This is a genomic window from Shinella zoogloeoides, from assembly GCF_003574625.1.
Taxonomy (GTDB): Bacteria; Pseudomonadota; Alphaproteobacteria; order Rhizobiales; family Rhizobiaceae; genus Shinella; species Shinella zoogloeoides_A.
On record NZ_QNUJ01000007.1, the window covers coordinates 112,066 to 165,895 of the forward strand.

General features: G+C 66.0%; 60 protein-coding genes and 2 tRNA genes (2 of these 62 running past the window's edge). 27 read left to right on the forward strand and 35 right to left on the reverse strand.

The window, feature by feature from the left end; translation table 11 throughout:
- A protein-coding gene (locus tag DSD28_RS15310) for an ROK family transcriptional regulator (protein ID WP_119257287.1) crosses the window boundary here: on the reverse strand, positions 1–518 show its 5' portion. Its footprint begins 712 nt before the window's first position; only the first 518 of its 1,230 coding nucleotides appear in the window; the start codon lies at positions 516–518; its stop codon lies off the left edge, out of view.
- 286 nt (positions 519–804) lie between these two features.
- Here DSD28_RS15310 and DSD28_RS15315 point away from each other — a divergent pair, with 286 nt between their 5' ends.
- From DSD28_RS15315 to pyrC, 5 genes are all read left to right on the forward strand, one after another.
- On the forward strand, positions 805–1,830 hold the full coding sequence (locus tag DSD28_RS15315; RefSeq protein ID WP_119257288.1) for a sugar ABC transporter substrate-binding protein: 1,026 nt from the start codon (positions 805–807) through the stop codon (positions 1,828–1,830).
- Positions 1,831–2,090: 260 nt separating this feature from the next.
- A complete protein-coding gene (locus DSD28_RS15320; RefSeq protein WP_119257289.1) occupies positions 2,091–3,191 on the forward strand; it encodes an ABC transporter permease in 1,101 nt (366 codons plus the stop codon).
- Complete coding sequence (locus DSD28_RS15325; RefSeq protein WP_119257290.1) at positions 3,191–3,967, forward strand: ATP-binding cassette domain-containing protein; 777 nt, start codon at positions 3,191–3,193, stop codon at positions 3,965–3,967. The genes DSD28_RS15320 and DSD28_RS15325 overlap by 1 nt, the downstream gene beginning before the upstream one ends.
- A complete protein-coding gene (locus DSD28_RS15330; RefSeq protein ID WP_119257291.1) occupies positions 3,964–4,587 on the forward strand; it encodes a nucleoside triphosphate hydrolase in 624 nt (207 codons plus the stop codon). Before DSD28_RS15325 ends, DSD28_RS15330 begins: the two co-directional genes overlap by 4 nt.
- Before the next feature lie 58 nt (positions 4,588–4,645).
- On the forward strand, positions 4,646–5,686 hold the full coding sequence (pyrC, locus tag DSD28_RS15335; protein ID WP_119257292.1) for a dihydroorotase: 1,041 nt from the start codon (positions 4,646–4,648) through the stop codon (positions 5,684–5,686).
- Between the two features lie 3 nt (positions 5,687–5,689).
- Here the strand turns inward: pyrC and DSD28_RS15340 are convergent, their stop codons facing one another.
- On the reverse strand, positions 5,690–6,451 hold the full coding sequence (locus tag DSD28_RS15340) for a Crp/Fnr family transcriptional regulator (protein ID WP_119257293.1): 762 nt from the start codon (positions 6,449–6,451) through the stop codon (positions 5,690–5,692).
- 177 nt (positions 6,452–6,628) lie between these two features.
- Here DSD28_RS15340 and DSD28_RS15345 point away from each other — a divergent pair, with 177 nt between their 5' ends.
- The gene (locus tag DSD28_RS15345; protein ID WP_119257294.1) at positions 6,629–7,000 is read left to right on the forward strand and encodes a hypothetical protein; all 372 of its coding nucleotides are present in this window, start codon (positions 6,629–6,631) and stop codon (positions 6,998–7,000) included.
- Between the two features lie 17 nt (positions 7,001–7,017).
- Here DSD28_RS15345 and DSD28_RS15350 read toward each other — a convergent pair whose 3' ends face one another.
- Complete coding sequence (locus DSD28_RS15350) at positions 7,018–7,467, reverse strand: DoxX family protein (protein ID WP_119257295.1); 450 nt, start codon at positions 7,465–7,467, stop codon at positions 7,018–7,020.
- A 179-nt stretch (positions 7,468–7,646) separates the two neighbouring features.
- Between DSD28_RS15350 and DSD28_RS15355 the strand changes: the two genes are divergently transcribed.
- The gene (locus DSD28_RS15355) at positions 7,647–7,946 is read left to right on the forward strand and encodes a SelT/SelW/SelH family protein (RefSeq protein ID WP_119257296.1); all 300 of its coding nucleotides are present in this window, start codon (positions 7,647–7,649) and stop codon (positions 7,944–7,946) included.
- 56 nt (positions 7,947–8,002) lie between these two features.
- On the opposite strand, the gene DSD28_RS15360 is transcribed toward DSD28_RS15355, so the two are convergent.
- Positions 8,003–8,389, reverse strand: a complete 387-nt coding sequence (locus tag DSD28_RS15360) for a BA14K family protein (protein WP_119257297.1) — start codon at positions 8,387–8,389, stop codon at positions 8,003–8,005.
- A 147-nt stretch (positions 8,390–8,536) separates the two neighbouring features.
- On the opposite strand from DSD28_RS15360, the gene DSD28_RS15365 reads away from it, so the two are divergent.
- Positions 8,537–9,967, forward strand: a complete 1,431-nt coding sequence (locus tag DSD28_RS15365; protein ID WP_119257298.1) for a phosphomannomutase — start codon at positions 8,537–8,539, stop codon at positions 9,965–9,967.
- A gap of 91 nt (positions 9,968–10,058) precedes the next feature.
- A tRNA-Leu gene (locus DSD28_RS15370) sits at positions 10,059–10,145 on the forward strand.
- Positions 10,146–10,174: 29 nt separating this feature from the next.
- Here DSD28_RS15370 and DSD28_RS25945 read toward each other — a convergent pair.
- Positions 10,175–10,336: a hypothetical protein gene (locus DSD28_RS25945; protein WP_162911416.1), complete on the reverse strand. Its 162-nt coding sequence runs from the start codon at positions 10,334–10,336 to the stop codon at positions 10,175–10,177.
- Position 10,337: 1 nt separating this feature from the next.
- Here DSD28_RS25945 and DSD28_RS15375 point away from each other — a divergent pair, with 1 nt between their 5' ends.
- Positions 10,338–11,480: an HPP family protein gene (locus DSD28_RS15375; RefSeq protein ID WP_245424849.1), complete on the forward strand. Its 1,143-nt coding sequence runs from the start codon at positions 10,338–10,340 to the stop codon at positions 11,478–11,480.
- Positions 11,481–11,570: 90 nt separating this feature from the next.
- Complete coding sequence (gene gdhA, locus DSD28_RS15380; protein ID WP_119257299.1) at positions 11,571–12,923, forward strand: NADP-specific glutamate dehydrogenase; 1,353 nt, start codon at positions 11,571–11,573, stop codon at positions 12,921–12,923.
- Between the two features lie 117 nt (positions 12,924–13,040).
- On the opposite strand, the gene DSD28_RS15385 is transcribed toward gdhA, so the two are convergent.
- A complete protein-coding gene (locus DSD28_RS15385) occupies positions 13,041–13,565 on the reverse strand; it encodes a hypothetical protein (protein ID WP_162911417.1) in 525 nt (174 codons plus the stop codon).
- Positions 13,566–13,719: 154 nt separating this feature from the next.
- Positions 13,720–14,145 (reverse strand): nucleoside diphosphate kinase regulator, encoded by a 426-nt coding sequence (rnk, locus tag DSD28_RS15390; protein WP_119257301.1) that lies wholly within the window; start codon positions 14,143–14,145, stop codon positions 13,720–13,722.
- Positions 14,146–14,480: 335 nt separating this feature from the next.
- Here rnk and DSD28_RS15395 point away from each other — a divergent pair, with 335 nt between their 5' ends.
- The 4 genes from DSD28_RS15395 (at position 14,481) to DSD28_RS15410 (ending at position 17,423) form a co-directional block, all read left to right on the forward strand.
- Positions 14,481–15,083 carry a carbonic anhydrase gene (locus tag DSD28_RS15395; protein WP_119257302.1) on the forward strand — a complete coding sequence of 201 codons (603 nt, stop codon included), beginning with the start codon at positions 14,481–14,483 and terminating at the stop codon, positions 15,081–15,083.
- 2 nt (positions 15,084–15,085) lie between these two features.
- The gene (locus DSD28_RS15400) at positions 15,086–15,433 is read left to right on the forward strand and encodes a DUF488 domain-containing protein (protein WP_119257303.1); all 348 of its coding nucleotides are present in this window, start codon (positions 15,086–15,088) and stop codon (positions 15,431–15,433) included.
- Between the two features lie 107 nt (positions 15,434–15,540).
- Positions 15,541–16,707, forward strand: coding sequence for a cystathionine gamma-synthase (metB, locus tag DSD28_RS15405; protein WP_119257304.1), 1,167 nt, complete (start codon positions 15,541–15,543; stop codon positions 16,705–16,707).
- Between the two features lie 11 nt (positions 16,708–16,718).
- Positions 16,719–17,423 carry a 5-formyltetrahydrofolate cyclo-ligase gene (locus tag DSD28_RS15410; protein WP_119257305.1) on the forward strand — a complete coding sequence of 235 codons (705 nt, stop codon included), beginning with the start codon at positions 16,719–16,721 and terminating at the stop codon, positions 17,421–17,423.
- Here DSD28_RS15410 and DSD28_RS15415 read toward each other — a convergent pair.
- From DSD28_RS15415 to DSD28_RS15425, 3 genes are all read right to left on the reverse strand, one after another.
- Positions 17,387–18,664: a CynX/NimT family MFS transporter gene (locus tag DSD28_RS15415; RefSeq protein WP_119257306.1), complete on the reverse strand. Its 1,278-nt coding sequence runs from the start codon at positions 18,662–18,664 to the stop codon at positions 17,387–17,389. The genes DSD28_RS15410 and DSD28_RS15415 overlap by 37 nt on opposite strands.
- Positions 18,661–19,338, reverse strand: a complete 678-nt coding sequence (locus tag DSD28_RS15420; protein WP_119257307.1) for a FadR/GntR family transcriptional regulator — start codon at positions 19,336–19,338, stop codon at positions 18,661–18,663. Before DSD28_RS15420 ends, DSD28_RS15415 begins: the two co-directional genes overlap by 4 nt.
- Positions 19,339–19,536: 198 nt before the next feature.
- Positions 19,537–20,568, reverse strand: coding sequence for a trans-3-hydroxy-L-proline dehydratase (locus DSD28_RS15425; RefSeq protein WP_119257308.1), 1,032 nt, complete (start codon positions 20,566–20,568; stop codon positions 19,537–19,539).
- Between the two features lie 186 nt (positions 20,569–20,754).
- Between DSD28_RS15425 and DSD28_RS15430 the strand changes: the two genes are divergently transcribed.
- Both DSD28_RS15430 and DSD28_RS15435 read left to right on the forward strand, forming a co-directional pair.
- Positions 20,755–21,420 (forward strand): GntR family transcriptional regulator, encoded by a 666-nt coding sequence (locus tag DSD28_RS15430; protein WP_119257309.1) that lies wholly within the window; start codon positions 20,755–20,757, stop codon positions 21,418–21,420.
- Between the two features lie 121 nt (positions 21,421–21,541).
- Complete coding sequence (locus DSD28_RS15435; RefSeq protein WP_119257310.1) at positions 21,542–22,075, forward strand: TIGR02281 family clan AA aspartic protease; 534 nt, start codon at positions 21,542–21,544, stop codon at positions 22,073–22,075.
- Here the strand turns inward: DSD28_RS15435 and deoA are convergent.
- Genes deoA through DSD28_RS15470 form a run of 7 tightly spaced genes read right to left on the reverse strand, consistent with a single transcriptional unit; the run spans position 22,065 to position 28,979 of the window.
- Entirely contained in the window at positions 22,065–23,378 is a 1,314-nt protein-coding gene (deoA, locus tag DSD28_RS15440) for a thymidine phosphorylase (RefSeq protein ID WP_119257311.1), read from the reverse strand. The two genes, DSD28_RS15435 and deoA, sit on opposite strands and share 11 nt — an antisense overlap.
- A gap of 1 nt (position 23,379) precedes the next feature.
- A complete protein-coding gene (gene deoC / locus DSD28_RS15445) occupies positions 23,380–24,141 on the reverse strand; it encodes a deoxyribose-phosphate aldolase (protein WP_119257312.1) in 762 nt (253 codons plus the stop codon).
- A complete protein-coding gene (locus DSD28_RS15450; RefSeq protein WP_119257313.1) occupies positions 24,134–24,946 on the reverse strand; it encodes a purine-nucleoside phosphorylase in 813 nt (270 codons plus the stop codon). Before DSD28_RS15450 ends, deoC begins: the two co-directional genes overlap by 8 nt.
- Positions 24,943–25,335 carry a cytidine deaminase gene (locus DSD28_RS15455; protein WP_119257314.1) on the reverse strand — a complete coding sequence of 131 codons (393 nt, stop codon included), beginning with the start codon at positions 25,333–25,335 and terminating at the stop codon, positions 24,943–24,945. Before DSD28_RS15455 ends, DSD28_RS15450 begins: the two co-directional genes overlap by 4 nt.
- A 1-nt stretch (position 25,336) precedes the next feature.
- Complete coding sequence (locus tag DSD28_RS15460) at positions 25,337–26,308, reverse strand: ABC transporter permease (protein WP_119257315.1); 972 nt, start codon at positions 26,306–26,308, stop codon at positions 25,337–25,339.
- A gap of 5 nt (positions 26,309–26,313) precedes the next feature.
- Entirely contained in the window at positions 26,314–27,447 is a 1,134-nt protein-coding gene (locus DSD28_RS15465) for an ABC transporter permease (RefSeq protein ID WP_119257316.1), read from the reverse strand.
- Complete coding sequence (locus tag DSD28_RS15470) at positions 27,444–28,979, reverse strand: ABC transporter ATP-binding protein (RefSeq protein WP_119257317.1); 1,536 nt, start codon at positions 28,977–28,979, stop codon at positions 27,444–27,446. The genes DSD28_RS15465 and DSD28_RS15470 overlap by 4 nt, the downstream gene beginning before the upstream one ends.
- A 157-nt stretch (positions 28,980–29,136) precedes the next feature.
- Here DSD28_RS15470 and DSD28_RS15475 point away from each other — a divergent pair, with 157 nt between their 5' ends.
- Positions 29,137–29,361 (forward strand): SlyX family protein, encoded by a 225-nt coding sequence (locus tag DSD28_RS15475; RefSeq protein WP_119257318.1) that lies wholly within the window; start codon positions 29,137–29,139, stop codon positions 29,359–29,361.
- Positions 29,362–29,418: 57 nt separating this feature from the next.
- On the opposite strand, the gene DSD28_RS15480 is transcribed toward DSD28_RS15475, so the two are convergent.
- The 3 genes from DSD28_RS15480 to DSD28_RS15490 all read right to left on the reverse strand — a co-directional run bounded on the left by DSD28_RS15480 (position 29,419) and on the right by DSD28_RS15490 (position 31,633).
- Complete coding sequence (locus tag DSD28_RS15480) at positions 29,419–30,411, reverse strand: BMP family lipoprotein (protein WP_119257319.1); 993 nt, start codon at positions 30,409–30,411, stop codon at positions 29,419–29,421.
- 231 nt (positions 30,412–30,642) lie between these two features.
- Entirely contained in the window at positions 30,643–31,293 is a 651-nt protein-coding gene (gene msrA / locus DSD28_RS15485) for a peptide-methionine (S)-S-oxide reductase MsrA (protein ID WP_119257320.1), read from the reverse strand.
- A gap of 25 nt (positions 31,294–31,318) precedes the next feature.
- Positions 31,319–31,633, reverse strand: a complete 315-nt coding sequence (locus DSD28_RS15490) for a hypothetical protein (RefSeq protein ID WP_119257493.1) — start codon at positions 31,631–31,633, stop codon at positions 31,319–31,321.
- Between the two features lie 235 nt (positions 31,634–31,868).
- Here DSD28_RS15490 and DSD28_RS15495 point away from each other — a divergent pair.
- Both DSD28_RS15495 and DSD28_RS15500 read left to right on the forward strand, forming a co-directional pair.
- Positions 31,869–31,958, forward strand: a tRNA-Ser gene (locus DSD28_RS15495).
- A gap of 102 nt (positions 31,959–32,060) precedes the next feature.
- The gene (locus DSD28_RS15500; protein ID WP_119257321.1) at positions 32,061–33,230 is read left to right on the forward strand and encodes a nucleotide sugar dehydrogenase; all 1,170 of its coding nucleotides are present in this window, start codon (positions 32,061–32,063) and stop codon (positions 33,228–33,230) included.
- On the opposite strand, the gene DSD28_RS15505 is transcribed toward DSD28_RS15500, so the two are convergent.
- From DSD28_RS15505 to DSD28_RS15535, 7 genes are all read right to left on the reverse strand, one after another.
- Positions 33,231–34,913 carry a cis-3-hydroxy-L-proline dehydratase gene (locus DSD28_RS15505; protein ID WP_119257322.1) on the reverse strand — a complete coding sequence of 561 codons (1,683 nt, stop codon included), beginning with the start codon at positions 34,911–34,913 and terminating at the stop codon, positions 33,231–33,233.
- Between the two features lie 16 nt (positions 34,914–34,929).
- Complete coding sequence (locus DSD28_RS15510; RefSeq protein ID WP_119257323.1) at positions 34,930–36,180, reverse strand: NAD(P)/FAD-dependent oxidoreductase; 1,251 nt, start codon at positions 36,178–36,180, stop codon at positions 34,930–34,932.
- 7 nt (positions 36,181–36,187) lie between these two features.
- On the reverse strand, positions 36,188–36,910 hold the full coding sequence (locus DSD28_RS15515; RefSeq protein ID WP_119257324.1) for an amino acid ABC transporter ATP-binding protein: 723 nt from the start codon (positions 36,908–36,910) through the stop codon (positions 36,188–36,190).
- Positions 36,903–37,553, reverse strand: a complete 651-nt coding sequence (locus DSD28_RS15520) for an amino acid ABC transporter permease (RefSeq protein ID WP_119257325.1) — start codon at positions 37,551–37,553, stop codon at positions 36,903–36,905. Before DSD28_RS15520 ends, DSD28_RS15515 begins: the two co-directional genes overlap by 8 nt.
- A 12-nt stretch (positions 37,554–37,565) precedes the next feature.
- Entirely contained in the window at positions 37,566–38,231 is a 666-nt protein-coding gene (locus tag DSD28_RS15525; protein WP_119257326.1) for an amino acid ABC transporter permease, read from the reverse strand.
- Positions 38,232–38,301: 70 nt separating this feature from the next.
- On the reverse strand, positions 38,302–39,111 hold the full coding sequence (locus DSD28_RS15530; RefSeq protein WP_119257327.1) for a transporter substrate-binding domain-containing protein: 810 nt from the start codon (positions 39,109–39,111) through the stop codon (positions 38,302–38,304).
- 179 nt (positions 39,112–39,290) lie between these two features.
- The gene (locus DSD28_RS15535; RefSeq protein ID WP_119257328.1) at positions 39,291–40,808 is read right to left on the reverse strand and encodes an aldehyde dehydrogenase (NADP(+)); all 1,518 of its coding nucleotides are present in this window, start codon (positions 40,806–40,808) and stop codon (positions 39,291–39,293) included.
- A 147-nt stretch (positions 40,809–40,955) separates the two neighbouring features.
- Between DSD28_RS15535 and DSD28_RS15540 the strand changes: the two genes are divergently transcribed.
- Entirely contained in the window at positions 40,956–41,993 is a 1,038-nt protein-coding gene (locus tag DSD28_RS15540; protein ID WP_119257329.1) for an Ldh family oxidoreductase, read from the forward strand.
- A 256-nt stretch (positions 41,994–42,249) separates the two neighbouring features.
- Here DSD28_RS15540 and DSD28_RS15550 read toward each other — a convergent pair whose 3' ends face one another.
- The 8 genes from DSD28_RS15550 to DSD28_RS15585 all read right to left on the reverse strand — a co-directional run bounded on the left by DSD28_RS15550 (position 42,250) and on the right by DSD28_RS15585 (position 48,996).
- Positions 42,250–43,212 carry a dihydrodipicolinate synthase family protein gene (locus DSD28_RS15550; protein ID WP_119257331.1) on the reverse strand — a complete coding sequence of 321 codons (963 nt, stop codon included), beginning with the start codon at positions 43,210–43,212 and terminating at the stop codon, positions 42,250–42,252.
- Between the two features lie 123 nt (positions 43,213–43,335).
- Positions 43,336–44,040 carry a GntR family transcriptional regulator gene (locus tag DSD28_RS15555; RefSeq protein ID WP_119257332.1) on the reverse strand — a complete coding sequence of 235 codons (705 nt, stop codon included), beginning with the start codon at positions 44,038–44,040 and terminating at the stop codon, positions 43,336–43,338.
- Between the two features lie 186 nt (positions 44,041–44,226).
- Entirely contained in the window at positions 44,227–44,856 is a 630-nt protein-coding gene (gene upp, locus DSD28_RS15560; protein WP_064332141.1) for a uracil phosphoribosyltransferase, read from the reverse strand.
- A 105-nt stretch (positions 44,857–44,961) separates the two neighbouring features.
- A complete protein-coding gene (locus DSD28_RS15565; protein WP_432430867.1) occupies positions 44,962–45,918 on the reverse strand; it encodes an adenosine deaminase in 957 nt (318 codons plus the stop codon).
- 8 nt (positions 45,919–45,926) lie between these two features.
- Positions 45,927–47,156, reverse strand: a complete 1,230-nt coding sequence (locus DSD28_RS15570; protein ID WP_119257334.1) for a phosphopentomutase — start codon at positions 47,154–47,156, stop codon at positions 45,927–45,929.
- Positions 47,157–47,264: 108 nt separating this feature from the next.
- The gene (locus DSD28_RS15575) at positions 47,265–47,852 is read right to left on the reverse strand and encodes a TadE/TadG family type IV pilus assembly protein (RefSeq protein ID WP_245424850.1); all 588 of its coding nucleotides are present in this window, start codon (positions 47,850–47,852) and stop codon (positions 47,265–47,267) included.
- On the reverse strand, positions 47,852–48,460 hold the full coding sequence (locus DSD28_RS15580) for a TadE/TadG family type IV pilus assembly protein (RefSeq protein ID WP_119257335.1): 609 nt from the start codon (positions 48,458–48,460) through the stop codon (positions 47,852–47,854). Before DSD28_RS15580 ends, DSD28_RS15575 begins: the two co-directional genes overlap by 1 nt.
- Positions 48,461–48,582: 122 nt before the next feature.
- Positions 48,583–48,996, reverse strand: a complete 414-nt coding sequence (locus DSD28_RS15585; RefSeq protein ID WP_119257336.1) for a pilus assembly protein N-terminal domain-containing protein — start codon at positions 48,994–48,996, stop codon at positions 48,583–48,585.
- A 321-nt stretch (positions 48,997–49,317) separates the two neighbouring features.
- Here DSD28_RS15585 and DSD28_RS15590 point away from each other — a divergent pair, with 321 nt between their 5' ends.
- From DSD28_RS15590 to DSD28_RS15615, 6 genes are all read left to right on the forward strand, one after another.
- Complete coding sequence (locus DSD28_RS15590) at positions 49,318–49,521, forward strand: Flp family type IVb pilin (RefSeq protein ID WP_119257337.1); 204 nt, start codon at positions 49,318–49,320, stop codon at positions 49,519–49,521.
- A gap of 112 nt (positions 49,522–49,633) precedes the next feature.
- Positions 49,634–50,140 carry an A24 family peptidase gene (locus DSD28_RS15595; protein ID WP_119257495.1) on the forward strand — a complete coding sequence of 169 codons (507 nt, stop codon included), beginning with the start codon at positions 49,634–49,636 and terminating at the stop codon, positions 50,138–50,140.
- 111 nt (positions 50,141–50,251) lie between these two features.
- A complete protein-coding gene (cpaB, locus tag DSD28_RS15600) occupies positions 50,252–51,070 on the forward strand; it encodes a Flp pilus assembly protein CpaB (protein WP_119257338.1) in 819 nt (272 codons plus the stop codon).
- Between the two features lie 14 nt (positions 51,071–51,084).
- On the forward strand, positions 51,085–52,542 hold the full coding sequence (locus DSD28_RS15605) for a type II and III secretion system protein family protein (RefSeq protein WP_119257339.1): 1,458 nt from the start codon (positions 51,085–51,087) through the stop codon (positions 52,540–52,542).
- A gap of 47 nt (positions 52,543–52,589) precedes the next feature.
- Positions 52,590–53,276 (forward strand): CpaD family pilus assembly lipoprotein, encoded by a 687-nt coding sequence (locus DSD28_RS15610; protein WP_162911425.1) that lies wholly within the window; start codon positions 52,590–52,592, stop codon positions 53,274–53,276.
- A gap of 2 nt (positions 53,277–53,278) precedes the next feature.
- Positions 53,279–53,830: the beginning of an AAA family ATPase gene (locus DSD28_RS15615; RefSeq protein ID WP_119257341.1), read on the forward strand. 735 nt of this gene lie beyond the right edge of the window; only the first 552 of its 1,287 coding nucleotides appear in the window; it begins with the start codon at positions 53,279–53,281; the stop codon falls past the right edge of the window.

The window sequence follows — 53,830 nt, forward strand, 5'->3', positions numbered from 1 at the left end:
CTCCACAGCTCGAAGGGCGCGGCGACGCCGAGGCCGGCTATGCGGGCGCGCTCGTTCGGTGTGATTGCGGCCTCCAGCTCGGCAAGCCCCTCCTCGACGAAGGAGAGCAGCGGGCCGGGCATGGGATAGGGGTAGGTGCGGCGCACCTGCCGGCGGATGCCGCCGACGAAATCCATCATCACGAGGTCGGCGCTGCGGCGGCCGATCTTCAGCCCGAAGGAATAGACGGCATCCGGGTTGAGCAGCATGGGCACCGAGGGCTGGCCCACCTTGCCGCGCATCGGCGCGCCGCGCACCAGCAGCCCTTCGGCCTCCAGCGCGCGCATGATGACGGTGACGGTCTGGGCGGAAAGGCCGCTGCGCCGGGCGATCTCGGCCTTGGAAAGGCTGCCGTGCCGGCGCACCAGCGACATGACGAGCCGCTCGTTATAGGCGCGCACGCGCACCTGGTTGGCGCCGCCGCTCGGATCGAGGATTTCGGCCGGCGCGGCGGGCGCCGTCGCAGCGTGCTTTCTCATCGTCTCCTCCCGTGCCGGTTGGCGCCATGCGCCGATCCCGGTCCTCTTACCGGCTGACGCTCCGCTCTTCCACCGGAAACGATGCAGCCAGGGCTTCCACCCCTTCTTTGCCCGCAGCATGCCACATCGAATTAATAATTCAATTCGATTTATTTATTGACAGGCATTTCTTTTGGTGGTCTCATCACCATCGGAAGCACGGTTGGCCGGTGGAGGAACCGCCGGCTCCTGCGACCGGATGCCCCCAGGAGAGGGGCGCATCCCGTTCCGTCCTTGGGAGGATTACATGAAGAAGACCATCGTTTCCGCCGCTCTCGGCGCGCTTGCGCTCGGCGTGGCCTTTTCTTCGCCGGCTTCCGCCGCCGATGTCAGCGCCTGCCTGATCACCAAGACCGATACCAACCCCTTCTTCGTTAAGATGAAGGAAGGCGCCGAAGCCAAGGCCAAGGAACTCGGCGTCACGCTGAAGGCCTATGCCGGCAAGATCGACGGCGACTCGGAAAGCCAGGTCGCGGCCATCGAGACCTGCATCGCCGACGGCGCGAAGGGCATCCTGATCACCGCATCCGATACCAAGGGCATCGTTCCCTCCGTGCAGAAGGCGCGTGACGCCGGCATGCTGGTCATCGCCCTCGACACCCCGCTCGAGCCGCTCGACGCCGCAGACATGACCTTCGCCACCGACAACCTGCTCGCCGGCGAGCTGATCGGCAAATGGGCCGCCGCCACGCTCGGCGATGCCGCCAAGGACGCCAAGGTCGCCTTCCTCGACCTGACGCCCTCCCAGCCGTCGGTCGACGTCCTGCGCGACCAGGGCTTCATGAAGGGCTTCGGCATCGACGTGAAGGACATCAACAAGATCGGCGACGAGGACGATCCGCGCATCGTCGGCCATGACGTGACCAACGGCAACGAGGAAGGCGGCCGCACCGCCATGGAAAACCTCCTGCAGAAGGATCCGACGATCAACGTCGTGCACACGATCAACGAGCCGGCCGCCGCCGGTGCCTATGAGGCGCTGAAGGCCGTCGGCCGCGAGAAGGACGTGCTGATCGTCTCCGTCGACGGCGGTTGCCCGGGCGTGCAGAACGTCGCGGACGGCGTCATCGGCGCGACCTCGCAGCAATATCCGCTGATGATGGCCGCCCTCGGCATCGAGGCGATCAAGAAGTTCGCCGACACGGGCGAGAAGCCGAAGGCCACCGAAGGCAAGGACTTCTTCGACACGGGCGTCGCGCTCGTCACCGACAAGCCGGCAGAGGGCGTCGATTCCATCGACACCAAGGCCGGCAAGGACAAGTGCTGGGGCTAAGCCCCGGCGCCGGCCCGGCATGACCGGGCCGGCCATCCGCCACGGACGGATCGGGTGGTGATTTCCGGGCGAGCGGCCCCGAGCGCACCCTTCTTTTGACAATCGCGAAAAGACGTGGGCACCCTTTCAGGGCGAATGGCGGCAAGGCCGCGTTCGCAGGGGAGGACCGCTTCCAGGCGGCAGGTGCGCGCAATGCGTCCGTGCATCATTTCATCCGGCAATGCCGCGACGGTCGGCACACGGAAGGGAGGAACAGGATCATGAGTGAAACGACGGCGGCCTCGCAGGGCGTACAGTCCTCGCAGCCATCACAGGAATTCGAGAAGGTGCTCACCGGCAGTTCGACGCAGGTGGCCTCCTTCGACACGAACGACAAGACGGCCATCCAGAAGTTCCAGCATTTCCTGCACGGCAGCCCATCGGCGGTGCCGCTGATCGTGCTGGTGCTCTCGGTGGCGGTGTTCGGCGCCGTTCTCGGCGGCAAGTTCTTCTCCGCCTTCACGCTGACGCTGATCCTCCAGCAGGTGGCGATCGTCGGCATCGTCGGCGCGGCGCAGACGCTGGTGATCCTGACCGCGGGCATCGACCTTTCGGTCGGCGCGATCATGGTGCTCTCCTCCGTGGTCGTGGGCCAGTTCACCTTTCGCTACGGCCTGCCGCCGGTGGTGGCGGTCGCCTGTGGCCTCGCCTGCGGCGCGCTCTGCGGCTATATCAACGGCCTGCTCGTCGCCCGCATGAAGCTGCCGCCCTTCATCGTCACGCTCGGCATGTGGCAGATCATCCTCGCCTCCAACTTCCTCTATTCGGCCAACGAGACGATCCGCTCGCAGGACATCGCCACGCAGGCCCCGCTTCTTCAGTTCTTCGGCAACAACCTCAAGTTCGGCAGCGCGGTCTTCACCTATGGCGTCATTGCCATGGTGCTGCTCGTCGCTGTCCTCTGGTACGTCCTGAACCACACCGCCTGGGGCCGCCATGTCTATGCGGTCGGCGACGATCCCGACGCGGCGGAACTGGCCGGCGTCAACGTCAAGCGCATGCTGGTCTCGGTCTATACGCTGTCCGGCCTCATCTGCGCGCTCGCCGGCTGGGCGCTCATCGGCCGCATCGGCTCGGTCTCGCCCACCGCCGGCCAGTTCGCCAATATCGAATCCATCACTGCCGTGGTGATCGGCGGCCTCTCGCTCTTCGGCGGGCGCGGCTCCATCCTCGGCATGATCTTCGGGGCGCTCATCGTCGGCGTCTTCTCGCTCGGTCTTCGCCTCATCGGCACGGACCCGCAATGGACCTATCTCCTGATCGGCGTCCTCATCATCTCGGCAGTCGCAATCGACCAGTGGATCAGAAAGGTAGCAGGCTGATGGCTCTCGAACCCATTCTCACCGCACGCGGTCTGGTCAAGCGCTACGGCCGCGTCACCGCCCTCGACAATGCCGATTTCGACCTCTATCCCGGCGAGATCCTCGCCGTGATCGGCGACAACGGCGCGGGCAAGTCCTCGATGATCAAGGCCATTTCCGGCGCCATCACGCCGGATGAGGGCGAGATCAGGCTCGAAGGCAAGCCCGTCACCTTCCGCTCGCCCATCGAGGCGCGCAAGGCCGGCATCGAGACCGTCTACCAGAACCTCGCGCTCTCGCCGGCGCTCTCGATCGCCGACAACATGTTCCTCGGCCGCGAGATCCGCTCGCCGGGCGTCATGGGCAGCGTCTTCCGCAAGCTCGACCGCAGCGCGATGGAGAAGTTCGCCCGCGACAAGCTGTCCGAGCTCGGCCTGATGACGATCCAGAACATCAACCAGGCGGTGGAAACGCTCTCGGGCGGCCAGCGCCAGGGCGTGGCCGTGGCCCGCGCGGCGGCCTTCGGTTCGAAAGTGATCATCCTCGACGAGCCGACGGCGGCGCTCGGCGTCAAGGAGAGCCGGCGCGTGCTGGAACTCATCCTCGACGTGCGCCGGCGCGGCATTCCCATCGTGCTCATCTCGCACAACATGCCGCATGTCTTCGAGGTGGCGGACCGTATCCATATCCACCGCCTCGGCCGTCGATTGACCGTCATCAACCCCAAGGACTACACCATGTCCGACGCCGTCGCCTTCATGACGGGGGCGAAGGTCCCGGAGGCCGTTGCAGCATGATTTCGCCTGCCACGATCGTGGATGCAGTCCTGCGGCGCGCGGGAGACGCGCGCCGCTTCCTCGTCGGCCTCGCCGGCCCGCCCGCGGCCGGCAAGTCGACCCTGGCGGAAGCCCTCCGGGAGGGCCTTGTCGCGAAGGGCGAGAGCGCCGAGATCCTGCCGATGGACGGCTTCCACATGGATAACGGAATTCTCGCCGCACGGGGCCTGCTGCCGCGCAAGGGCGTGCCCGAGAGCTTCGATGCCCGAGGCTTCATCGATATCGTCCACGCCCTGAAACGGGCGGAGGGCGAGGTGCTGGTGCCGGTCTTCGACCGCTCGCGCGAGATCGCCATCAATGCCGCCCGCGCCATCCCGCGGGAAACGCGCTTCATCCTCGCCGAAGGCAACTACCTGCTTTTCAAGGATGCGCCGTGGGACAGGCTGGACGGCGTCTTTGACTTCACCATTTTCGTCGGCCCGCCCTATGCGGTGCTGGAGGAGCGGCTGCGCCAGCGCTGGCTGGGTTACGCGCTGCCCGAGGACCAGATCGGCTGGAAGCTCTACGGCAACGACCTGCCGAACGGAAAACGCATCCTGGAGAATTCCCGCCCCGCCGATCTCCATATCGACCTTTTTTGAGGAATTGTCGGTCGTCCCTTCGGGTGCTATCGCAACTCCAGAGACTGGAGACACGCCGATGACCACCGAAATCACCATCCGCCGGCCTGACGACTGGCACCTGCACCTGCGCGACGGCGCCATGCTCGAAGGCGTGATCGGCGATACCAGCCGCCACTTTGCCCGCGCCATCATCATGCCGAACCTGGTGCCCCCGGTCGTCACCACCGCCGACGCCACGGCCTACCGCGACCGCATCCTCGCCGCCGTGCCGAAGGGCGATCGCTTCGAGCCGCTGATGACGCTCTATCTCACAGAGCACACCAATCCCGACGACGTCGAGGCCGGCTACAGGAGCGGCCTCATCCGCGCGGTGAAGCTGTACCCCGCCGGCGCGACGACCAATTCCCATGGCGGCGTGCGCGACATGGACAAGGCGATGCCGGTGCTGGAGCGCATGGCGAAGATCGGCCTGACGCTCTGCGTGCATGGCGAGGTCACGACGCCCGAGGTCGACATCTTCGACCGCGAGGCGGTGTTCATCGAGACGGTGCTGGACCCGCTGCGCAAGCGCCTGCCCGAGCTGCGCGTGACCATGGAGCATGTGACGACGAAGAACGGCGTCGACTATATCAAGGCGGCGAAGGACAATCTCGCCGGCTCGATCACCACCCATCACCTGATCATCAACCGCAACGCCATCCTCGTCGGCGGTATCAAGCCGCATTACTACTGCCTGCCCGTCGCCAAGCGCGAGGAGCACCGGCTGGCGCTGCGCGCCGCCGCCACTTCCGGCGACAGCCGCTTCTTCCTCGGCACGGACAGCGCGCCGCATGTCGATCCGCTGAAGGAGTGCGCCTGCGGCTGCGCCGGCGTCTACACGTCGATCAATACGATGAGCTGCCTTGCCCATGTCTTCGAGCAGGACGGCGCGCTCGACAAGCTTGAAGCCTTCGCCTCGCTGAACGGCCCGGCCTGGTACGGCCTGCCGGCGAACGAGGAGACGATCCGTCTCGTCAGGCGCGAGGAGGCCGTGGCCTTCCCGGCCAAGATCGAGACCGGGGCGGGGCCGGTGACGGTGTTCGACCCGATGTTCCCGCTGCATTGGGATGTAGCCTAGCCATCAGATGAAGGGCCGCGGTCCGCGCTGCAGCCCTTCCCAGCCCGCCAGCGCCAGCAGCCCCTCGGGGTCGAGAATTTCGCAGCCCCGATCCTGCCAGCGCATCAGCTTGCGGTCCGCCAGCTTGCGCAACGTCTTGTTCGTATGGACGAGCGACAGGCCGAGCGTATCGGCCACGTGCTGCTGGGTGATCGGGACGACCCGTTTGCCGCCGCTCATGCCGGATAGATGGGCGCGCTGGTGCAGGAAGGAAATGAGATAGGCGGTGCGCTCCAGCGCCGTGCGCCGCCCGACGCTGAGCAGGTGCTCGTCGAGGATGCTTTCCTCCTGCGCCGCGATCCAGGTAAGATCGTAGGCGAGCGAGGCATGGCGCTCGAAAAGCCGTCCCAGCTTGGAGCGCTCGAAGAGACAGAGCGTCACGGATGTCAGCGCCTCGACGGAGTGGTCCATCTCCCCCATCAGGCTGCCCTGGAGGCCGATGAGGTCGCCGGGCAGCACATAGTTCATGATCTGCCGCCGCCCGTCCGGCAGCAGCTTGTAGCGGAACGCCCAGCCGGAGAGCACGGTAAAGAGATGGGCGCTGTGCATGCCCTCGACGAGGATCGTCGCGCCGCGCTCGGCGGACAGTTCCCCGCTCTTGAACTGCGAGACGAACTCCAGCTCCTTCGCTGAAAAATCGCGGAAATCCGGAAGACTGCGCAGGGGACACTGCTGGCAGGGCGTGCGCCATCGGGTTTTCTGGTTGGCCGCCGTTCCGCTCGCCATCGTGCCTCCGCTCTCGGGACTGGCCATGCAAACGCGGCACGCGCGCGCTTGTTCCATCGCGCAGGCACTATGTCTTATTTAAATGACACCCTCTGCCCCCCGGCCCACAGTCCGCCCTCCCGAACCGCTCGCTTTGCGGTTCCACATGGATGACACATGGATAGGAGTGCGGGCGCCATGAAGCCTTCTCTGCCGCACATCTTGATCGCCGAACGCGAATTCCTGATCGCGCTCGATGCGGAGTATCTGATCAAGTCGGCACTCGATTGCCGTATCACGCTGCTCCGGCCGGAGCAGGTCGACCAATGGGACGCGGCGGCGCTGGCGGATGTCGATCTCTGCCTGTTCGATGTGCCGCTCGACGCTTCGCCGGCCGCAAGGCGCATCGAACGGCTGGTCGAGGCGCGCGTGCCGCTGCTGTTCACCAGCCTCGGCGATCTGCATGCCGGCGGTGTGGAGGGCTTCGAGGTCATTCCCGTCGCCCGCAAGCCCTATGACGGCGAGACGCTGCTTGCGCTTGTCCGGGAACGGCTGCGGCAAACGCCGTAGCCGTTCCGTAAGGCCGATCAGAACTGACGGCCGAGCTTCGCGTCGACGGAATGGCCGTTGGCGCCGCGGATTGCGAAGAACAACAGGATGAGCGTCCAGAGGATCGACTTCTCGGCGCCCATCACGCCTTCGCCCTGCACCACGCCGTGGAAATAGATGGTGACGGCCAGCACGATCGTCGCGGCGAAGGCGGCCGGACGCGTGAAGAGGCCGATTGCGATCAGGATGCCGCCGAAGAACTCGGTCGCCGAAAGCAGCGGCGACCAGAAGGCGCCCGGATAGAAGCCGAGGCTCTCCACCATGCCGCTCGCGCCGAAGGGGTTGAGGATCTTGCCATAGCCGTGGGTGGCGAGAAGCAGGCCGGCGGCCACGCGCAGGATCGTTTCGGCGCCGTCATGCAAGGCGGCATAGAGACCGCCCAGCGCGGGAACGATGAGGCGGGGACGGTTGGTGGCAAGCTCGGTCATGGAGGCTCCTGTCGGAATGTTGCAGTGCGGCATCTCTCGGCGATGAAGCCGGCTGCGGCAAGATGTCCCGCGACAAAACTTGATAAATTAAGGTGACATTTACGTGAGCGGCCGCCACGCGCGGCGTGCCAAGCGCGGCCTGCTGCTATATGCTGCGCGGATCGAAGAGGGAGATCGGCATGTCCGGGCAGAAGCCGCGCGTTTCCATATTGTATTGCACCCAGTGCAACTGGCTGCTCCGCGCCGGCTGGATGGCCCAGGAGCTGCTGTCGACCTTCTCCGATTCGCTCGGCGAAGTGGCGCTCGTTCCCGGCACCGGCGGTAATTTCGAGATTCGTGTCGGCGAGGCGCTCGTCTGGGAGCGCAAGCGGGACGGCGGCTTTCCCGGCCCGAAGGAGCTGAAGCAGCGCGTGCGCGACATCATCGAGCCGGAGCGCGATCTCGGGCACACCGACCGCGCCGGCAGCGACCATCCGTGAAACGAAAACGGCGGGCCGGAGCCCGCCGTTCATCGGTGCCGATCCGGCCCCATGGCTTACCGGTAGGGCGAATAGCACACCCGGTAGATGCCGCGGCCCGCATGGTAGCGATTGCTGCCCGGGTCATAGGTGCGGTAGCGGTTGAGGCACCAGCGCACATGCGCGCTCCGCCCGCCGCCATAATAGCGTGGGCGCTCGTAGCGCGGGCGATAGTAGCGCCGCTCATAGCCGTAATAGGGCCGGTAGTGGTGACGCCGGTAATAGGGGCGGCGTTCCCAGCCGCAGCCATAGCCGACGCAGAACTGGGCCTCGGTGACGTTGTTCTGCGCCTGTGCATTCATGGCCGGCACGGCGAGCGGAGCGGCCTCGGCCGCCCCCATGGGCGCGATTGCGGAGGCGATGCCCATTGCGCAACCGAAAACGAGATTTCGAATCTTCGACATGTGATCCTCACTGTTTCTGGCGGGATATTTCCCGGTCACGTCCCTGTTTTGTATTACGTTCACGCATTTTGTTTTATTCATGATCGCGGCCCCGCATGAAGGGGATGTATCGCCGGATTTTCGATCCGCAAGAGGCGTGAGGACAGCATGAGCCTGAAATTCGGAACCAGTGGCCTGCGCGGCCTGTCGGTGGATCTGGAAGGGCCGGCGAGCGCGCTCTACGCCACGGCCTTCGCGCGCCATCTCCTGGCGGCGGGCCTTGCCCGGCCGGGCGACGAGATACTGGTCGGTCGCGATTTCCGCGCCTCCAGCCCCGCCATTTCCGCCATCGCCGTCGCCGCGCTGCGCAAGGCGGGCCTTGCCCCGCGCGATTGCGGCGTGCTGCCGACGCCGGCGCTGGCTTTGCTCGGCCTTCAAGGCCGGGCCGCCTGCCTGATGGTGACCGGCTCGCACATCCCCGCCGACCGCAACGGCATCAAGTTCTACCGGCCGGACGGCGAGATCGACAAGGCGGACGAGGCGGCGATCACTGCCGCCGCCGAGGCGATCCGCGCCGAAGGCACGGTCTTCGACGCCGCTGAGGAAAGCGCGGAGGATCGCCACGAGGCCGCCATGGCGCTCTATGGCGAACGCAACCGCAGGCTTCTGCCGGAGGGCAGCCTCTCCGGCCTTCGCGTCGGCGTCTACCAGCATTCCACCGTGGCGCGCGATCTCTTCGTCTCGGTGCTCGCTCATTACGGCGCGGATGTCGTCGCGCTCGGCCGGTCGGAGAACTTCGTTCCGGTGGATACCGAGGCCGTCTCCGCCGAGACCGTCGCGCTCCTGCAGCAGTGGGCGCTGGAGTATGGCCTGCATGCGATCGTCTCAGCCGACGGTGACGGCGACCGGCCGCTCGTCGCCGACGAGACCGGCGCGCCGATCCGCGGCGATCTCGTTGGCCTCATCGCCAGCCGCTTCCTCGGCGCAAGCGTCGTGGCGACCCCCGTTACCTCCAATTCCGGCATCGAGGCCGCGGTCGGCGGCAGGGTGCTGCGCACGAAGGTCGGCTCGCCCTATGTGATCGCCGCGATGAACGAGGCGGTCGCCGCGGGCGGGAAAGCCGTTGCGGGGTTCGAGGCCAATGGCGGAACGCTGACGGCGACGCCCTTCACGGTGAACGGCGAAACGCTCGCGCCGCTGCCGACCCGCGACAGCCTGATGCCGATCCTCGCCGTGCTGGCGCTGAGGGCGGCCGAGGAGCGCCCGCTCTCGCAGATCGCCGTGGGCTTTGCGCTGCCGGCCGCCGCGAGCGACCGGCTGGAGAATTTTCCGGTCGAGACGAGCGCCGCGCTGATGGCGGAGTTGCGGTCGGGCGCCGCCCCGCTCGCTGCGTTCCTGGCGTCCATCGGCGTACCCCGGAAGGTGAGCGACATCGACGGGCTGCGCGTGACGCTGGAGGATGCAAGCGTCATCCATTTCCGCCCCTCCGGCAATGCGCCGGAAATGCGCTGCTACGTGGAGGCCGCCGACGAGACCGCCGCCGTCCGCTTGCTGGAGGCCGGCCTCGCCCGCATCCGCGAATGGGCGATGAGCCGCTGAGCGGCTTTTCGAAGCTTTTCGCCAAGCTGTTGCGAAAACTTCAAAAAGCCTGTTGACACCGGAGGGCGGGCCTTCTACATGGCTCTCCGTCGCCCAGATGGCGGAATTGGTAGACGCGCCAGCTTCAGGTGCTGGTACTCGAAAGGGTGTGGAGGTTCGAGTCCTCTTCTGGGCACCAAATTCCCGTTCCGGATTTTCCGGAATATGTCAAAAAGCCCGGCCTTGCCGGGCTTTTTTGTTGCCCTGCGGCAGGCTCGCACCGCTTCTTTTCCGGCAAAGCAGAATCTTCCCCTCGCGCCCTTGCGTGACGGGCGCGATCGGCACATAAGCCTTGAAAATAATCAACTGCCTTTCTGACATCAGGATCATCGTGGGCCAATCTCAACACGATGCCCGAAAAGCGGGCATTCTGTCTAAATTCCGGCTGTTCAGTCCCATTCTCGCCGGCGCCACGCTCAAGGAACGCCTCATCGGCTGCCTCGGGGCCCTGATCGGCATTTGCCTCACCGGCCTCGTCTGCGGTTATTTCATGGGCAACGATGTCCACCTGCCGCTGATCGTCGCGCCCGTCGGCGCCTCGGCCGTGCTGCTCTTCGCGGTGCCGGCAAGTCCGCTGGCCCAGCCCTGGTCCATCGTCGGCGGCAACACGATTTCCGCTTTCGTCGGCGTGACGGTGCTGACGCTCGTCAAGGATCCGGCCATCGCCATCGGCCTTGCCGTGGCGCTCGCGATCCTCGCCATGTCGCTCACCCGCTCGCTGCATCCGCCGGGCGGCGCAGCGGCGCTCACCGCGGTCATCGGCGGGGCGGCGGTCACCCGGGCCGGTTTCTGGTTCCCGCTGGTGCCGGTCGCCCTCAATTCGATGATGCTGGTCGCCCTCGGCATCGTGTTCCATCGCCTTTCAGGACGGCAGTATCCGCACCGCCAGACAGTCGCCCCCGTCAATACGCACAAGACGGCCGACCCGCCGGCCGCCTTCCGCGTCGGCTTCAACACCGAGGATATCGACGCCGCCGTCGCCAACCTCAACGAAACGCTCGACATCAGCCGCGCCGACCTCGACACCCTGCTGCGGCAGGTCGAGCTGCAGGCGCTGCTTCGCCAGCGAGGCGAGCTCACCTGCGCCGACATCATGTCCCGCGACGTGGTGACGGTTGAGGCGGGGGCCACCGCCGACGAGGCGCGCACGCTCCTCCTCGATCACGATATCCGCACGCTGCCGGTGCTCGACGGCGGCCGTCTGGTCGGCACGGTGGGGCTGCGCGAACTCGCCGCAATAGTGCCCTCCGCCCATCTGCCGGTGTCCGAGGCCGCGACGGCAAGTCCCTCGGACCGCGCGATCGGCCTCATCCCGCGCCTCACCGACGGCATGATCCACGCCGTGGTGGTGATCGACGAGGCGCGCCGCGTCGTCGGCATCATCTCCCAGACCGATCTTCTGGCCACGCTCGCAAAGAGCCTTTCCCAGACCGGCTCGCCCGCCCTGATGGGCGGCCACGGACAGGGGATTTGAAAATGCCCGCACGATGTCATCCCGCCGCACGGCAGAGCGGCGGCGCCATTCAGAAAATGTAAGACCGAGAGAGACGAAAGGAGTGTCGCCATGGCGACTGTCGACGAGAAGCTTGAACCCATCCTTGCCCAGGTGCTGCAGCGCAACCCGGCGGAACCGGAATTCCACCAGGCTGTGCGCGAAGTGCTGGAAAGCCTCGGCCAGGTCGTCTCCAAGCACCCCGGCTACCTGACGGACGCGCTGATCGAGCGCATCTGCGAGCCGGAGCGCCAGATCATCTTCCGCGTGCCGTGGATCGACGACAAGGGCCAGGTGCAGATCAACCGCGGCTTCCGCGTGCAGTTCAACTCGGCGCTCGGCCCCTATAAGGGCGGCCTTCGCTTCCACCCCTCCGTCAATCTCGGCATCATCAAGTTCCTCGGTTTCGAGCAGATATTCAAGAATGCGCTGACGGGCCTGCCGATCGGTGGCGGCAAGGGCGGCTCGGACTTCGACCCCAAGGGCAAGTCCGACCTCGAGATCATGCGCTTCTGCCAGTCCTTCATGACCGAGCTGCACCGCCATCTCGGCGAGCACACGGACGTGCCGGCCGGCGACATCGGCGTCAGCGGCCGCGAGATCGGCTGGATGTTCGGCCAGTACAAGCGCCTCACCAACCGCTTCGAAGCCGGCGTCTTCACCGGCAAGGGCCTCAGCTACGGCGGCTCGCTGGTGCGCAAGGAGGCGACCGGCTACGGCGCGGTCTACTTCACCCAGGCCATGCTCTCCACCAGGGGCACCGACTTCTCCGGCAAGCGCGTCACCGTCTCCGGCTCGGGCAATGTCGCGATCTACGCCATGGAACAGGCCATCGCCTACGGTGCCAAGGTCGTGGCCTGCTCGGACAGCAGCGGCTACATCGTCGACGAGGAGGGCATCGACCTCGATCTCGTCAAGGACATCAAGGAAGTGCGCCGCGAGCGCATGTCGGAATATGCCCGCGTCAAGAAGGGCTCGCATTTCATCCCGACCGGCAAGGGCTCGATCTGGGACGTGCCCTGCGACGTCGCGCTGCCCTGCGCCACGCAGAACGAGCTGTCCGGCAAGGATGCCCGCACGCTGATCAAGAACGGCGTGATCGCCGTCGCCGAGGGCGCCAACATGCCCTCGACCCCGGACGCCGTGCGCGCCTTCCAGGAGACGGGCGTGCTCTTCGGCCCCGGCAAGGCGGCCAATGCCGGCGGCGTCGCCACCTCGGCGCTGGAAATGCAGCAGAACGCCAGCCGCGACAGCTGGAGTTTCGAGACCGCGCGCGCGCGTCTCGGCCAGATCATGGAAGGCATCCACAACCGTTGCGCGGCGACGGCCGAGGAATACGGCGCCAAGGGCAACTACGTGCTCGGCGCCAACATTGCCGGCTTTACCCGCGTGGCCGAAGCCATGCGCGCCCAGGGCGTCATCTGATCGCCCGGAGCGTTTTCGCGTTTCTCCGAATCGCGAAAACGCTCCGGCTCTTTGTTGTCGCATTTCCGAACGCTAAACCGCTTCGCACTTTTGCTGGAAATGCTCTGGCCTTCAGCCTCATGCAGCCGACGGCCCCGGACCCGATCCGGGGCCGTTTTCGTTGGCGGCAACGAAGCCGCGCCCCGCAAGCCCGCCCGCAATGAGCCGGAACGCCGGCCGGGCGTCGGGCGCAAGGTCGGGTATCTCCGCGGCGGCCGGCTGATAGTGCACCTTTTCCAGCACCAGCCAGTCGCGCCGCTCTTCCGGCCGGTCGAAATGGATCGTTTCGCCCTCGCGCAGCCCGAGGAGGGCAAGGCCGTAGAAGGTGGTGATGGGCAGGAAGGCGCTGCCCGGCGCATAGACGCGCGGCAGGCAGAGCGTGCGGCTGTCGGTCAGCCCGCTGGCGCAGCGGAAGGTGATGCGCGCATCGACTGTCGCAAGCCCCGCCGGCAGCGGGGCATCCAGCGGCAGGCGTCCCAGCGAAAGCTTGCGCTTCAGCAGCCTGAACCATTCGTCCGTCAACGGCGGCCGGTCGTGCAGCAGCTTTTCCAGCACATAGCCGTCCCGCGCCGTGAGCAATCCGGGATCCCGTCCCATCGTCATTCTCCATCCTGCCCGCGTTTGTGCGGGGTGTCCTCTTTCATGGTGGAGACGCCCCCTGGCCGCGCATGCGGCGCAGGGGGTCACGATCCTGCGACGAGGCAACCTCCGATGCGCCCGGACTGGGAAAAGGACAGGAACTTCATGGCGAAGGGCCTTACGAGGCGCGGGCCGTGTCCGGCGCGCCGGCATGGACGGCGATGACATTGAGACGGCGCACGCGCCCGTCCCGGGCGGCCCATTCGATGGACTGGCCGGCGGAAAGGCCGAGAAGCGCGGCGCCGACCGGCGTCAGCACGGAAATGCGCTGGCGCGAAATGTCGGCATCCTTCGGGAAGACGAGCTCGGCGGTCTGCGGCGCCTCGTCGTCGATCTGGAATTCGGCGGTCGAGCCGATGCGCATGACGCCCGGCGCCATGCGGGCGTCGTCGACGACCTTCGCCCGGTCGAGCTCGGCGGCAAGCTGCTCGGCGGCGTGCGGATCGCGCTCGGCCAGCATGTCGGCGAGGTTGGAAAGACGCGCGTGCTCGGAACGGGCGATGGTGATGGAGGGCCGGCGGCCCTTGGTCTTGGTGGCGGTCATGGTGGCCTCGCACGGGTCCATGCGGCCCGGAGGGCTCGCAGGAGTGAAGAAAACTGGGAAATGATGTCGCGCTATTTCGGCGCGGTTCTCGAAAATCACGGAACCGCTATCGCCCCGCGGCCGGGGCGCGACGCGACCAAGCCGAGGGGCTAGTATCCTGCGAGAGGAAACAACCGTTTCAAAAATCGGGCGAGGTCGTGCGTCGTCATCATGCCCTTATGATGGGGTGAGGGCAGGGGCAAGTCAAGCGTCGCCCCTGCGACGCCCTGCCGGTTTGACAGAAGCCAGCTATGGGCGAAAGATCGCGGCCGATCCCCCCGAAAGAAAGGCAGAGCATGATCGAGGACCTTTTCGTCAGGAACAGAGCGTGGTCCGCCGAGCGCAAGGCGGAGCGGGCCGACTATTTCGACCGCCTCTCCAACCTGCAGCAGCCGGAGTATCTCTGGATCGGCTGTTCCGACAGCCGCGTGCCGGCCAATGTGATCGCCGGGCTGGAGCCGGGCGAGGTCTTCGTGCATCGCAATGTCGCCAACCTCATCCACCCCGCCGACCTCAACATGCTGTCGGTGGTCGAATATGCCGTGCACCAGCTCGGCGTGAAGCACATCATCATCTGCGGGCACTATGGCTGCGGCGGCATCCGCGCGGCGGTCAGCGGTGAGCGCTTCGGGCTGATCGACCATTGGCTCCAGCCGGTGCGCGACGTGGCGGACCGGCGCTTCGAATGCCGGGAATGCGGAAGCTGGAGCGATGCCGACCTCGACCGGCTCTGCGAGGCCTCGGTCGCCGCGCAGGTCGAGCGCCTCGCCCGCACGCCGACTTTGCAGGCGGCGTGGCAGGCCGGGCGGGACGTGTCCATTCACGGCTGGGTCTACGGCCTGAAGGACGGGCTGCTTTCCGACCTTCAGTGTACGGTGCGCGGCGGAAAGGGCGTTTAGCCATGTTCCTGCACATCAAGCGCGTCTATGACGAGCCCGGCCCCGACGACGGTGAGCGCATTCTGGTCGACCGGCTCTGGCCGCGCGGCATTTCCAGGGAGAAGGCGGCGTTCGACGAGTGGATGAAGGACGTCGCGCCGACGCCCGCCTTGCGCAAATGGTTCGACCACAGGCCGGAGCGCTGGGCCGAATTCCAGAAACGCTACCGCGAGGAGCTTGCCGATAATCCGGCGATGGCGGCCCTGCGTGAACATGTCGCAGCCGGCCCCGTCACGCTGCTCTACGGCTCGCGCAACCGCGAATTCAACCACGCGGCCGTGCTTGCCGACTTCCTGAGGGAGAATCCGTGATGGATGCGCTTGACTGCAAGTTTCTTGCGGTCAAGCGGCAATAAAATTCATTTGTCAGGGGTCGGCATCGCCGCCATTTTTCTCCTTCAACATGAGGAGCAGCATCGATGTCCGAGCGAACGGCAGTCGAAGTTCAACCGGAAACCGTTGCCGCGGCGCATGGCGTTGCGAGCGATACCGCCTTCGGCGCGATCGCGCCGCCGCTCTATCTTTCCAGCACCTACCAGTTCGCCGATTTCGACACGCCGCGCGCCTATGATTACGGCCGCGTCGGCAACCCGACGCGCGATCTGCTGGCCGAGGCGATCACCAAGCTGGAAGGCGGCGCGGGCGCGGTGCTGACGCCGAGCGGCATGGCCGCCGTCGATCTTCTCCTCGGCCGGCTTCCCGTCGGCAGCCTCGTCCTTGCGCCGCACGATTGCTATGGCGGCACGATGCGGCTCCTGAAGGCCCGCGCCGAGCTCGGCCAGATCCGGCTGCGGCTGGTCGACCAGTCGGACATGGAAGCCTTCAAGACGCGGCTCTGGGACCATCCGGCGCTGGTGCTGATCGAGACGCCGAGCAATCCGCTGATGCGCGTCGTGGATATCGCCGCCCTTTCCGCCTTCGCCAGGGCCGCGGGCGCGCGCGTCGCGGTCGACAACACCTTCCTGTCGCCGGCCCTGCAGAAGCCGCTGTCGCTCGGCGCGGATTATGCGCTGCATTCGACGACGAAGTTCCTCAACGGCCATTCCGACGTCATCGCCGGCGCGGTGATCGCTGCGGATGCCGAGGAGGCCCGGGCGCTGCGCCACTGGGCCAATGTCACCGGGGCCATCGCCGCGCCCTTCGATTCCTGGCTGACCCTGCGCGGCCTTCGCACGCTTTTCGCCCGCATGGCGGGGCAGGAGAGAAACGCGATGGCGATCGCCGAACGGCTCGTCGCCCATCCCGCCGTCGCCCGCGTACACTATCCCGGCCTTGCCGATCACCCCGATCACGCGCTTGCCGCAAGACAGCAGCAGGGTTTCGGTGCCATGATGAGCTTCGAGCTTGCCGGCGGCGAGCCGGCGGTGCGGCGCTTCGTGCGGGCGGTCCGGGTCTTCACGCTGGCCGAATCGCTCGGCGGGGTCGAAAGCCTCGTGGCGCATCCGGCGACCATGACCCATGTCGACATGGGCGCCGACGCCCGGGCCCGGGCCGGTATTGGCGACGGGCTGCTCCGGCTTTCCGTCGGGCTCGAACATGTCGATGATCTTCTGGCCGGGCTCGAGGCGGGCCTTTCGGCCTGCTGAGGAGAGGCGCGATGGCCGATGACGATACGCCCGGCAGCTTTGCATCCCCGGCCTGTTTCCTGCACGAGGTCGACCCGGCCTATTCCGGCCTGCCGGGACCGCTCGACCTGCAGGCCTGGACGGACGTCAACCGCTGGCGCAAGGCCGAGCGGGAACGGCTGATCGCCGCGCGCCTCGAGGTGCCCGCCGAGACGCGGGCCGGTTGGACAGAGGCCATCGCCGCCGGGGTGCTCGCGGAAATCGGCGATGTCGAGGGACGCATCGTCAGCGCCTACTGGCCGTTTCGCGGTGAGCCGGACCTTCGCCCCTTCATGGAAGAGATCGCCCGCCGCGGCGGGCGCACCGCCCTGCCCGTCGTGATCGAAAAGGGCCGGCCGCTGGCGTTCCATCTCTGGCAGGCCGGCGAGGCCTTGGCACGCGGCGTCTGGAATATTCCCATCCCGGCGGAGCAGCGGCCCTGCATGCCGGATGTCGTGATCGCCCCCGTGGTCGGCTACGATCCCGCCTGCTACCGGCTCGGCTATGGCGGCGGCTTCTTCGACCGCACGCTCGCTTCCCTTCCGGCCCGCCCGCGCGTCATCGGCGTCGGCTACGGCGCGGCGAGGGTCCCGACGATCTATCCGCAGATGCACGACATCCCGATGGACCTGATCGTCACCGAAGCGGGCACCGTCCGCCCTCAGGCGGACGTTTCCACCGTGCGGGCATTGACGTAGAGCGCCCGCCCGGCGAACCAGCCGTTGATCGCCGCGCCGATGCCGAGCAGCACGATGAGCACCGCGCTCCAGCCGAAACTGCCCGTCCAGCCGCGGATGAGACCGACGATCAGCGGGCCGATGGCGGCAAGCAGGTAGCCGACGCACTGCGCCATGCCGGAAAGATGTGCCGCCATGTGCGAATCGCGCGTGCGCAGCACGATGACGGTCATCGCCACCGCGATCAGCCCGCCCTGGCCGATGCCCTGCAGCACGGCCCAGAACCAGACGGTGGAGAGCGGCGCGAAGAGCAGGCCGAGAAGCGCGACGACCGCGAAGCCGCAGAGCGTGACGTTGATCAGCCGCTGGTCCTTGCCGCGCACGGCAAGATGCGGCGCGACAAGGCAGGAGGCCGCCTGCACCATGACGGAGACGGAGACGATGGCCCCGGCGGTCACGCCGTCCAGCCCCCGTTCGCGCAGGATCGGCACCAGCCAGCCGAAGACGCAATAGGCGAGCGCCGATTGCAGGCCCATGAAGAGCGTGACGTGCCAGGCGAGCCGGTCGCGCCACAGGCCCTCCACGCGAAAGCCGGTGCGCTTGACCTGTCGGCGGCTGGCAAGGACCTGCGGCAGCCAGAGCAGCGCCACCAGCAGCGCCGGCAGCGCCCAGATCGCCAGTGCCCCGTCGAGAGAGCCGCCGAGCGCGTGTTCGACGGGCAGCGTCAGGCCGGCGGCGCTTGCCGCGCCCGCGCAGAGCGCCATCGTGTAGCAGCCGGTCATCAGCGCCGCCCGGTCCGGGAAGTCGCGCTTGACGAGGCCGGGCAGCAGCACATTGCCGACGGCGATGCAGCCGCCGGCCAGCGCCGTGCCGAGAAAGAGCAGCGGAATGGAGGAAAGGCCGCGCAGCGCCGTGCCGAGCGCGAGGATGACGACGACGCCGAGCAGGGTGCGCTCGGTGCCGTAGCGCTGGGCAAGGCGCGGGGCGAGCGGCGAGAACAGGCCGAGGCAGACGACGGGCAGCGTCGTCAGCAGGCTGGCGCCGGTCGGCGAAAGGCCGAGCACGTCGCGGATCTCCGGCAGCAGCGCCGAGGCGCTGGAAAAGACCGGCCGCAGGTTGAAGGCGATCAGCACGAGGCTGGCGCCGAGCAGGAAGCGCGCCGCCGAACTTGGCGGGCGGTGCGGCTCGGGTGCGGGCACGCTGTCGGCTTCGGCGTCGATCAGGTCGATGGAGCCGGGATCATCGGGGAGGGGATGGGTCATGAAAGCAGCAACCGGTCGAGAGAGGAAAGGACGGGAGCCATGAAGCGGCGCACGGCGGCATCCGCCGCGTCCGGATCGCCGCTTTCGATGGCGTCGACGATGGCGGCATGCGCTGCCATGTCGGGTTCGGGCAGGTCTTCGCCAAGGCTTGCCTCGATGGTTTCGGCGAGCAGCGTGGAGAAGAAGTCGTACATGCCGATCAGCACCGCATTCTGCGAGGCGGCGATCACGGCCTGGTGGAAGGCAAGGTCGCGGGCGATGAAGCCCGCCCTGTCGCCGCCGTCGGAATTGCCGCGCGCGGCAAGGAGGGTGCGCAGGTGAGCGACGACGGCCGGCGTGCGGCGAAGGGCGGCAAGCCGCGCAGCCTCCGCATCGAGCGCCAGCCGCGCCTCGAACTGGTCGCGAAGCCCGGCATGGCGCGCCATGGCGAGCGGGCGCGTCGTGTCGGCGGCGGACAGCACATAGGTGCCGGAGCCCTGCCGCGTCTCCAGAATACCCTGCGAAACGAGGACGCGCACCGCCTCGCGCACGGTGCTGCGGCTGACGGAGAGCATCGCCGAAAGCGTCGCCTCGTTCGGCAGCCTGTCGCCGACAGCCCAGCGGCCGTTCAGGATTTCGGCGCGGATCGCCTCGCTCGCCGTGTCGGCGAGATTGGTCTTGCTGAGGGATTGCATGGATAATCACCAGGTCATCAGATGACTTGGTGATTATCGCGATTGTGCGGAAAGGTCAAAGCCATTCTGCTGGCTCCGACGTTTCCTTCTCCCTGCGGGGAGAAAGGGAGGGGACAATGCCGGACTCCATAGATGGTAGCTCCGGCCCGGACGGGAGAAGCGGCGCCGAATTTATTCTCCGGCCGGCCGCATCGGCCGTTACTGCTTGCGCGGCCAGGTGTCGGCGAGGCGGTAGCCGGCCGGCCACGGATCGTCGGGATCGAGCATCACCTGGCTGGTGCCGGTGATCCAGGCGCGGCCGGAGATTTCCGGCACGATGGCCGGGCGGCCGCCGACGGTGGTCTCGCCGACGATGCGGCAGTCGAAACGCGAATCGATGATCGAATAGCCGGAGAAGGACTGGCCGACCTTGATCTGGCCGCGGGCATGCAGCAGGGCCATGCGGGCCGAGCAGCCGGTGCCGGTGGGCGAGCGGTCGAGCTTGGCCGGCTGGATGACCACCGTGTTGCGGCCATGCAGCGCGCCGTCGCGCTCTTCCACCGGCAGCGTGAGCTGGCAGAAGGAGATGTGGTTCCATTCCGGGTTTTCCGGATGGGTGAAGCCGAGCTGCTCGTTGGCGGCCTTGGTGATGCGGATGCCGGTTTCGGCCAGTTCCCGCGCCTCGTCCGGCGTCACGGCGAAACCGAGCGCGCGCGCATCGGCGAAGACGAAGCTGTCGCCGCCATAGGCGGTGTCGACGGTGAGCGTGCCGAGGCCTTCCACTTCCAGCTTCGCATCCAGCTTGTCGGCGAAGGACGGCACGTTCGTGACTGTGATGCGCTCGGCCTTGCCGTTGCGGCAGGCGGCGACGACATTGACGAGCCCGCCCGGCGCTTCCAGCACCATATGGGTCTCCGGCTCGACCATCGGCACGATGCCGCTGTCGAGCAGCACGGTGGAAACGCAGATCGAGTTGGAGCCGGACATCGGCGGCGTGTCCTCCGGCTCCATGATGATGAAGCCCATCGTGGCGCGCGGGTCCTTCGGCGGCACGAGGAGGTTGATGTGGCGGAAGACGCCGCCGCGCGGCTCGTTCAGCACGAAGTTGCGCAAGGTCTTGTCCTCGGCGATGAACTTGCGCTGCTCCCACAGCGTCTTGCCGGGCGGCGGGGCGACGCCGCCGACGATGACGTCGCCCACCTCGCCCTCGGCGTGGCAGGAAACGATATGGATGACCTTGCTGCTGCGCATGGCATTCTCTCCGGTTCGCGGTTGTTGCGCGCCGGGAGGGGTGCCTGCGGCGCATTCGCTCCTTCATAGAAAAATTGGATCCAATGTACAATGCGGTTTCTACCGGCTGCGGAACAAAGCCGTTCTGTTGCTCCGTTTCCGGTTTCGACCTATGACCGTAACCTCAATTCATCGGGGTGGGATGTGATGAAATTTTCTGCCGTCGATGTCCGGCAGGCCGCTTCGGCCGCCGACATCGTCTACGAGGCCCTGCGCAGGGCGATCATCGAGGGGGAGATTGTCGAGGGTGAGAGCCTGCGCCAGGAAGAGCTTGCGCGGATGTTCAACACCAGCCGCATTCCGGTGCGCGAGGCGCTGTCCCGGCTGGAGCAGCACGGCCTCATCACCACCCAGCGCTACAAGGGCGCCGTCGTCGCCGGCCTCTCCATCGAGGAGATCGCCGAGATATTCGAGTTCCGCGCGCTGATCGAGGCCGAGGTCATGCGCCTCGCCGTGCCCAATCTCGACCGGGAAACGCTGGAGAAGGCGGCGCAATATTGCAGCGAGTTCGACCGGGAGACGGACCCGCACCGCTGGGGCGAGATCAACCGGCTTTTCCACTACACGCTCTACGAAGCTTCGCAGCGCCCCTATTATCTGCAGAACGTGCGCTCCTCGCTCGACCGGATCGACCGCTACCTACGCGCCCAGCTCACCTTCACCAACGGCGTGCCGCGTGCCGGCCGCGAGCATGAGGCGATCCTCGCCGCCTGCGGGAAGGGCGATGCCGATCTCGCCTCGCGCCTGACGCGCGATCACATCCTCGATGCCGGAAAATCGCTGATGACCTTCCTGCGCGAGCAGCGTGGCTGATTAACCAGTGGTTTACCAAGCCGGCGAAAGATCGTGGAGAGGGGCGTGCTTTGGTGCGCCTTTTGCCGCCCGTTAGCCGGTGGCGTGCTATTTCGGGACAGATCCTTCCGGAGACCGTCCCATGTTCGTTCGCAGCCTCGTACTTCTCGTCGGTTCGGCCATCGCCGCCGCCACCTTCGTGCCCGGTCTTGCGACCCGTTATCTGGACCAGAGCGCAACCGCTTCACCGGCGAAGGTCGAGAAGGCATCCGTGCCGGCGGCCGATGCGGCGCGCTATACCGGCAACCGCAGTGCGGTGATCGGCGCCGATGCGAACGGCCATTTCACCGGCCTGTTCTCCATCAACGGCCGCAAGGAGGAGGGCATGGTCGATACGGGCGCCAGCATGGTCGCCCTCAATGTCTCGACGGCCCAGCGTATCGGCATCGACAAGGCGAATCTCGATTTCCGCTATGCCGTGGAAACCGCCAACGGCAAGGCGCGCGCCGCCTATGTCCGCCTCGACCGGATCGAGATCGGCCCGGTGAGGATCGAGAATGTCGGCGCGATGGTGCTGGACGACAAGGCGCTCTCCGGCACGCTGATCGGCATGAGCTTCCTGAAGGGCCTCGCCTCCTACAAGGTCGAGGACGGCCGGCTGCACCTCACGCGCTGATGCGCGTGCGTATTTCGGACGGTGCCGCCGGGGCGTCCGGCGTGATCCGGTAGAGCCCGGCAAGCCGTTCGGCGGCCCGGGCTGCATCCGCCTCGTTCACTGCATGCACGCGGGCGATCTCCTCGCCCTTTTCCACCTTCACTCCGAGCGGGCGCAGCCGGTCGAAGCCGACGCGGTGGTCGATCATGTCGTCTGGCCGGCTGCGCCCGCCGCCGAGCTCGATGACGGCAAGGCCGATGCCGCGCGTATCGCAGGCGGAAAGATAGCCGGCTTGCGCGGCGATGACAGGGCGGATGACCGGAGCCGACGCCAGGTGGGCGTCCGGCCTTTCCATGATATCGGCCGGCCCGCCCAGCGCGTGCACCATGCGGCCGAAGGTTTCCGCCGCCGCGCCGCTTGCGAGCGCCTGGGCTGCCTTCCCCTTGGCGGCGGCAAGGTCCGTCTCCAGTCCCGAGAGCACCAGCATTTCCGCGGCGAAGGCAAGGACGACGCGCTCCAGCCTTGTCCCGGCCTTCCCGCCCTTGAGGAAGGCGATGCAATTGGCGATCTCCACCGCATTGCCGGCGGCGTCCGCCAGCGGCTGGTTCATGTCGGTGATGAGCGCGGCGGTCCTGACGCCGGCGCCGTTCGCGACCTCGACCAGCGAGCGGGCGAGCGTCTCTGCCTCCGCCGCATCCGTCATGAAGGCGCCGTTGCCGACCTTGACGTCGAGAACCAGCGACTGGAGGCCCGCCGCGAGCTTCTTGGAAAGGATGGAGGCGGTGATCAGCGGCACGGAATCGACCGTCGCCGTTACGTCGCGGATGGCATAGATGCGCTTGTCGGCCGGCGCGAGCGCCGCCGTCTGGCCGATGATCGCGCAACCGACGTCCTTCACCGTGCGGCGGAAGACGTCCGCGGTCGGCATGATCGTGTAGCCGGGGATCGATTCCAGCTTGTCGAGCGTGCCGCCGGTATGGCCGAGGCCGCGGCCGGAGATCATCGGCACGGCAAGGCCGCAGGCCACCGCGATGGGGGCCAGCATCAGCGAGACATTGTCGCCGACGCCGCCGGTGGAATGCTTGTCGGCAATCGGCCGGTCGATGCCGGACCAGTCGAGCACGTCGCCCGAATCGCGCATGGCGAGCGTCAGCGACACGGTCTCCTCGCGCGCCATGCCCTTGAACCAGACCGCCATGGCGAAGGCGGCGACCTGTCCCTCGGAGACGCTGCCATCCGTGATGCCGGCGACGAAGCGGGCGATCTCCTCGCGGGAGAGCGGCTCGCCGTTGCGTTTGCGGCGGATCGTCTCCTGCGGCAGCATCTCAGTAGCTCGCAGGCGCCGAGGGTGCGGGCCGGCCGCCGAGCACGGCGAGAATGTCGTCGAGGAGGCCGGAGGCGCCGAAGCGGAAGGTTTTCGGCGTCGCCCAGCCTTCCCCGAGGATCGCGGCGGCAAGCGCGAGATACTCGCCCGCATCCGCCACGGTGCGCACGCCGCCCGCCGGCTTGAAGCCGACCGGCTTGCCGCTCGATTTGATGGCGTTCAGCATGATCCCGGCGGCCGGCAACGTCGCATTCACGGTGGCCTTGCCGGTGGAGGTCTTGATGAAGTCGCTGCCGGCGGCGATGGCAAGGTCGGAAGCCTCGCGGATCAGGGCCGGGTCCTTCAGTTCCCCGGTTTCAAGGATTGTCTTGAGAAGAACGGGCGGCGGGCAGGCGGCTCTTACGGCCGCCACCATTTCCGTCACGGCCTCTTCGTCGCCGGCAATGAAGTCGCGATAGGGAATGACGAGGTCGATCTCGTCCGCGCCGTCGGCGATCGCCTGCCGCGTCTCGGCGACGACGGTGGCGACCGGCAAGTCGCCGGAGGGGAAATTGACGACGGTCGCGATCTTCACCGCATGGCCGGCGCCGAGGATGCCGCGCGCCTGCGTCACGAAGCGCGGCCAGATGCAGATGGCCGCAACCGGGCCAAACGGCGTCTGCGCGTTGTCGCACAGCGTCTCGATGGCGGCTTCGTCGCAGGTGTCGCTCAGGTCGGTCAAGTCGAGCAGCGAAAGGGCTGCCTTCGCCGTATCCTCATGCATGGTCTTCGTCTCCGCCCGCGATCATCCCGGCGAGGATGGCGGCAAGCCGCTTTCCGCCGATCGGGGCCATGTCCTTGGTTTCGTGATGGCTGAGCTCGGCGCCCGTCATGCCGGCGCCGAAATTGGTGATGACCGAGGCGGCCGCGACCCTGAGGCCGATATGCCGGGCGATCAGCACCTCCGGCACGGTCGACATGCCGACGGCATCCGCGCCGAGGACGCGCGCCATGCGGATTTCCGCCGGCGTCTCGAAGCTCGGCCCGGAGAACCACATGTAGACGCCGCTCGAAAGCGGGATGTCGAGCTTTGCCGCCGCTGCCTCCATGCGCGCGGCAAGGTCTGCGTCATAGGCGTTCGTCATGCCGACGAAGCGGTCGTCGCTTTCGAGGCCGATCAGCGGGTTGGTGCCGGAGAAATTGATGTGGTCGGCAATGCGCATCACCGAGCCGGGCGGCATGTCCTCGCGCAGCGAGCCTGCCGAATTGGTGAGGATCAGCGATGTGACGCCGAGCCCCTTCAGCACCTCGATCGGCGTGCGCATGGCATTGGCGTCGCCCCGCTCGTAATAGTGCACCCGGCCGGACAGCATGACGACCGGCACCGCGCCGAGAAAGCCGATGACCATTTCGCCCGCATGGCCCGAGACGCTGCTCTGCGGAAAGCTCGGCAGGTCCGAATAGGGAATGCGCAACGGGTCGCGCACGGCCTCCACCAGCGTGCCGAGGCCCGAGCCGAGCACGATGCCGTAGCGCGGCGCGACGCCGCCGAGGCGGGAGATCAGGAGATCGGTGGTTGCCGCGCTCATCCGATCGTGTCCGTCGCAAAGCCGTGCGGCAGCAATTCCTCCATGGTCATGGTCTTCTTCACGCCGGTCTCGTCGCACAGATAGATCGGCGTCTTCGCCGCGGCGAATTCCGCGATCTTCTGCCGGCAGCCGCCACAGGGCGGGCAGAGCGGCAGCTTTTCCGCAATGACGGCCATTTCGACGATCTTCCTGTTGCCGGCCATGATCATCTGGCTGATCGCCGTCGGCTCGGCGCACCAGCCCTGCGGGAAGGAGATGTTCTCGATATTGGCGCCGGCATAGATCTTGCCGTCCTCGGCGCGGATCGCCGCGCCGACCGGGAACTTGGAATAGGGCGCATAGGCGAGGCGCATGGCCGCGCGCGCCGCCTCGAAGAGGTCGTGGGACATTTCATCGCTCCTTGACGTAGGGCACGCCGCCGGCCTTGGGCGGAATGGCCTTGCCGATGAAGCCTGCGAGCAGGATCACCGTCAGGATATAGGGCAGCGCCTGCATGAGCTGTACCGGCACCTTGCCGATCAGCGGGAAGGCGTAGCCCTGGTAGCGGATGGCGAAGGCGTCGAGGAAGCCGAAGAGCAGGCACGCGAAGAGGATGTTCTTCGGCCGCCACTTGGCGAAGATGAGGGCGGCGAGCGCGATATAGCCCTTGCCCGCCGTCATGCCTTTGGTGAAGCCGGCATTGGCGGCCAGCGACAGGTAGGCGCCGGCAATGCCGCACAGGATGCCGCAGCAGATGACGGCGCGGTAGCGCAGCCAGAGCACCGAGATGCCGGCGGTATCGACCGCGCCCGGATTCTCGCCGACGGCGCGCAGGCGAAGGCCGAAGCGCGTGCGATAGAGGATCCACCAACTCACCGGCACCATCAGGAAGGCGAGCCAGGTGAGCGGCGAATGGCCGGAAAGCAGGCCCGAATAGATCGGGCCGAGGATCGGCACGTCGCGGACGGCATCCGCGAAGGGCAGCCTGATCGTGCCGAAGCGGCCGCTGTCGGAAAGCGCCGGGGTGCGCCCGCCCTGGCCGAACCAGGCCTGGCCGAGGATGACGGTGGCGCCGGCGACGACGAAGTTGATGGCGACGCCCGAGACGATCTGGCTGCCGCGCTGGGTGATCGAGGCATAGCCGTGCACCAGCGAGAGCAGCACGGAGATGAGGATGGCGGCCGAAAGCCCCATCGCCACCGATTGGGTGAGATAGGAGACGGTGCCCGCGGCGAAGGCCGCGCCCAGCATCTTGCCTTCGAGACCGATGTCGAAGACGCCGGCCCGCTCGGTGAAGAGGCCGGCAAGCGCTGCGAGGATCAGCGGCGTCGAAAGGCGGACGGTCGATTGCGCCAGCTCGATGATGACCTGAAAGAAATCCATGGCGATCAGGCTCCCTTGGTGGCGGCGACGTCGCGCGTCTTCGGCGAGAGGCCGAGGATGATCCGCGTGATGGCCGGACGGAACATGTGTTCGAGCGCGCCGGCGAAGAGGATCACGAGGCCCTGGATGATGACGATCATGTCGCGCGAGATGGAGGGCATCTCGAAGGAGATCTCCGCCCCGCCCTGGTAGAGCATGCCGAAGAGGAGGGCGGCGGGAATGATGCCCGCCGGATGCGAGCGGCCCATCAGCGCCACGGCGATGCCGACGAAGCCGGCGCCCTGCACGAAATCGAGCTGCATGCGGAACTGCTCGCCCATGATCGGGTTCAGCGCCATCATGCCGGCTAGGCCGCCGGAGATCATCATGGTGATGATGATGATCCGCGATTCCTTGATGCCGGCATAGCGCGCGGCGGCTGGGCTGTGGCCCATGGTGCGCATCTCGTAGCCGAGCTTCGTGCGCCAGATCAGCACCCAGACGCCGAAGGCGGCGACAAGCGCCAGCAGGAAGGAGATGTTGAACGGCGCGGTGCCGACGGAAAGCCCGAAGATATTCATCAGCCAGTCGAGCTTGGGAAGCTGCCCGCCCGCTTCGAAGGTGCGGGTTTCGAGCGACATGGAGCCGAGCGGCTTGAACACCTTGTTGAGCAGGTAGTTCATCAGGCTCGCGGCGATGAAGTTGAACATGATCGTCGTGATGACGATATGGCTGCCGCGCTTGGCCTGCAGCCAGCCGGGGATCAGCGCCCAGAGTGCGCCGAAGAAGGCGGCGCCGGCAATGGCGATGGGGAAGAGCAGATACCAGGGCAGCGTATGGTCGAAGGCAAGGCAGGCCAGCGTCACGCCGATGCCGCCGATATAGGCCTGCCCCTCGCCGCCGATATTGAAAAGGCCGCAATGGAAGGCGACCGCCACGGCAAGGCCGGTGAAGATGAAGGTCGTCGTATAGTAGAGCGTGAAGCCGATATATTCGCCCCGGCCGAAGGCGCCGTTGACCATGTGGTAGGCGGCCTGCAGCGGGCTCTCGCCGACGATCAGCACGACGAGGCCGGAAATCAGGAAGGCGACGGCGAGGTTGACCAGCGGAATGAGGCCGTATTCCGCCCAGGCCGGCAGCTTCGCATAGGGAACACTCATTCGGCGGCCTCCTTCGAGCCTTCCACGCCGGCCATCAGAAGGCCGAGTTCTCCTTCAGAGGCATCGGGGGCGCGCTCGCCGACGACGCGGCCGGCGAACATCACCAGGATACGGTCGGAAAGCGCGCGAATCTCGTCGAGTTCGACGGAGACGAGCAGCACCGCCTTGCCCTGGTCGCGCATCTCGATGATGCGCCTGTGGATGAATTCGATGGCGCCGACATCGACGCCGCGCGTCGGCTGGCCGATGATCAGCACGTCGGGCCCACGCTCCATCTCGCGCGCCAGCACGATCTTCTGCTGGTTGCCGCCGGAAAAATTGGCGGTCTTCAGCCGCGGGTTCGGCGGGCGGATGTCGTAGGCGGCGATCTTCTCCTCCGCCTCGGCGCGGATTGCGTCGATGTCGAGCAGCAGGCCCTTCCGGTATTTCGGATCGTCGTGATAGCCGAGGATGGCATTCTCGCTCTCGTCGAACTTCAGGACGAGGCCGACATGGTGGCGGTCTTCCGGCACATGGGCGAGGCCCCGCTTGCGCAGTTCCGCCGGATCGGCATTGCCTGTCACGTCGATGGGGCTGCCATTGAGCAGCACGGTGCCGGCCCGGGCGCGGCGGATGCCGGAGATCGCCTCCAGCAGCTCCGACTGGCCGTTGCCGGCAACGCCGGCGATGCCGACGATCTCGCCGGCGCGGATATCGAAGGAGACGTCGTCGACCATGGTGACGCCGCGGCTGTCGCGCACGGTGAGGTTCTTCACCGAGAGCTTGACGTCGGCGGGCCTGGCCTCGCCCTTTTCGACGCGCAGGAGCACGCGGCGGCCGACCATCAGCTCGGCCAGCTCCTCGACGGAGGTTTCCTTCGTCGTGCGCGTCGCCACCATCTCGCCGCGGCGCATGACGGAGACCTCGTCGGTGATCGCCATGATCTCGCGCAGCTTGTGGGTGATGAGAAGGACCGTCTTTCCCTGCTCCTTCAATTGCTGGAGGATGCGGAAGAGATGGTCGGCCTCGGCCGGCGTGAGCACGCCCGTCGGCTCGTCGAGGATGAGGATGTCGGCCTTGCGGTAAAGGGCTTTCAAAATTTCCACGCGCTGCTGGATGCCGACCGGCAGTTCCTCGATCACTGCGTCGGGATCGACCTCCAGCGCATATTCCTTCTCCAGCCGCTTCAGCTCGGCGCGTGCCTTGGTGATGCCGGCATTGAGGATCTGGCTCTCCTCCGCGCCGAGCATGATGTTCTCCAGCACGGTGAAGTTCTCGACCAGCATGAAGTGCTGGTGCACCATGCCGATGCCGGCCGCGATGGCGGCGTTGGGGTCGCGGATATCGGCGGTCTGCCCGTTGATCACGATGTCGCCGTGGTCGGCCTGGTAGAAGCCGTAGAGGATCGACATGAGGGTGGATTTGCCGGCGCCGTTTTCGCCGATGATACCGTGAATGGTGCCTTTGCGGACCTTCAGGTTGATGTTCCGGTTGGCGTGGACGAGGCCGAAGCTCTTGTCGATGCCCTTCAGTTCGATTGCCAGTTCGTTCATGACGATCCACTCTTACGGGGATTCGGGGCCGGCGGCCGTGGGCCGATCGGTCTTAGTCTTGTTGCTTCCGCAGCGCTTGTCCAGTCCGATTGCGGGCGCCGTCCAGGGCCGCTATAGCTCGTTCGACCGGCCCCGACCGACGAGGAGAGCCCCGACCATGTCCCATCCTTCCCAAGACAGCCAGGCCGAGCGCATCGCCCGCCTGGAGGAGCATATCGCCCATCAGGCGCAGACGATCGAGGAGCTTTCCGACCAGCTCGCCGAGCAATGGCGCGTCGTCGAGCAGGTGCGCTCGAAGCTCGACCGGCTCACGGAACGTTTCCTCGCATTGGAAGAGGGGTCTCTCGATGCCCCGGCCATTACCCGCCCGCCGCATTATTGAGCAGGCAGAACGGAATCGGCCCGCCTGCGTCGCCGCAAGCGGGCCGTTCGACAGGCCTTAATAGGGGCAGGTCTCGTCCGACATGTAGTCGTGTACCTTCACCGTGCCGGCAATGATGTCGGCGCGCGCCTTGTCGATGGCGGCCTTCATTTCCGGAGTGATGAGCGGGGCGTTGTTCTCGTCCATGGCGACGTCGACGCCGTTTTCCTTGAGGCCGAGCACGTTGATGCCGGGCTGGAACTTGTCTTCCTTGGCCGACATGAAGGCATCGTAGACGGCAACGTCGACGCGCTTGACCATCGAGGTCAGGACCTTGCCGGGATGCAGGCCGTTCTGGTTGGAATCGACGCCGATGCCGAGCTTGCCGGCATCCGCCGCGGCCTGCAGGACGCCGACGCCCGTGCCGCCGGCAGCGTGGTAGACCACGTCCGAACCCTGGTCGAACTGCGACTTGGCGATCTCGCCGCCCTTGACCGGGTCGTTCCAGGCGTCCGGCGTCGTGCCCGTATAGGCTTCGAGGACGTTATAGTCCGGGCCGAGGGACTTCGCGCCGCCGATATAGCCGCAGGCGAACTTGTGAATCAGCGGAATGTCCATGCCGCCGACGAAGCTGACGGTCTTGGTCTTGGACGCCATGCCGGCGAGGATGCCGGCGAGCCAGCCGCCCTCTTCTTCCTTGAAGACGACCGAGCGGACGTTCGGCTTGTCGAGCACCATGTCGATGATGGCGAACTTGGTGTCGGGATATTCCGCCGCGACCTTCTCGAGCTGCGCGGCCCAGGAGAAGCCGGCCATGACGATCGGATTGTTGCCGTCGCTGGCGAAGCGGCGCAGGGCCTGCTCGCGCTGCGCGTCGTTGGCGATCTCGAAATCGCGGTATTCGATGCCCGTCTCGGCCTTGAACTTTTCCGCGCCGTTATAGGCCGCTTCGTTGAACGACTTGTCGAACTTGCCGCCGAGGTCATAGATGATCGCCGGCTTGATGTCCGCGGCGAGCGCGCTGGCCGACATGGCGGCCGTGGCAAGAAGGGTGAGAAGGGTCTTTTTCATTGTTCAGCCCTGTTCGCTATTGATCTTATAGGGACCTTCCGCGCAGCGCATGACAGGCGCGCGACGGAGCCACCGACCCGTTCCCTTGGGTCAGGCTGGCGGCATCCTTGCACGCCTCTCGGAAAAATTCACCAGAAATTTTTCAGTTGGTAAAAAATGCGGGGCCGCTGCGATCGGAGGTGGAAAACCTCGTTCGCGGCGGCCCGAACCTGTTGAAAAAGCCGGCCATGTTCAGCCGATGGCGCAGGAGACCCCCGTGCCGCGCAAGCCGCAATAACCGCCCGGATTCTTGGCGAGATACTGCTGGTGCACATCCTCGGCGAAATAGAACGGCCCGGCCTTCCCGATCTCCGTGGTGATGCGGTCCGTCCGCCCCGCCGCCGTCAGCGCCGCCTGGTAGACGTCGCGCGCACGCCGCGCCGTCGCAAGGTCCACCTCGTCCTCGAGATAGATCGCCGAGCGGTACGTCGTGCCGATATCGTTGCCCTGGCGCATGCCCTGGGTCGGGTCGTGCGCCTCGAAGAAGGCCTTCAGCAGGGTTTCCAGCGAGACCTCGGCGGGATCGTAGACGACGAGCACCACTTCCGTATGGCCCGTCAGGCCGGTGGTCGTCTCGTGATAGGTCGGGTTGGGCGTGAAGCCGCCGGAATAGCCGGCCGCCGTCACCCACACGCCGGGGATCTGCCAGAGCAGCCGCTCGGCGCCCCAGAAGCAGCCCATGCCGAGCAGCACGGTCTTGAAGCCCGCCGGATAGGGCCCCTTCAGCGCGCGCCCGTTGACGAAATGCGTGGCGGATGTCGGGATGGGCGCGTCGCGCCCGGGAAGCGCCGCCTCGGGCGCGGGCATGACGGTCTTCTTGTTGAACATGTCGATCAGGAACATCGGGGTCTCCTGCAGGGATGTGGTTTCAGGCCGTGAAGCGGCCCGCGACGGGCGGCCGCTTGTAGGCGATCACCCAGAAGAACAGCGAAAGAACCAAGAGCACCGCGAAGGCGGGCTGCGAGAGCACCCACAGCGCGGCCGGGTCCCAGGCATAGGGGAACTTGCGCATGATGCCGTCGGCGACGAGGGCGATCGTATCGGGGCTCGCCGTGCTCCAGGCGACGGCAAGCGGTGTCAGCACCGGTTCGGAAGCCGAGACGGACTGGATCGCGTCGATCGTGCCCGCCATGACGGCGATGACGAGGGCAACGAGACTGAGGGCTCTGAGCACGAACCGTATCATCGCACCCTCCCGGTGCCGCCTGCCGGAGCCGGAATCCGCTCCGCTTCATTCCTGCCTATAGATAGGAAGACGGCCCGGTTTGCGCAATCCTTCACGGCGGAACGAATAACCTTCAAGAATCTGTCAGAAAGCGGTTGATCCTGCGTGAAACCTCGGTATATATCGCGCCGTCTCGCCGGAATGGAAACAGGAAAGCGACCCGCGCCGGACTGACCACCGGCAGCGAGCGGACGGACAGGTGGCCGAGTGGTTGAAGGCGCACGCCTGGAACGCGTGTATAGGGGAAACTCTATCGAGGGTTCGAATCCCTCTCTGTCCGCCATCATTTCCCCTTGATCCGATAACGGGGTTGAAAACCATCCCGGCTTGATGCCTAGTCGGCTGCAACCGCAGTACAAGTCTTCAGTTTCCAGACGGATTGTTCATGGCCAATATCTCCGTGGCCGGCATCGGATATGTCGGTCTTTCCAACGCCGTGCTTCTTGCCCAGCACAACGATGTCATCGCTTACGACCTCAACGAGCAACGTGTCGCGCAACTGAACGCCGGTATCTCGCCCATCGCCGATGCGGAGATCGAGGATTACCTGCGCACGAAACCGTTGCGTCTCAAGGCCACGAACGACAAGGTGGAAGCCTTCGCAAAAGCCGACTTTGTCATCGTCGCGACGCCGACCAACTACGATCCGACGAGCAACTATTTCGACACGGCCAGCGTGGAGGCGGTGATCGAGGACGTGCGGCAGGTCAATCCGAGCGCCACCATCGTCATCAAGTCCACCATTCCCGTCGGCTATACCGCCTGGCTGCGCGAGGCGCGCAAGGACGAGCGCATCGTCTTCTCGCCGGAATTCCTGCGCGAAGGCAAGGCGCTCTACGACAACCTCCATCCATCGCGCATCGTCATGGGGGCGGATACGCCGGAGGCGCGCCAGTTCGCCGGGCTGCTCCAGCAGGGCGCGGTGAAGGAAGACGTGCCAGTGCTCTTCACCGGCTCGGGCGAGGCGGAGGCGATCAAGCTCTTCGCCAATACCTATCTCGCCATGCGCGTCGCCTATTTCAACGAACTCGACAGCTATGCCATGACCCATGGCATCGATACGCGGCAGGTCATCGAGGGCGTCGGGCTCGATCCGCGCATCGGCCAGCACTACAACAACCCCTCCTTCGGCTATGGCGGCTATTGCCTGCCGAAGGATACGCGCCAGCTTCTCTCCAATTTCAGCGATGTGCCGCAGAACCTGATCCGCGCCATCGTCGACGCCAACACGACGCGCAAGGATTTCCTCGCCGCCGACATCGTCGGGCGCGATCCCGAGGTCGTCGGCGTCTATCGCCTCACCATGAAGAAGGATTCGGACAATTTCCGTGAATCCTCCATCCAGGGCATCATGAAGCGCATCAAGGCGAAGGGCATCCCCGTCATCATCTACGAGCCGGATTTCGCGGAGGATACGTTCTTTCGCTCCGAGATCGTGCGCGATCTCGGGGACTTCAAGCGCCGCGCCGACGTCATCATCGCCAACCGGCACGCCGAAGAGCTCGATGATGTCGCGGACAAGGTCTATACGCGCGACGTCTTCGGTCGGGACTGATCAGGAAAGCCAGGCAGGCAGGCGCGGCGGCACGCGGCCGGTCAGCGCCGCCTCGATGCAATCGGCAAGGTTGCCGAAGCGCACGGTGCGGCCGGAAAGGCCCGGGCCGTAATGGGCATACTTGCCGGAATTGGTGATGAGCGTGCGCGTCTTCGTCGGGAAGACCGGCTCGGAGATCGAGCACCAGCACAGATCCGGCAGGACCTGCACGCCGCTGGCCCTCAGGCGCGTCAGCACGTCGCCCGCTTCCGCCATGACATCGCGGCCCGCCGTGACGATCACCGCAACGCTCTCGTGCCGCTTGCGGTCGCCAAGCGCATCGGCCAGCGCGCGGCATTCGGAGGCCGAGGCATGCGGGCTGCCGATGGCGACGAGTTCCACTTCGGCCGGCCCGTCGTTGAACATCCGCCAGACTTCGACCATGTCGGCGCGGGTGATGGAGACCCGGTCGGCGTCGGCAGCGGCAGCGCCGTCCGCCTCGGGCGTGACGCCCTCGATATGCAGCATCGGCGCGGCGGAGGTAGTGCCGAAGGCGGCGCAGAGGGCCTTCAGGTCGTCGCGCGTCGGCTTTGCGGCGGCAAGACCTCGCAGTAGCGGGATGCGGTCAGGCGCGGCGCGGCCGGCGAGATAGCCGACGAGCGGCCAGAAGGCGTCGTCCACGTTTTCCGGCAGCGTCACGTCGATCACGCGCTTGGCCTTGCGATGCTCTTCCAGATAGACGCCCGACAGCGGCGCGCGGCCGGTGAGCGCGATGCAGAGATCGAGGAAATCCGGGTGCTTGGCCGTGCGTGCGCCGAGCACGGTATTGGCGAAGATCACGGCATTGGATTCCGCCCAGGCGATGGCCTCGCCGGTTTTTGGCGCGCTGTCGAGAAGGTAGGGAGAACAGGTGAAGGTCGGGCGGCAGCCCATGCGGACATAGGCGTCGGCAAGGCGGGCGGCCGGGTCGCCGAAATCATGCGGCACGCCCTGCTTTTCCCAGTTCGCCCGGTCGACGGAAATGGCGTTCATCGTGGTCGGCACGCGCACCTTCGCGCCCATGTCGGCCATCTTCTCCGCGAAGGTAAGATTGGCGGGGCTGGCATAGATGCAGCCGTCGATATGGCCCTGCACCACGTCGACCAGCTTCGTCGCGCCCTGCTGCGCGGCCATGGCGGCGGTGATGCGCAGGGCAAGCTGCACGGCGACGCCGTCGCGGCCATCAAGCATGGCGCGGTCGTCTTCGGTGAGGTCGAGCGCAGCGGTGGCCGGCGGGGCGACGGGGATGGTGAGGCCATCAGCCTCGATGCTCGTCACGCCGATCTTCGCCGTCTTCGCGCGACAGAGCGCATCGAAGACGTCATGCGACAGGCGCAGCACCGGCAGTTCCTTGCCGAACATTTCCGCGGCGATCAGCGCGCCGAGCGTCAGCACGTCCTCGGCCTCGCTGAAGATCAGCGCCGCCGGCGCACGGCCGGTCAGCGCGAGGTCGAGCAGCACGCCGGAGCCCGTGCAGGAACCACGGCTCGACGGCATCATCAGGATGCCGCCGGTGATGGTGGCGCCATGCAGCGGATGGTGCACGTCGATGACCCGGCCCGTCGCCGGATCCACGCCGCCCCAGAAACTCAGCGCCTCCCCGGCTGCGATGATCGGACCGGAGGCTGTTCCGGCAAGGATGCTGCGGGCGGAGAGGTCGACCATGGAGCGGGTCCTTCGGCTAGAAGCGTTGCGGCGAGAAGGAGGCGATGTCGATCGCCGTCTTGCCATCGGTGAGGAGGTCGGCGACGAGGCGGGCGGTGCCCGCCGACTGGGTGAGGCCGAGATGGCCGTGGCCGAAGGCGTAGACGACATCGGGCGTCGCGCGGGCGCGGCCGATGGCCGGCAGGCTGTCGGGCAGCGAGGGGCGGAAGCCCATCCACTGCACGCCGCCCTCGGGCTTGAGGCCCGGCAGGAAGGCGCGCGCCCTTTCCAGCATGGCTTCCGACCGGCGGAAGTTCGGCGGTAGCTTCAGTCCGCCAAGCTCCACCGCGCCGCCAACGCGGATGCCGGTCGAAAGCCGGGTAACGACGAAGCCATGGCCGCCGAAGGTGACCTGCGTGCGCAGGTCGAAGGCATCGGCCGGCAGCGTCGTGTTGTAGCCGCGCTCGGTTTCGAGCGGGATGTTTTCGCCCAGCGAGCGGGCGACCTGGTGCGAGAAGGCACCGGCCGCGAGCACGGCCTTGCGTGCCCGCACCGTCCGGCCGTCCGTCGTGCGGATTTCCACGCCGCCCTCGATGGGGTGCAGGCTGGAAACCTCGGCACGCTCGATCCTTCCGCCCCTGGCGCGGAAATGATCGGCCAGCGCCAGCGTGTAGAGCTTGGGATCGGCGATCGAGTACCAGCCGGGCGTGAAGGTGCCATGGGTGAAGCGCGGCGCAAGACCGGGCTGGATCGTCGCCATCTCGGCGGCGCCCATATGGCGGAATTCGATGCCGTGTTCGGCGCGCGCCTTCCAGCCGGGCAGCGAGGCGTCGAGCTCGGCCTGGCTTTCATAGACCTGCAGGTTGCCTTCCTTGCGCAGCATGGAGAGCGTGCCGGTCTCGGCCAGGAACGGCTCCAGCTCGGCCTTGGAGAGGTCCATCAGCGCGGTCTGCGCGGTCATGGAATGGGCGACGCGGCTTGCCGAGCAGGCACGCCAGAACCGGAACATCCACGGCGCGATCTGCAGCGCATAGGACGGCGGCACGGAGAGCGGCCCGAGCGGATCGAGCAGCCATTTCGGCGCCTTCTTCAGGATGCCCGGAGACGCGAGCGGCAGGATGTCGGTGAAGGCGAAGGCGCCGGCGTTTCCGGCGGACGCGCCGGCCGCCGGGCCCTCGCGTTCGAGGACGGTGACGGTAAGGCCCCGGGCCTGCAAGGCGATGGCCGCGGAAAGGCCGACCACGCCGGCGCCGATGACGACGACGCCGGGCTCGATTTCAGTCTGCATTTTTGCCTCAGTGGGTAGCGGCGAGGAACGCCTGCAGTTCCGGGTCCTTCGGTGCGCCGAAGAGTTCTTCCGGCGGAGCGATCTCGGCCATCACGCCCTTGTGGAAGAAGGCGACGCGGTCGGAGACTTCGCGGGCGAACTTCATTTCGTGCGTGACGCAGATCATCGTCATGCCCTCGGAGGCGAGCATGCGCAGCGTGTCGAGCACTTCGCCGACGAGCTGCGGATCGAGCGCCGAGGTCACTTCGTCGAACAGCATGTAGGCCGGCGACATGGCGAGCGCGCGGGCGATCGCCATGCGCTGCTGCTGGCCGCCCGACATGCGGCTCGGATAGACCTTGAGCTTGTCGCCGAGGCCGACATGGGTGAGCTGCTTGACGGCCATCGCCTCGGCTTCGGCCTTGGACTGGCCGAGCACCTTGACCGGCGCCAGCATGACGTTCTCCAGCACCGTCAGGTGCGGGAAGGCGTTGAACTGCTGGAACACGATGCCGAGCTTGCGGCGCAGCTTGTTGAGGTCCGTGCCCTTGGCATGCACATCCGTGCCGTCGACGACGATGCGGCCGGCGTCGATGGTCTCGAGGCCATTGATGCAGGTGAGCAGCGTCGACTTGCCCGAGCCCGAACCGCCGATGATGGTCAGCACCTCGCCCTTCTGGACGGTGAGGTTGATCCCCTTCAGGACCTCGAGCTGGCCGAAGGATTTGCGGACGTTTTCGATCTCAATCATTGGACCACCGTCTTTCGAGATACCCGCCCAGCCGGGCGATGGGGAAGCTGATGATGAAGTAGATGGCGCCGCAGATCAGCAGGATGAACAGCGGTTCCTGCAGGCGCGTGACGAGGATCTGCGAGGCGCGCAGGAGCTCGATCAGGCCGAGCCAGAGCACGAGGGCGGAGTCCTTCATGACGCCGAGCGTCAGGCCGATCCAGGCGGGCAGCGAGACGCGCGTGGCGAGCGGGGCCACGATGTAGCGCATGTCCTGCCACCAGGTCATGCCGAGCGAGCGGGCCGCGCGGCGCGTGGTTGGCGGAACGGAGGAAATGCCCCCGCGCACGATCTCGGTGCAATAGGCCGCCGTATAGAGCGACAGCACCACGCAGGAGGTGGTGAAGGGCGCCCAGCCGAGCTTCATGATCGACTGCAGCGCATTGCCGAGCACGAGCTGGATGAGCAGCGGCACGGAGCGGAAGATGTCGAGCAGGAAGGTGAGCGGCAGCGACCAGTAGGAGCCGGCCTGGTTGCGGATGACGCCGAAGATGACGCCGAGGATGGTTCCGGCAAGCACGGAGACGGCGGTGACGGCAAGCGTCATCAGGGCGCCTTGCGCGAGGAAGCCGAGATCGGCCCAGGTGAGAGCGGTATCGAACATGGTTTACCCCTCTCAGTAGCGGAACATGCGCGCCGCGGCGAGGCGCGCTGCGAGTGTCACGGCCTTGGCGATCACGTAGTAGATGACCGCCGCGAGCGCGAAGAATTCGAAGGTACGGAAGGACACCGCGTTCAACGCCTGGGTGACGCCTGCAAGATCGGTGTTCATGCCGACGGTGACGCCAAGCGAGGTCATCAGGATCGCCCAGACCATCTGGTTGGTGGCCGGCAGGAAGGCGATGCGCAGCATCTGCGGCATGACGATGTAGCGGAAGGCCTGCAGCGGCGTCATGCCGAGCGACCGGCCGGCGCGGGTCTGCGTCTCCGGGATCGCCTTCAGCGCGCCGCGGAAGTTCTCCGCGAGATAGCCGGCATTGTTGAAGGCGATGCCGACCAGGAGCGCCGTATAGGGGCTGAGGTGGATGCCGAAATTGCCGAGCCCGAAATGGGCCATGTATATCTGGAAGAGCGCGGGCGTGTTGCGCGCGATCTCGACCCAGCCCGTGGCGAAGCCGCTGAGGATGCGGTTGCCCGACAGGCGGAAGAGCGTCAGTGCGAGCGCCACCGCAAGGCCGATGACCATGGACAGGATTGCGACCTGCAGCGTGACCAGCGCGCCGTCCAGCATCTGCGGCAGGGCCTTGAACGCCTGGTTCCAGTGAAAGGAGTAACTGAACATTGCCGTCTCACCCTTTGAAACGATCGGCGGCGCGGAACGGTGTGTTCCGCGCCGCCGGGGAAGCGGCAGATTAGCGATAAACGCCGTTCACGGACAGGGCCGGGACTTCGCCACCAACCCACTTTTCGTAGAGTTCGTTGTAGCGGCCGGTGCGAACCTGCTGATTGATGAAGAGGTTCAGGTAGTTGATCAGGCCGTATTCTTCGCGGTTGGTGAAGAGCGCGACATAATCGATGTCGTAGGGTGCGTTGCCGACGACGGAGATGCCGGCGAACTTGCCGCTCTTGACGTTGGACTGGGCGACCGTCGACGTGGAGACCGTCGCGTCGATCTGGCCCTGGCTGAGGGCGAGGAAGACGTCAGCCTGGGTCTGGTACGGGCGGAACTCGCCGACGCCCCATTCCTTCACCGACTTTTCGAGCGCGATGGCTTCGAACGTGCCGGCGGTGGCGCCGACCGTCTTGCCCTTCATGTCCTCGAAGGACTTGACGCCCGACTTGTCGTTGGCCGTGACGGCCATCTGGAAGGCGAAGTAGGGGATCGTCATGCCGACGGTCTTGGCGCGTTCCAGCGTGTCGGAGGTCGAGGCGACGCCGACGTCGACGCGGCCGGACATCAGGGCCGGGATACGTTCCGGGAAGGGCGTTTCGACGATCTCGGCCGTAACGCCGAGCGCCTTGGCAAGGTCGTTGCAGTAATCGACGTCGAAGCCGATCGGGTTGTTGTTCTCGTCACGGGCGCCCATCGGCGGGAAGTCGAGGACGACGGCGCAACGCAGCGTGCCGGACGAGATGATGTCGTCCAGCTTGTCGGCCTTGGCCGGGCTGGTCAGAGCGGTGGCGGCAACGAGGCCGAAGGCGAGGACCGAGGTCTTCTTCATTACTCTCTCCCTGGATTGATCTGGCAGTTCACGCGGGCGGAGGTCCGTCCTGCGCCAAGAGCGTAAACCCGTCTCATAAAATACAAAAAATATACAAAAAGTATATCCCTATCGGAGAAAATAAATGGGCCGGGTCTCCCTCGCGGAAAACCCGGCCCGGTGCAAGCCAGCGGCTTGAATCAGTTGAGGAAATCCTCAGGCAGCAGGCCTTCCGGCATGTTCTGGTAGGAAACAGGGCGCAGGAAACGGCGGATCGACATGGTGCCGACGCTCGTCGCGCCGAAATTCGTCGAGGCCGGATAGGGGCCGCCATGCACCATGGAATCGACCACTTCCACGCCCGTCGGGAAGCCGTTGATCAGAACGCGGCCGGCCTTGCGCTCAAGGATCGGACGCAGGCGCTTCGCATCGTCGAGGTCGCCGGCATCCATGTGGATGGTCGCCGTGAGCTGGCCCTCGAAATTGCGGGCAAGCTGCTGCATCTCGTCGACTGAGGAAACGCGCACGACGAGGCCGAGCGGGCCGAAGACTTCTTCGGAAAGCGCATGGTCGGCAAGGAACTGCTCGCCGGAGATCTCGAAGAGGTTCGGAAGCGCGTCGCGGCCGGCGGAGTCGGAGGTGAAGAGCGGCTTGACGGTGTTGCGGCTTTCAAAGCGCGCCTTGCCGTCGTGATAGGCCTTGGCGATGCCGTCGGTCAGCATGGTCTGCGCGCCGACCTTGCCGAGGGCTTCCACGGCGGCGGCCGTGAAGCGGTCAGCATCCGGGCCGTCGGCCACGATGGCGATGCCCGGATTGGTGCAGAACTGGCCGGCGCCCATGGTGAGCGAGCCTGCCCAGCCCTGGCCGAGGCCTTCCGCACGGGCTTTCATGGCTTCCGGCAGCAGGAACATCGGGTTGACCGAGCCGAGTTCGCCGAAGAACGGGATCGGCTCCGGACGGGCGGCGCAGAGGTTGAAGAGCGCGCGGCCACCGGCGAGCGAGCCGGTGAAGCCGACAGCCTTGATCAGCGGATGCTGCACGACCGCTTCGCCGACCTGGCGGTTGCCGCCCTGGATGAGCGAGAAGACGCCCGGATGCACGCCGGTCTTCTTGATGGCGGCAAGCACGGCTTCCGCGATGATCTCGCCCGTGCCCGGATGGGCCGAGTGGCCCTTGACGACGACCGGGCAGCCGGCGGCGAGCGCGGCGGCGGTGTCGCCGCCGGCCGTGGAGAAGGCGAGCGGGAAGTTGGAGGCGCCGAAGACGGCGACCGGGCCGATCGGCCGCTGGACGAGGCGGATTTCCTGGCGCGGGGCCGGCTGGCGGTCCGGCAGGGCGGCGTCGAAGCGGCGGTCGAGATAGTCGCCCTTCTCGATATGGTCGGCGAAGAGGCGGAGCTGGCCGGTGGTGCGGCCGCGCTCGCCCTGGAGGCGCGCGACCGGCAGGCCGCTTTCCTGCGTGCCGATCTCGGTGATGGCGTCCGCACGGGCCTCGATCTCGTCGGCGATGGTGCGCAGGAACGCGGCCCGCTCGGCGCGCGAGGAATAGCCGTAGCTGAGGAAGGCTTCCTCCGCGGCTTCCGCCGCCTTGTTCACCAGATCGACCGTGCCGACGGCGAAGGTGTGGGCGGGACCATGGGCCGGCGAGGAGGTGAAGGTGCCGTTGCCGTCCAGCCATTCGCCTGCGACGAGGTGTTTACCGTTGGGGGTGAAAGCCATTTGACGTACCTTTCTTGCGGAATGATGCTCGCCCGATATAGGAAGCGGCGGGGCGAATTGCACTTGTCGAAATCTTGTATACTCTATGTATGCAAATGTTCAATCGCCAACCTGCAAAGGTTGGCACCAGCCGTTGAAGAGAGAAAGATGACGCAAACCACCACTCTGTCGATTGCCGCGCTTCAGGAACGGGTCGAAGCCATCTTCCTGAAGGCTGGCCTGAACGGCGTGCAGGCCGGCGCGCTTGCCCGCGTCATCGTCGCCGGCGAGCGGGATGCCTGCAAGTCGCACGGCATCTACCGCATCGAGGGCGCGCTGCGCACCGTCAAGGCCGGCAAGGTCAAGCCGGACGCCGTGCCGGAACTCGACAGCAACGAGGGCTCGGCCATCGTCAAGGTCAACGCCAAGGGCGGCTTTGCCAATCCCGCCTTCGAGCTTGGCGTGCCCGCCCTTGCCGAACGCGCCCGCAAGCTCGGCATCGCTGCGCTCGTCATCAACGACTGCACCCATTTCTCCGCCCTCTGGCCGGAAGTCGAGGCCGTCACCAGTGAAGGCCTTGCCGGCCTCGTCATGTGCCCGAGCTATGCGACGGTCGCGCCGACGGGTGGCAACAAGCCGCTGCTCGGCACCAATCCCTTCGCCTTCGGCTGGCCGCGCCAAAACGGCGCGCCCTACGTCTTCGACTTCGCCACTTCCGTTGCCGCCCGCGGCGAGATCGAGCTGCACCGCCGCGCCGGCAAGCAGCTTCCCGAGGGCTGGGCGATCGACGCCGATGGCAACCCGACGACGGACCCGGAAGCGGCGCTTGCCGGCGCCATGCTGCCCTTCGGCGGCCACAAGGGTTCGGCCATCGGCACGATGATCGAGCTTCTGGCCGGCATCATGATCGGTGACCTGACGAGCCCGGAAGTGCTCGACTATCTCGGCACGACGACGCTCGCCCCCTTCCACGGCGAGCTCATCATCGCCATGTCCCCGGAAGCCTTCGCCAAGGGCCGCCCCGGCGACCCCTTCGCCCGCGCCGAAACCCTCTTCGAGGCCATCGTCGGCCAGGGCGCGCGCCTGCCCTCCCAGCGCCGCTTCGTCGCCCGTGCGAAGTCCGAAACGGAAGGCGTCACGCTGACGGCCGCCGAGGTGGGACAGCTTGACCACCTGCTGGAAAAGGGGCTGGACGCGATCGCCTGATCGCGCCCTCCCTTCGCCTGCCACCAAAAGAAAAGGCCCTCCTCGCGGAGGGCTTTTCAGTTTTCCGGCATGCCGTGCCCCACCGCTGTCTTCATCCTCGCCCTTGTGCCGAGGATCTGCCAACGCATTGAAAGAATGGAGACGTTGCAGATGCTCGGGACAGGCCAGAGCATGACGGAGGGGGCTACACCTGCGTCAGGAATCAAAAAGGCCCTCCTTGCGGAGGGCCTTTCTCTCATTTGGGAAGGCTTGAAGATCAGGCCTTGTACTTCTGCACGGCGCCCGGCAGCTTGCTCCATTCGCCGTACCAGGTATCGAACAGCTTGAGCTGGGATTCGACATAGCCGCGCTGGCTCTCGGAGAGGGCGTCGGTCTCGTTGAAGTGCAGCGTGTATTCCTTGTCGCCCTTCAGAACCATCATGTGCTTGAAGTAGAGGACGAGGTCCGGGCCTTCGTCGAAGGACGAGAGGACGGCAAGCGCCGATTCCAGTTCCAGCGCGCGGGCGCGGGCATCCGCATCGCCCTTGGCGGCGGCCTGTGCGAGGGCGCACATGTGCAGCACTTCCTTCGGCAGCACGCAGCCGATGCCGGTGATCGCGCCGACGGCGCCGCAATCGACGAAGCCGGTGAAGACGCAGGTGTCGACGCCGATCATCAGCGAGACGTCATCGTCGCGGCTGGTGATGTTCTCGGCCGCATAGCGCATGTCGGCGGCGCCGCCGAATTCCTTGAAGCCGACGAGGTTCTTGTGGTCCTCGCGCAGGGCGAAGAACAGGTCGGCGCGGGTGGCGAAGCCGTAATAGGGGCTGTTGTAGATGACGGCCGGCAGGTCCGGGGCGGCCGACAGGATCGCCTTGAAGTGGTTCTTCTGAGCAGCGACGACGGAGCCGCGGGAAAGAACGCGCGGGATGACCATGAGGCCCTGCGCGCCGACCTTCTGGGCGTGGGCGGCATGGGCGACGGCCGAAGCCGTGTTGACGGCGCCGGTGCCGACGATGACAGGGATGCCGGCCTTCACGAGGCGCTCGACGCCTTCCATGCGCTGCTCGTCCGTCAGGAGCGGCCAGTCACCCATGGAGCCGCAATAGACGACGGCGGACATGCCCTTCTCGATAAGCTCCTTGCCCTTGCGGACGAGCTGGTCGAAGTCCGGCGTGCGGTCGTCCTTGCAGGGGGTCATCAGGGCGGGAATGACACCGGAAAAAATCTTGGCCTTCATGTCGATCTCCTTTGGGCGGTTCGGTCGGGCGGTCGGCCGGCACCTTGCACGAAGCCTCCCCCTCTCTCGATGATGGTTATAGCAGCTTGTATTTTATTTGTCGACAAGAAAAATACACGGCGGTCACAAGGCGATGTCGAGCCTGTCGTTGCGGTTGAAGAGCTTCTGCACCTGCGCGACGATCTGCTCGGCATGGGCCTTGCCGAGCTGGTCGGCCTTCTCCACGTCGCGCGCCTCGATGGCGGCCAGGATGGCGGCATGCTCGTCCACGAAAAGCTGCGGGAACTGTTCGTCGTAGGACTGGTAATAAAGCCGCAAAATCCTCCGGCCCTCGTCCAGCAGCCGGCGGAACAGGCTGGTGAAATAGGGGTTGCGGCCGGCCTCGGCGATGGCCGCATGGAAGGCGGCGTTGTTGGCGATCATGCCCAGCGTGTCGCGCTCGGCGAGCGAGCGGGCGTAGTCCTCGTGAAAGCCGCGGATGATGGCGAGGTCTTCCGGACGGTGATACTGCGCCGCAAGCCGCGTCGTCACCCGGTACATCAGCACCAGCGCGTCGAAGAAGGTGTGGAGGTTGAGGAAGTCGATATTCGCGACCATGGTCGAGCGGTTCGGCAGCGTCTCGATCAGCCCCTCGCCGGCCAGCCGCACCAGCGCCTCGCGGATCGGCGTGCGCGACATCTTGAACCGCTCGGCAAGCTGTACCTCGTCGATCGGGCTGCCGGGGGCGAGCTTCAGATCGAGGATCTCGTCGCGCAGCAGGTCATAGACCAGTTTGACGCCGGAGCCGCGCTTTCGTTCGGGCAGGGAGCTGGAATCGGTATCGGTCATTGAAAATCCCCTTGTCGACAAAAGAAATACAATTCTCTGCCTGCGCTATCAATCGTTTAAAGTGGGCATTTTGACGAAACGCTCGTCAAGCCCGCCCGGTGGGCGGCGGCAAAAGAAAAGGCGGGGTTTCCCCCGCCTGTTTCGCAATCGAGATGACGCGGCCTTCAGGCCGGCCGGCGGATGCGCCTATTTCGTGCCGTACATCCGGTCGCCGGCATCGCCGAGGCCGGGCACGATATAGCCCTTCTCGTTGAGCTGGCGGTCGATGGAGGCGGTATAGACCGGAACGTCCGGGTGATGCGCGCGGAAGCTCCTGATGCCTTCGGGCGCGGCCAGCAGGCAGAGGAAGCGGATATTCGTCGCGCCGCGGCTCTTCAGCGTGTCGATGGCGGCGATGGCCGAATTGCCGGTCGCCAGCATCGGGTCGACGACGATGACGAGGCGCTCGTCGATGCTGTCGGGCGCCTTGAAGAAATACTCGACCGCCTCCAGCGTCTCGTGGTCGCGGTAGACGCCGATATGCGAGACGCGGGCCGAGGGCACCAGCTCCAGCATGCCTTCGAGCAGGCCGTTGCCGGCGCGCAGGATCGAGGCGAAGACCAGCTTCTTGCCTTCCAGCACGGGAGCGTCGATCTCCTCCAGCGGCGTCTCGATGCGTGCCGTGGTGAGTTCCAGATCGCGTGTGACCTCGTAGCAGAGCAGCGTGGAGATTTCGCGCAGCAGGCGGCGGAAGCTGCCGGTCGAGGTTTCCTTCTTGCGCATGATGGTCAGCTTGTGCTGCACGAGCGGGTGATCGATGACTGTGACGCCGTCCATGGCCAACCTTCCGAAAGTAAGTGATGCCTTCTTTTTCCACGGAACGGCCGGGACCTGCAAGAGAAGAGAACAGGCCGGAGGCAACATCCCCAGCCCGCTTGTGCCTCAAAGCGCGGAAAGAAGCCTCTGCCGGGTCGGCTCGTCGACGAAGGCCGCCTCGATGGCGGTCCGCGTCATGCCGAGGATGTCCGCGTCACTGAAACCCATGATCGTCGAGGCGACCTCGTATTCGCGGGCAAGCGAGGTGTGGAAGAAGGGTGGGTCGTCGGAATTGAGCGTGACGCGCCCGCCCGCCTCGTGCAGCGCCCGCAGCGGATGGTTCCGGAAATCGGCAAAGACGCCGAGCGCGACATTCGAGCCGGGGCAGACCTCCAGCACCACGCCCTCGTCGGCCAGCCGCTTCACCAGCGCGGGATCCTCGATGGCGCGCACGCCATGGCTGATGCGCGAGGGGCGGACATGGTCGAGCGCGTCGCGCACGCTGAAGGCGCCGGAAAGCTCGCCCGCATGGATCGTTATGCCGAGGCCGGCGTCGCGGGCGATGTCGAAGGCGCGGGTGAAATCGGCGACGCGGTGCATGCGCTCCTCGCCGGCAAGGTTGAAGCCGGTGATCAGCGGATGCGGCCGGCGCGCGGCATATTCGGCGGCCCTGACCACCCGCTCCGGCCCGAAATGGCGGATGCCGACGATGAGAAGCCGCGTCTCGATGCCCGTCTTTGTCTTCGCCCGCTCCGCGCCTTCGGCAAGGCCGGCTATATAGGCGTCGGCGCCGATGCCGACGGCGTCGCCCTGGTCCGGCGAGACGATCAGCTCGCTGTAGATGGCCCCGGCTCCGGCGATCTCCGTGAGATAGGTTTCGGCGAGCAGCGCATAATCCTCCTCCGTGCGGAAGAGATTGGCGGTCGCGTCGTAGCTGGCGACGAAGCTCGTGAAATCCTGCCAGGTGTACTCGCCGTCACGGATGAAGGCGGACGTGTCGATGCCGTAGCGCCGCGCCTGCGAGAGCGCGAGGGCGGGGGGCGTCGCGCCCTCGATATGGCAGTGCAGCTCCGCCTTGGGCATGGGTTCGGTCACAGGAAGCTCCTTCCATGCGCGCCGGGCGCGATGCCGAGATGCCGGGCGATGCTTTCGCCGATATCGGCGAAGGTCGTGCGGGTTTCGAGGAGGCGTGAGCGGATGCCCGGGCCGAAGCTCATGATCGGGACGCGCTCGCGCGTATGGTCGGTGCCGCGCCAGGTCGGGTCGCAGCCATGGTCGGCGGTGAGGATGACGATATCGCCGGGCTTCAGCTTGCGGTCCACTTCCGGCAGGCGCCGGTCGAAGGCTTCCAGCGCCGCCGCATAGCCGGCCACGTCCCGCCTGTGGCCATAGAGCATGTCGAAATCGACGAAATTGGTGAAGACCAGGTCGCCGTCCTTCGCCTCGTCCATCACGCGGAGCGTCGCGTCGAACAGCGCCATGTTGCCGTTCGCCTTGGCCAGCGTGCCGATGCCCTGGTGGGCGAAGATGTCGCCGATCTTGCCGACAGCATGCACCGTGCGGCCGGCTTCCGTCAGCCGATCGAGCAGGGTCGGCTCCGGCGGCAGTACGGAATAGTCGCGACGGTTGCCGGTACGCTCGAAGGTCTCCGGCGTCTCGCCGATGAAGGGCCGGGCGATGACCCGGCCGATGCGTCCGCCAGGCCGCGCGTCGAGGATCCCACGCACCGTCTCGCAGAAGGCCAGCAGCCGGTCGAGGCCGAACGAGCCCTCATGCGCTGCGATCTGGAAGACCGAATCGGCGGAGGTGTAGCAGATGGGCTTGCCGGTGCGCCGGTGCTCCACGCCGTGCCTGGCGATGATGTCCGTGCCCGAGGCGTGGCAATTGCCGAGGATGCCGGACACCTTGCCGGCGGCGCATATCGCTTCGACGAGCTCGGGCTCGAAGGCGTCGCCCTCCGTGGGGAAGTAGCCCCAGTCGAAGGTGACCGGCGTGCCGGCGATCTCCCAGTGGCCGGATGGCGTGTCCTTGCCGTTGGAAACCTCGCTGGCCGCGCCGTGATAGCCGAAGACGCGCGGCGGCACGTCCATGCCCGACGGAAAGAAGCCGGTCGCCGCGCGCGCCGCATGCAGCAGCCCAAGCGCCGACATGTTGGGAAGGTGGAGCGGCCCCTGTCTCAGTCCCGGCCGGTTGGCGGCTCCCGCCGCGCAGAACTCGGCGATATGGCCGAGCGTGTTGGCGCCGAGATCGCCGAAGGCCGCCGCATCCGGTCCGCCGCCGATGCCGAAGGAATCGAGAACGAAGAGAAAAGCCCGCGCCATATGTCACCCGTCGATCGTTCGCGCCGCCCGCTTGCACGGCGGCTGGACTGTCTGACATGGCATGCCCGCCGAGCGGCGTTCAAGGAAAATCCGTCGCCGGGAGGCGCGTCAGCAATCGCCGCAGGCGATTGCCGTGCCGGTGCGCTGGCGGAAATAGCTCGTCTTGGAGAGATTGATCTTGTTGATGTTCGAAGCGAGCCCCGGCGCCATCAGGAAGAGCGTATGCGGCACCGAGAATTCCGTGCGCACGATGAAGGTGCCCTTCGCGTCCATCTCGGTGGGAAGGGTCACCGGCGTTCCCTTGGCATAGGGAACGGCGGATGCCTGGTCGCGCGACCAGGCGACGGTCGCCTTGCCGCTGCTGTCGATGGCGATGCCGGTGATCTTCAGCGAGTAACCGTCCTGCGAGAAGGGCGCGACGATGTTCTTCGTGACGTCCTTCATCGAATCCAGCGTGGTCTTGTTCGTCGTCTCTGTCCGGGTCAGGAGGTCGGAAACGGTGCTCGAGGCGCGGCTGATCTTGCGCGACATCGTCACCGCGACGGTGATCTCGAAGGCGCCGATATAGGTCATGAGGAGCAGCGGCGCGACGATGGCGAATTCGATGGCGCCGACGCCGCGGCGGTCGTCCACAAAGCGGCGCAGGTGCCGAAGGAGGCCCGATCCCGATCCGGACGTCGCCATGGTCTTGCCCATCACGGATAGTCCTCGCTCTGCATGATGACGGTCGCCACCATCAGGTAGTTCTGCCGCGAGCCGTCGGCGGCGCGGATGTTGGACAGGATCGGGCGGACGAGATCGGTTATGACGTCCCAGCGATAATAGGCGCGGACGATGTTGATCGTCTTCTTGCCGCCGGGATCGAACTTGAAGTCCTTGGTGCTGAGATCGCCGTCGACGAGCGGCACGGTGGACGGAATGTCGGAATATTTGTCGAAATGCCGCACGTCGAGGAACAGCTTGTCCGGCTTTGCCACCTCTGTCGCCGAGCAGGGCATCAAAATCTTGATCTCTTCGCAGAACGCCGTGCGGAACTGCGCCTCCGTCGTGGCGTTCGTCGCGGCCGAGGCGGCGCGGATCTCGCCCGTGCGGATCTTGCGCGCCATCGTGTCGGTGGCGTTGGCGAGCAGCTGGTCGCCCATGAAGGCCACGAAGGTCTCGATCGAGGCGAAGACGATGACGAAGAAGGGAATGGCGAGGATCGCGAACTCGATCGCCGTCGCGCCGTCGCGGCGCCGGAGGAGGCGTCGGAACAGGCCCTTAACCGGCCGCCGCCGGGGGGCTGTGTCATGATCGAGCGACATCGCGAGCGGTTCCCAAGGATCGAGAAGGCCAGACTAGGCGGCAGACCCTTTATATTTCGTGTGTGCGGCCGTGAAGATTCGACCGGTTTCCCGCATCAGGACGCCCGAAGCGGGACCGCGGCTCAGTTGCTGCCGGCCGTCTTGCTGGCATGCTGCTCGCAATTGGGCGTGCAGGAGAGGACGGACCGGTCCGTCTGGCGGAAGACGCGCACCGTATTGCCCTCGTCGATCGATACGAGGACCCGCTCGTCGACGATGGCGTTGCCGTCCGCATCGAGCAGCACGAGATTGGTGGTTCCGAAATTGCGGCCGGTGAGCACGATGGTCTGGGCATCGGCGACGGTCGCGTCCGCCACCGCCGCATTTCCGACGATGACCTTGCTGACCGGACGATCGAGCCGCAGGACACGGGCGTGATCCATATAGACGCGCAGGAATTGCTCCTGCGCTGCCGCATCGGCGGCCGCCGACAGCAACACGAAGGCGGTCGTCGCAAGCGTTGCTGCACCCGCAGCGAAGGTCCGGTCGCGTCCCATAAACAGTCATCCCGATAAAGAAACGCCCACAGCATCGCCAAGAATGGTGAATGAAGGTTTAAGCGGAAGTCCGGCATTCTCGATTCAACCCTGGCGCTCAGGGCGCGTTCTTGCGGCGAAAACGGCCGAAGCGACGAAAGAGCGTGCAAATACCGGCGTTTTACGCATCGTAAACCCTAAATTCAGCGACCTCTTCTTAAGGTTTCGGTAACCCAACTCCTTAAGTCGATGGAAATGGCCTGCCTGTAGGTTGCAGTCATCCGAACAACGGAAACAGTTGGCGGACGTGCTGAACCAACATCGTGGAGCTAGGAGAATACCATGACCAAGATTTTCGCTCGCCTTATGAAGGACGAGTCTGGCGCAACCGCCATCGAATACGGCCTGATCGCCGCCCTGATTTCCGTCGCCCTCATCGCCGGCGCCAGCGCGCTTGGCGGCTCGCTGAATAACCAGTTCACGGGCCTGTCGAAGAAAATGAACATCGGCGCGGACGGTACGACCAAGACCGCCCCCACCAACTAAATGAAACTTGCTTGATGAGAAAGCCGCCTTTCATGCAAAGGCGGCTTTCTGTTTTCGGGATTATCTTTCCTGAAACCTGCCAGATGCATTCTGCTTCAAAATGGAGATCATCATGACTCAGGCGATCATCTTTGTGGTTTTCCCGCTTTGCCTGGCAGTTGCCGCCTGTTCAGATTTCCTCACGATGCTCATTCCAAACCGGGTGTCTGCAATCCTTCTTGCATCGTTTTTCATTGTGGCTCCCCTCGTCGGTCTCGGTATGACAGAGATCGCGATGCATCTTGCAGCAGGTGCCATCGTCTTTTCGGCGTGCTTCGCGCTGTTCGCCTTCAATGTGATGGGTGGTGGCGATGCGAAGCTTCTGACGGCGAGTGCGGTGTGGTTCGGCCTGACATTTTCGCTAATCGAATTTCTAGTCTATGTGTCATTCCTCGGCGGTGTCCTGACCTTGGCTATCCTGTCGCTGCGGGCGCACACCAACTCCATTCTCGCCAGCGGCCTGCCTATGCCTGACTCCCTGGTCATGGCGAAGAAGATACCCTACGGCATCGCCATCGGCATCGGGGCCTTCATGGCCTATCCGTCTTCCCCGCTGATGCTCGCCGCGCTCGGCGGTTGAGGGCGGCGTCAACCTGCCGTTAACCATAGCCGTAAGGCGCTTATTAACCATAATTACACCATTGCCGGTCAATGTGGGCTGACAGGAGACTCCGCAGCTCAGGGAAACCACATGAAACCGGCACGAATCATCATTCTGGCAGTCGCCGTCGTCTCGGCGGGCGTGGCAGGATTTCTTGCCTTGCAGGTTGCCCGCGGCGGCCCCTCGGTGATCGAGACGCAGACCGTCGTGGAGCGCGAACCCACGATCAATGTGCTCGTCGCCAAGGAAAGCCTGCCGGTCGGCGCGCGGCTCAATCCCGATGTGGTCGCCTGGGCGGCCTGGCCGGAAGGCTCCGTCGTCGAAGGCTTCATCACCGACAAGAGCCGGCCGGATGCGATCGAGACCCTCAAGGGCGCCATCGCGCGCATGCCGATCTTCAACGGTGAGCCGATCCGTCAGGAGAAGATCGCCGATTCCTCGAGCCGCATCATGTCGTCGCTGCTTCCCGCCGGAAAGCGGGCCGTCGCGACGGAGATCTCGGTCGCGACCGGCGCCGGCGGCTTCATCCTGCCCAACGACCGCGTCGACGTGACCATGGTGCGCAAGGGCGATTCGGGCGCCTACCTCACCGAGACGATCCTGTCGAACGTCCGCGTCCTGGCCATCGACCAGCAGATCCAGGAGAATCCGGACGGTTCGAAGGCGGTCGTCGGCACCACCGCGACGCTCGAATTGACCCCCGACCAGACCAAGGTGATCGCCGTCGCCCAGCAGATGGCCGAGCGCCTGTCGCTGGCGTTGCGCAGCGTCGCCGACGCCCAGGAAGCCGATACCGGGGCAGCCGATTATCTCCTCAGCGGCGGCGCCGGCCGGCCGCAGATTCAGGTGATCAAGACCGGTTCGATCGTCAACGGCACCACTGCCGCCGCCGCAACCGCAGAGCAATGAGCAGGAGCTGACCCGTGTTTGCAATCACAAGGATTTTTCGGGCTTCTGTCGCGGGCGGGCTGAGCTTCTGCCTGGCCTTTGCCGGTCTCCCGCTTCCCGGCCAGGTCGCCGAGGCGGCGACGTCGTCGATCATCCGCATCCAGGAAAGTGGCGCGGGCGTGCGCAAGTCGGTGCGCCTCGGCCTCAACAAGGCCATCGTCGTGGACCTGCCGACCGACGCGCACGACATCCTCGTCGCCGATCCGGTCAAGGCGGATGCCGTCACGCGCACCTCGCGCCGCATCTATCTCTTCGGCAAGGAAGTCGGCCAGACCAACATCTTCGTCTTCGGCCCCAATGGCGAGGAGATCGTCAGCATCGACCTCAATGTGGAGCGTGATGTCAGCGGGCTGCAGACCCAACTGCGTCGCTTCATCCCCGATTCCGATATCCAGGTCGAGATCATCTCCGACAACATCGTGCTCTCCGGCTCCGTGCGCACGCCGCAGGATGCCACCCAGGCGGTCAATCTCGCGCAGATCTTCCTCAAGGGCGGCGAAGCGACCACCCGCACGGTGGTCTCGCAGGGCAACAACGGCGATTCGGCGATCTTCGGCGAAGGGCGCCAGACCTCCCAGGTCGTCAACATGCTGCAGATCGAGGGCGAGGATCAGGTCACGCTGAAGGTGACGGTCGCCGAAATCCGCCGCGAGGTTCTCAAACAGCTCGGTTTCGACAACACCTTCAGCCGCGTCAACAAATCCGGCTCCAGCCTGGACACCCTGGTTTTCAATGCTGCGGAGGACGGCCTGTCGGGCACCGTTGCGGGAAATATCGGCAAGTTCGGCATCCGGGCGGCCCTGAGCGCGCTTGAGCAGGCCAAGGCGATCCGCACCCTGGCCGAACCGACCCTGACGGCGGTATCCGGCCAGTCGGCAACCTTCAACTCCGGCGGCGAGAAGGTGTTCTACATCTCCGACCGCAACGGCGGCGTCACGACGACGACCTATCAATACGGCATTTCGCTCGGTTTCACGCCGACCGTGCTTTCCTCCGGCCGCATCGGCCTGCGCATCCAGACCAAGGTGTCGGAGCCGGTGGTCTCGGGGGCGAACACCGCGGAATACCGTCGCCGCGACGCCGAGACCGTCGTCGAGCTGCCGTCCGGCGGCTCCATCGCGCTGGCCGGTCTCATCCGCGACGATGTCCAGCAGACCGTGTCCGGAACGCCGGGCGCCTCCAAGGTGCCGGTCCTCGGCGCGCTGTTCCGCAGCAAGTCCATCGAGCGCAACGAGACGGAACTGGTGATCATCGCCACGCCCTATCTCGTCAAGCCGGTCAACCGGAATGCGCTGGCTCGGCCGGACGACAATTTCAATCCGGCGAATGACGCGGCAAGCGTCTTCCTCGGCCAGGTGAACCAGCTCTACGGCCGGAAGAACGGCCTGCCGGCCCAGCGCTACGAAGGTAGCGTCGGCTTCATCTACAAGTGATCGGGTGCGACGTGACGAAGGGACGGACCCAGCCAATGGCAAACGAAATGCACACCACCCGCACCAGGAATGGCCGCACCCGGAACGGCCGCACCGTCGCCGTCTTCGCCGTGGCGGCGCTCGCCGTCGCCCTTGCCGGCTGCGCCGACCGCCGCGCGACGGGCTCGCTGCCGGATGATTACCGCACGCGCCATCCCATCGTCGTCGGCGAGCAGGAACGCACCATCGATATCCCGATCGCCACCGGCGCCAGCCAGCTGACCCGCGGCCAGAGCGAGGTCATCGCCGGCTTCGCCTCCGGCTACTCCGCCGACTCCTCCGGCATGTTCCGTGTCATCCTGCCGCGCGGCGCGCGCAACGACGCGGCGACATCGGTCGCCGGCCGGCAGATCCGCAAGCTGCTCGGGCGCCACGGCATACCGGCCCGCAAGATCATGATCGAAAGCTATTCCGCCGCCGATCCGGATGAGGCGGCGCCGATCCGTCTCAGCTATTTCGCCATCGCGGCCTCGACGCAGGCTTGCGGCCAATGGCCGGAGGACCTGACGATCAATACCTTCGAGAACAAGAACTACTACAATTTCGGCTGCGCCACGCAGAACAACCTTGCCGCCCAGATGGCCGATCCGAACGACCTTCTCGGCCCGCGCCGCATGACGCCGGCTGACGCGACGCAGCGCGGCGAAGCGCTCGATCGCTATCGCGGCGCCTATACCGAACTGAAGGAAATGTGACGATGAGCACGGTCGACTACACCTTCACGAGCGAAACCGCGCAGGATCAGGCGGACGAGGCCGTACGTCCGACGGACCTCGAGGCCGTGCGCCCGCTGCCGCGCATCTCCGTGCACGCCTTCTGCGAGAGCGAGGCCATGCTGCGCACCATGGAACGGTGCGGGCAGGACCGGCGCATGACGAAGGTCAGCCTGCGCATCTCCAGCGCAAGCATCGCCGCGGCGGCCAACATGTTCGCCAGCGCGCCGACGCCGAACCTCCTGATCCTCGAGACTTCGGCGGAGCCGCACGCCATCATGGACGAGCTCGCGCCGCTCGCCGAGGTCTGCGATCCCTCCACCAAGGTCATCATCGTCGGCCGCTACAACGACATCGCGCTCTATCGCGATCTCATCCGCAACGGCATTTCCGAATATATGGTCGGCCCGATCGGCATGGCCGAGGTGCTGAACGCCATGGCGGCGATCTTCATCGACCCGGAGGCCGAGCCCCTCGGCCGCTCGCTTGCCTTCATCGGCGCCAAGGGCGGTGCGGGTTCCTCGACCATCGCGCAC

Coding starts and splice junctions, on each gene's coding strand:
- DSD28_RS15430 (WP_119257309.1), top strand. CDS start 20,755: ATGAAATTTTCTGCCGTCGATGTCCGGCAGGCCGCTTCGGCCGCCGAC.
- DSD28_RS15525 (WP_119257326.1), bottom strand. CDS start 38,231: ATGTTCAGTTACTCCTTTCACTGGAACCAGGCGTTCAAGGCCCTGCCG.
- DSD28_RS15565 (WP_432430867.1), bottom strand. CDS start 45,918: ATGCCCAAGGCGGAGCTGCACTGCCATATCGAGGGCGCGACGCCCCCC.
- DSD28_RS15455 (WP_119257314.1), bottom strand. CDS start 25,335: ATGTCCCACGACCTCTTCGAGGCGGCGCGCGCGGCCATGCGCCTCGCC.
- DSD28_RS15315 (WP_119257288.1), top strand. CDS start 805: ATGAAGAAGACCATCGTTTCCGCCGCTCTCGGCGCGCTTGCGCTCGGC.
- DSD28_RS15460 (WP_119257315.1), bottom strand. CDS start 26,308: ATGGATTTCTTTCAGGTCATCATCGAGCTGGCGCAATCGACCGTCCGC.
- upp (WP_064332141.1), bottom strand. CDS start 44,856: ATGGACGGCGTCACAGTCATCGATCACCCGCTCGTGCAGCACAAGCTG.
- pyrC (WP_119257292.1), top strand. CDS start 4,646: ATGACCACCGAAATCACCATCCGCCGGCCTGACGACTGGCACCTGCAC.
- DSD28_RS15585 (WP_119257336.1), bottom strand. CDS start 48,996: ATGGGACGCGACCGGACCTTCGCTGCGGGTGCAGCAACGCTTGCGACG.
- DSD28_RS15595 (WP_119257495.1), top strand. CDS start 49,634: ATGACTCAGGCGATCATCTTTGTGGTTTTCCCGCTTTGCCTGGCAGTT.
- DSD28_RS15575 (WP_245424850.1), bottom strand. CDS start 47,852: ATGGGCAAGACCATGGCGACGTCCGGATCGGGATCGGGCCTCCTTCGG.
- DSD28_RS15435 (WP_119257310.1), top strand. CDS start 21,542: ATGTTCGTTCGCAGCCTCGTACTTCTCGTCGGTTCGGCCATCGCCGCC.
- DSD28_RS15535 (WP_119257328.1), bottom strand. CDS start 40,808: ATGGCTTTCACCCCCAACGGTAAACACCTCGTCGCAGGCGAATGGCTG.
- rnk (WP_119257301.1), bottom strand. CDS start 14,145: ATGACCGCCACCAAGACCAAGGGCCGCCGGCCCTCCATCACCATCGCC.
- DSD28_RS15570 (WP_119257334.1), bottom strand. CDS start 47,156: ATGGCGCGGGCTTTTCTCTTCGTTCTCGATTCCTTCGGCATCGGCGGC.
- DSD28_RS15410 (WP_119257305.1), top strand. CDS start 16,719: ATGGCCGATGACGATACGCCCGGCAGCTTTGCATCCCCGGCCTGTTTC.
- deoA (WP_119257311.1), bottom strand. CDS start 23,378: ATGCTGCCGCAGGAGACGATCCGCCGCAAACGCAACGGCGAGCCGCTC.
- DSD28_RS15505 (WP_119257322.1), bottom strand. CDS start 34,913: ATGGTCGACCTCTCCGCCCGCAGCATCCTTGCCGGAACAGCCTCCGGT.
- DSD28_RS15330 (WP_119257291.1), top strand. CDS start 3,964: ATGATTTCGCCTGCCACGATCGTGGATGCAGTCCTGCGGCGCGCGGGA.
- gdhA (WP_119257299.1), top strand. CDS start 11,571: ATGGCGACTGTCGACGAGAAGCTTGAACCCATCCTTGCCCAGGTGCTG.
- deoC (WP_119257312.1), bottom strand. CDS start 24,141: ATGCATGAGGATACGGCGAAGGCAGCCCTTTCGCTGCTCGACTTGACC.
- DSD28_RS15415 (WP_119257306.1), bottom strand. CDS start 18,664: ATGACCCATCCCCTCCCCGATGATCCCGGCTCCATCGACCTGATCGAC.
- DSD28_RS15470 (WP_119257317.1), bottom strand. CDS start 28,979: ATGAACGAACTGGCAATCGAACTGAAGGGCATCGACAAGAGCTTCGGC.
- DSD28_RS15475 (WP_119257318.1), top strand. CDS start 29,137: ATGTCCCATCCTTCCCAAGACAGCCAGGCCGAGCGCATCGCCCGCCTG.
- DSD28_RS15555 (WP_119257332.1), bottom strand. CDS start 44,040: ATGACCGATACCGATTCCAGCTCCCTGCCCGAACGAAAGCGCGGCTCC.
- DSD28_RS15500 (WP_119257321.1), top strand. CDS start 32,061: ATGGCCAATATCTCCGTGGCCGGCATCGGATATGTCGGTCTTTCCAAC.
- DSD28_RS15515 (WP_119257324.1), bottom strand. CDS start 36,910: ATGATTGAGATCGAAAACGTCCGCAAATCCTTCGGCCAGCTCGAGGTC.
- DSD28_RS15480 (WP_119257319.1), bottom strand. CDS start 30,411: ATGAAAAAGACCCTTCTCACCCTTCTTGCCACGGCCGCCATGTCGGCC.
- DSD28_RS15425 (WP_119257308.1), bottom strand. CDS start 20,568: ATGCGCAGCAGCAAGGTCATCCATATCGTTTCCTGCCACGCCGAGGGC.
- cpaB (WP_119257338.1), top strand. CDS start 50,252: ATGAAACCGGCACGAATCATCATTCTGGCAGTCGCCGTCGTCTCGGCG.
- DSD28_RS15400 (WP_119257303.1), top strand. CDS start 15,086: ATGTTCCTGCACATCAAGCGCGTCTATGACGAGCCCGGCCCCGACGAC.
- DSD28_RS15395 (WP_119257302.1), top strand. CDS start 14,481: ATGATCGAGGACCTTTTCGTCAGGAACAGAGCGTGGTCCGCCGAGCGC.
- DSD28_RS15340 (WP_119257293.1), bottom strand. CDS start 6,451: ATGGCGAGCGGAACGGCGGCCAACCAGAAAACCCGATGGCGCACGCCC.
- DSD28_RS15540 (WP_119257329.1), top strand. CDS start 40,956: ATGACGCAAACCACCACTCTGTCGATTGCCGCGCTTCAGGAACGGGTC.
- DSD28_RS15610 (WP_162911425.1), top strand. CDS start 52,590: ATGCACACCACCCGCACCAGGAATGGCCGCACCCGGAACGGCCGCACC.
- DSD28_RS15580 (WP_119257335.1), bottom strand. CDS start 48,460: ATGTCGCTCGATCATGACACAGCCCCCCGGCGGCGGCCGGTTAAGGGC.
- DSD28_RS15520 (WP_119257325.1), bottom strand. CDS start 37,553: ATGTTCGATACCGCTCTCACCTGGGCCGATCTCGGCTTCCTCGCGCAA.
- DSD28_RS15465 (WP_119257316.1), bottom strand. CDS start 27,447: ATGAGTGTTCCCTATGCGAAGCTGCCGGCCTGGGCGGAATACGGCCTC.
- DSD28_RS15385 (WP_162911417.1), bottom strand. CDS start 13,565: ATGACGATGGGACGGGATCCCGGATTGCTCACGGCGCGGGACGGCTAT.
- DSD28_RS15350 (WP_119257295.1), bottom strand. CDS start 7,467: ATGACCGAGCTTGCCACCAACCGTCCCCGCCTCATCGTTCCCGCGCTG.
- DSD28_RS15355 (WP_119257296.1), top strand. CDS start 7,647: ATGTCCGGGCAGAAGCCGCGCGTTTCCATATTGTATTGCACCCAGTGC.
- DSD28_RS15450 (WP_119257313.1), bottom strand. CDS start 24,946: ATGAGCGCGGCAACCACCGATCTCCTGATCTCCCGCCTCGGCGGCGTC.
- DSD28_RS15420 (WP_119257307.1), bottom strand. CDS start 19,338: ATGCAATCCCTCAGCAAGACCAATCTCGCCGACACGGCGAGCGAGGCG.
- msrA (WP_119257320.1), bottom strand. CDS start 31,293: ATGTTCCTGATCGACATGTTCAACAAGAAGACCGTCATGCCCGCGCCC.
- metB (WP_119257304.1), top strand. CDS start 15,541: ATGTCCGAGCGAACGGCAGTCGAAGTTCAACCGGAAACCGTTGCCGCG.
- DSD28_RS25945 (WP_162911416.1), bottom strand. CDS start 10,336: ATGATCCTGATGTCAGAAAGGCAGTTGATTATTTTCAAGGCTTATGTG.
- DSD28_RS15360 (WP_119257297.1), bottom strand. CDS start 8,389: ATGTCGAAGATTCGAAATCTCGTTTTCGGTTGCGCAATGGGCATCGCC.
- DSD28_RS15590 (WP_119257337.1), top strand. CDS start 49,318: ATGACCAAGATTTTCGCTCGCCTTATGAAGGACGAGTCTGGCGCAACC.
- DSD28_RS15365 (WP_119257298.1), top strand. CDS start 8,537: ATGAGCCTGAAATTCGGAACCAGTGGCCTGCGCGGCCTGTCGGTGGAT.
- DSD28_RS15550 (WP_119257331.1), bottom strand. CDS start 43,212: ATGAAGGCCAAGATTTTTTCCGGTGTCATTCCCGCCCTGATGACCCCC.
- DSD28_RS15320 (WP_119257289.1), top strand. CDS start 2,091: ATGAGTGAAACGACGGCGGCCTCGCAGGGCGTACAGTCCTCGCAGCCA.
- DSD28_RS15325 (WP_119257290.1), top strand. CDS start 3,191: ATGGCTCTCGAACCCATTCTCACCGCACGCGGTCTGGTCAAGCGCTAC.
- DSD28_RS15510 (WP_119257323.1), bottom strand. CDS start 36,180: ATGCAGACTGAAATCGAGCCCGGCGTCGTCGTCATCGGCGCCGGCGTG.
- DSD28_RS15345 (WP_119257294.1), top strand. CDS start 6,629: ATGAAGCCTTCTCTGCCGCACATCTTGATCGCCGAACGCGAATTCCTG.
- DSD28_RS15530 (WP_119257327.1), bottom strand. CDS start 39,111: ATGAAGAAGACCTCGGTCCTCGCCTTCGGCCTCGTTGCCGCCACCGCT.